Annotated in this window: 50 protein-coding genes (1 of these 50 running past the window's edge); 28 read left to right on the top strand and 22 right to left on the bottom strand. The window is 69.1% G+C overall.

Annotated features, from left to right (window positions below):
* The 8 genes from DW296_RS04180 to dnaA form a co-directional block, all read right to left on the bottom strand.
* The coding region (locus DW296_RS04180) for a sensor histidine kinase (RefSeq protein ID WP_136051218.1) at nt 1-1,003 on the bottom strand (1,003 nt) is incomplete at its 3' end.
* A 161-nt stretch (nt 1,004-1,164) separates the two neighbouring features.
* Nucleotides 1,165-1,569: a DUF3566 domain-containing protein gene (locus DW296_RS04185; protein ID WP_025102877.1), complete on the bottom strand. Its 405-nt coding sequence runs from the start codon at nt 1,567-1,569 to the stop codon at nt 1,165-1,167.
* Complete coding sequence (gyrA, locus tag DW296_RS04190; RefSeq protein WP_136051219.1) at nt 1,566-4,121, bottom strand: DNA gyrase subunit A; 2,556 nt, start codon at nt 4,119-4,121, stop codon at nt 1,566-1,568. The genes DW296_RS04185 and gyrA overlap by 4 nt, the downstream gene beginning before the upstream one ends.
* Nucleotides 4,122-4,193: 72 nt before the next feature.
* Entirely contained in the window at nt 4,194-6,275 is a 2,082-nt protein-coding gene (gene gyrB, locus DW296_RS04195; protein ID WP_136051220.1) for a DNA topoisomerase (ATP-hydrolyzing) subunit B, read from the bottom strand.
* Nucleotides 6,276-6,393: 118 nt separating this feature from the next.
* Nucleotides 6,394-6,903 (bottom strand): DUF721 domain-containing protein, encoded by a 510-nt coding sequence (locus DW296_RS04200; protein ID WP_071329766.1) that lies wholly within the window; start codon nt 6,901-6,903, stop codon nt 6,394-6,396.
* The gene (gene recF, locus DW296_RS04205; RefSeq protein WP_136051221.1) at nt 6,896-8,110 is read right to left on the bottom strand and encodes a DNA replication/repair protein RecF; all 1,215 of its coding nucleotides are present in this window, start codon (nt 8,108-8,110) and stop codon (nt 6,896-6,898) included. Before recF ends, DW296_RS04200 begins: the two co-directional genes overlap by 8 nt.
* A gap of 52 nt (nt 8,111-8,162) precedes the next feature.
* Nucleotides 8,163-9,305, bottom strand: a complete 1,143-nt coding sequence (dnaN, locus tag DW296_RS04210) for a DNA polymerase III subunit beta (RefSeq protein ID WP_025102872.1) — start codon at nt 9,303-9,305, stop codon at nt 8,163-8,165.
* Between the two features lie 485 nt (nt 9,306-9,790).
* Nucleotides 9,791-11,182 (bottom strand): chromosomal replication initiator protein DnaA, encoded by a 1,392-nt coding sequence (gene dnaA, locus DW296_RS04215; RefSeq protein ID WP_060921326.1) that lies wholly within the window; start codon nt 11,180-11,182, stop codon nt 9,791-9,793.
* A 568-nt stretch (nt 11,183-11,750) separates the two neighbouring features.
* Here dnaA and rpmH point away from each other — a divergent pair.
* From rpmH to DW296_RS04265, 10 genes are all read left to right on the top strand, one after another.
* Nucleotides 11,751-11,888 carry a 50S ribosomal protein L34 gene (gene rpmH, locus DW296_RS04220; protein ID WP_022879826.1) on the top strand — a complete coding sequence of 46 codons (138 nt, stop codon included), beginning with the start codon at nt 11,751-11,753 and terminating at the stop codon, nt 11,886-11,888.
* A gap of 6 nt (nt 11,889-11,894) precedes the next feature.
* Nucleotides 11,895-12,245, top strand: a complete 351-nt coding sequence (rnpA, locus tag DW296_RS04225; RefSeq protein WP_136051222.1) for a ribonuclease P protein component — start codon at nt 11,895-11,897, stop codon at nt 12,243-12,245.
* Nucleotides 12,242-12,592 carry a membrane protein insertion efficiency factor YidD gene (gene yidD, locus DW296_RS04230; protein WP_136051223.1) on the top strand — a complete coding sequence of 117 codons (351 nt, stop codon included), beginning with the start codon at nt 12,242-12,244 and terminating at the stop codon, nt 12,590-12,592. Before rnpA ends, yidD begins: the two co-directional genes overlap by 4 nt.
* Before the next feature lie 3 nt (nt 12,593-12,595).
* On the top strand, nt 12,596-13,666 hold the full coding sequence (gene yidC / locus DW296_RS04235) for a membrane protein insertase YidC (protein ID WP_136051224.1): 1,071 nt from the start codon (nt 12,596-12,598) through the stop codon (nt 13,664-13,666).
* Nucleotides 13,663-14,154 carry a Jag family protein gene (locus DW296_RS04240; RefSeq protein WP_136051225.1) on the top strand — a complete coding sequence of 164 codons (492 nt, stop codon included), beginning with the start codon at nt 13,663-13,665 and terminating at the stop codon, nt 14,152-14,154. The genes yidC and DW296_RS04240 overlap by 4 nt, the downstream gene beginning before the upstream one ends.
* Nucleotides 14,155-14,178: 24 nt before the next feature.
* Nucleotides 14,179-14,826, top strand: coding sequence for a 16S rRNA (guanine(527)-N(7))-methyltransferase RsmG (gene rsmG / locus DW296_RS04245; protein WP_136051226.1), 648 nt, complete (start codon nt 14,179-14,181; stop codon nt 14,824-14,826).
* A gap of 2,603 nt (nt 14,827-17,429) precedes the next feature.
* Nucleotides 17,430-18,302: a ParA family protein gene (locus DW296_RS04250; protein WP_275091846.1), complete on the top strand. Its 873-nt coding sequence runs from the start codon at nt 17,430-17,432 to the stop codon at nt 18,300-18,302.
* Nucleotides 18,302-19,276: a ParB/RepB/Spo0J family partition protein gene (locus DW296_RS04255; protein ID WP_136051228.1), complete on the top strand. Its 975-nt coding sequence runs from the start codon at nt 18,302-18,304 to the stop codon at nt 19,274-19,276. The genes DW296_RS04250 and DW296_RS04255 overlap by 1 nt, the downstream gene beginning before the upstream one ends.
* Nucleotides 19,277-19,337: 61 nt before the next feature.
* Complete coding sequence (locus DW296_RS04260; protein ID WP_205807813.1) at nt 19,338-20,786, top strand: sugar porter family MFS transporter; 1,449 nt, start codon at nt 19,338-19,340, stop codon at nt 20,784-20,786.
* Between the two features lie 9 nt (nt 20,787-20,795).
* Nucleotides 20,796-21,131 carry a hypothetical protein gene (locus DW296_RS04265; protein WP_062765879.1) on the top strand — a complete coding sequence of 112 codons (336 nt, stop codon included), beginning with the start codon at nt 20,796-20,798 and terminating at the stop codon, nt 21,129-21,131.
* A gap of 111 nt (nt 21,132-21,242) precedes the next feature.
* Here DW296_RS04265 and trxA read toward each other — a convergent pair whose 3' ends face one another.
* From trxA to DW296_RS04285, 4 genes are all read right to left on the bottom strand, one after another.
* Nucleotides 21,243-21,566: a thioredoxin gene (trxA, locus tag DW296_RS04270; RefSeq protein WP_025102859.1), complete on the bottom strand. Its 324-nt coding sequence runs from the start codon at nt 21,564-21,566 to the stop codon at nt 21,243-21,245.
* Between the two features lie 68 nt (nt 21,567-21,634).
* Nucleotides 21,635-22,609 (bottom strand): thioredoxin-disulfide reductase, encoded by a 975-nt coding sequence (trxB, locus tag DW296_RS04275; RefSeq protein WP_136051230.1) that lies wholly within the window; start codon nt 22,607-22,609, stop codon nt 21,635-21,637.
* Nucleotides 22,610-22,688: 79 nt separating this feature from the next.
* Entirely contained in the window at nt 22,689-24,305 is a 1,617-nt protein-coding gene (murJ, locus tag DW296_RS04280; protein ID WP_136051231.1) for a murein biosynthesis integral membrane protein MurJ, read from the bottom strand.
* Entirely contained in the window at nt 24,298-26,493 is a 2,196-nt protein-coding gene (locus tag DW296_RS04285; protein ID WP_136051232.1) for a DUF6049 family protein, read from the bottom strand. Before DW296_RS04285 ends, murJ begins: the two co-directional genes overlap by 8 nt.
* Before the next feature lie 96 nt (nt 26,494-26,589).
* Here DW296_RS04285 and DW296_RS04290 point away from each other — a divergent pair, with 96 nt between their 5' ends.
* The 3 genes from DW296_RS04290 to DW296_RS04300 all read left to right on the top strand — a co-directional run bounded on the left by DW296_RS04290 (nt 26,590) and on the right by DW296_RS04300 (nt 29,933).
* Entirely contained in the window at nt 26,590-28,098 is a 1,509-nt protein-coding gene (locus DW296_RS04290; protein WP_136051233.1) for a DUF7059 domain-containing protein, read from the top strand.
* Between the two features lie 28 nt (nt 28,099-28,126).
* Nucleotides 28,127-29,185 carry an LLM class flavin-dependent oxidoreductase gene (locus DW296_RS04295; protein WP_136051234.1) on the top strand — a complete coding sequence of 353 codons (1,059 nt, stop codon included), beginning with the start codon at nt 28,127-28,129 and terminating at the stop codon, nt 29,183-29,185.
* A 97-nt stretch (nt 29,186-29,282) separates the two neighbouring features.
* Nucleotides 29,283-29,933 (top strand): dihydrofolate reductase family protein, encoded by a 651-nt coding sequence (locus DW296_RS04300; RefSeq protein WP_136051235.1) that lies wholly within the window; start codon nt 29,283-29,285, stop codon nt 29,931-29,933.
* Nucleotides 29,934-30,014: 81 nt separating this feature from the next.
* On the opposite strand, the gene DW296_RS04305 is transcribed toward DW296_RS04300, so the two are convergent.
* Nucleotides 30,015-31,778: an alkaline phosphatase family protein gene (locus DW296_RS04305; RefSeq protein WP_136051236.1), complete on the bottom strand. Its 1,764-nt coding sequence runs from the start codon at nt 31,776-31,778 to the stop codon at nt 30,015-30,017.
* Between the two features lie 82 nt (nt 31,779-31,860).
* Here DW296_RS04305 and DW296_RS04310 point away from each other — a divergent pair, with 82 nt between their 5' ends.
* Nucleotides 31,861-32,709: a PrsW family glutamic-type intramembrane protease gene (locus DW296_RS04310; protein WP_168428980.1), complete on the top strand. Its 849-nt coding sequence runs from the start codon at nt 31,861-31,863 to the stop codon at nt 32,707-32,709.
* Between the two features lie 127 nt (nt 32,710-32,836).
* Here DW296_RS04310 and DW296_RS04315 read toward each other — a convergent pair whose 3' ends face one another.
* Both DW296_RS04315 and DW296_RS04320 read right to left on the bottom strand, forming a co-directional pair.
* On the bottom strand, nt 32,837-33,487 hold the full coding sequence (locus DW296_RS04315) for a hypothetical protein (protein ID WP_136051238.1): 651 nt from the start codon (nt 33,485-33,487) through the stop codon (nt 32,837-32,839).
* Between the two features lie 124 nt (nt 33,488-33,611).
* Nucleotides 33,612-36,170, bottom strand: coding sequence for a fibronectin type III domain-containing protein (locus tag DW296_RS04320; RefSeq protein WP_136051239.1), 2,559 nt, complete (start codon nt 36,168-36,170; stop codon nt 33,612-33,614).
* Between the two features lie 245 nt (nt 36,171-36,415).
* Here DW296_RS04320 and DW296_RS04325 point away from each other — a divergent pair, with 245 nt between their 5' ends.
* A complete protein-coding gene (locus DW296_RS04325) occupies nt 36,416-37,843 on the top strand; it encodes a CCA tRNA nucleotidyltransferase (protein ID WP_136051240.1) in 1,428 nt (475 codons plus the stop codon).
* An 88-nt stretch (nt 37,844-37,931) separates the two neighbouring features.
* Here the strand turns inward: DW296_RS04325 and treZ are convergent, their stop codons facing one another.
* The 5 genes from treZ to DW296_RS04350 all read right to left on the bottom strand — a co-directional run bounded on the left by treZ (nt 37,932) and on the right by DW296_RS04350 (nt 45,146).
* Nucleotides 37,932-39,674, bottom strand: coding sequence for a malto-oligosyltrehalose trehalohydrolase (gene treZ, locus DW296_RS04330; RefSeq protein WP_136051241.1), 1,743 nt, complete (start codon nt 39,672-39,674; stop codon nt 37,932-37,934).
* Nucleotides 39,671-42,019, bottom strand: coding sequence for a malto-oligosyltrehalose synthase (treY, locus tag DW296_RS04335; RefSeq protein WP_136051242.1), 2,349 nt, complete (start codon nt 42,017-42,019; stop codon nt 39,671-39,673). The genes treZ and treY overlap by 4 nt, the downstream gene beginning before the upstream one ends.
* A complete protein-coding gene (gene glgX, locus DW296_RS04340; protein ID WP_136051243.1) occupies nt 42,016-44,190 on the bottom strand; it encodes a glycogen debranching protein GlgX in 2,175 nt (724 codons plus the stop codon). Before glgX ends, treY begins: the two co-directional genes overlap by 4 nt.
* Nucleotides 44,187-44,471: a hypothetical protein gene (locus DW296_RS04345; protein ID WP_060922071.1), complete on the bottom strand. Its 285-nt coding sequence runs from the start codon at nt 44,469-44,471 to the stop codon at nt 44,187-44,189. Before DW296_RS04345 ends, glgX begins: the two co-directional genes overlap by 4 nt.
* A gap of 105 nt (nt 44,472-44,576) precedes the next feature.
* Nucleotides 44,577-45,146 (bottom strand): dihydrofolate reductase family protein, encoded by a 570-nt coding sequence (locus tag DW296_RS04350; RefSeq protein ID WP_136051244.1) that lies wholly within the window; start codon nt 45,144-45,146, stop codon nt 44,577-44,579.
* A 70-nt stretch (nt 45,147-45,216) separates the two neighbouring features.
* Here DW296_RS04350 and DW296_RS04355 point away from each other — a divergent pair, with 70 nt between their 5' ends.
* From DW296_RS04355 to DW296_RS04400, 10 genes are all read left to right on the top strand, one after another.
* Nucleotides 45,217-45,783, top strand: coding sequence for a TetR/AcrR family transcriptional regulator (locus DW296_RS04355; RefSeq protein ID WP_136051245.1), 567 nt, complete (start codon nt 45,217-45,219; stop codon nt 45,781-45,783).
* 80 nt (nt 45,784-45,863) lie between these two features.
* Entirely contained in the window at nt 45,864-47,186 is a 1,323-nt protein-coding gene (locus DW296_RS04360; protein WP_136051246.1) for a GAF domain-containing protein, read from the top strand.
* A 171-nt stretch (nt 47,187-47,357) separates the two neighbouring features.
* Nucleotides 47,358-48,908 carry an acetaldehyde dehydrogenase ExaC gene (gene exaC, locus DW296_RS04365; RefSeq protein ID WP_136051247.1) on the top strand — a complete coding sequence of 517 codons (1,551 nt, stop codon included), beginning with the start codon at nt 47,358-47,360 and terminating at the stop codon, nt 48,906-48,908.
* 70 nt (nt 48,909-48,978) lie between these two features.
* Nucleotides 48,979-49,368, top strand: a complete 390-nt coding sequence (locus DW296_RS04370; RefSeq protein ID WP_136051248.1) for a DUF779 domain-containing protein — start codon at nt 48,979-48,981, stop codon at nt 49,366-49,368.
* Between the two features lie 124 nt (nt 49,369-49,492).
* A complete protein-coding gene (locus DW296_RS04375) occupies nt 49,493-49,786 on the top strand; it encodes a WXG100 family type VII secretion target (RefSeq protein ID WP_136051249.1) in 294 nt (97 codons plus the stop codon).
* A complete protein-coding gene (locus tag DW296_RS04380) occupies nt 49,786-50,439 on the top strand; it encodes a hypothetical protein (RefSeq protein WP_136051250.1) in 654 nt (217 codons plus the stop codon). Before DW296_RS04375 ends, DW296_RS04380 begins: the two co-directional genes overlap by 1 nt.
* 38 nt (nt 50,440-50,477) lie before the next feature.
* Nucleotides 50,478-50,789: a hypothetical protein gene (locus DW296_RS04385; RefSeq protein ID WP_136051251.1), complete on the top strand. Its 312-nt coding sequence runs from the start codon at nt 50,478-50,480 to the stop codon at nt 50,787-50,789.
* Between the two features lie 43 nt (nt 50,790-50,832).
* Complete coding sequence (locus tag DW296_RS04390; protein WP_136051252.1) at nt 50,833-51,609, top strand: hypothetical protein; 777 nt, start codon at nt 50,833-50,835, stop codon at nt 51,607-51,609.
* A 7-nt stretch (nt 51,610-51,616) separates the two neighbouring features.
* A complete protein-coding gene (locus DW296_RS04395; protein ID WP_136051253.1) occupies nt 51,617-52,372 on the top strand; it encodes a hypothetical protein in 756 nt (251 codons plus the stop codon).
* 78 nt (nt 52,373-52,450) lie between these two features.
* Nucleotides 52,451-52,843, top strand: coding sequence for an arsenate reductase ArsC (locus DW296_RS04400; protein ID WP_136051254.1), 393 nt, complete (start codon nt 52,451-52,453; stop codon nt 52,841-52,843).
* 7 nt (nt 52,844-52,850) lie between these two features.
* Here DW296_RS04400 and DW296_RS04405 read toward each other — a convergent pair whose 3' ends face one another.
* Nucleotides 52,851-53,762, bottom strand: coding sequence for a LysR family transcriptional regulator (locus DW296_RS04405; RefSeq protein ID WP_136051255.1), 912 nt, complete (start codon nt 53,760-53,762; stop codon nt 52,851-52,853).
* 103 nt (nt 53,763-53,865) lie between these two features.
* Here DW296_RS04405 and DW296_RS04410 point away from each other — a divergent pair, with 103 nt between their 5' ends.
* Together DW296_RS04410 and DW296_RS04415 are read left to right on the top strand one after the other, a co-directional pair.
* Nucleotides 53,866-55,251 (top strand): MFS transporter, encoded by a 1,386-nt coding sequence (locus tag DW296_RS04410; protein ID WP_136051256.1) that lies wholly within the window; start codon nt 53,866-53,868, stop codon nt 55,249-55,251.
* Nucleotides 55,248-55,994 (top strand): 3-hydroxybutyrate dehydrogenase, encoded by a 747-nt coding sequence (locus DW296_RS04415; protein ID WP_136051257.1) that lies wholly within the window; start codon nt 55,248-55,250, stop codon nt 55,992-55,994. The genes DW296_RS04410 and DW296_RS04415 overlap by 4 nt, the downstream gene beginning before the upstream one ends.
* A 4-nt stretch (nt 55,995-55,998) precedes the next feature.
* On the opposite strand, the gene DW296_RS04420 is transcribed toward DW296_RS04415, so the two are convergent.
* Complete coding sequence (locus DW296_RS04420) at nt 55,999-56,637, bottom strand: TetR/AcrR family transcriptional regulator (RefSeq protein ID WP_136051258.1); 639 nt, start codon at nt 56,635-56,637, stop codon at nt 55,999-56,001.
* A 63-nt stretch (nt 56,638-56,700) separates the two neighbouring features.
* On the opposite strand from DW296_RS04420, the gene DW296_RS04425 reads away from it, so the two are divergent.
* On the top strand, nt 56,701-57,671 hold the 5' portion of the coding sequence (locus DW296_RS04425; RefSeq protein ID WP_136051259.1) for a glycosyltransferase. It continues 343 nt past the right edge of the window; the window shows 971 of its 1,314 coding nt (coding positions 1-971); its start codon is at nt 56,701-56,703; the stop codon falls past the right edge of the window.

Below are 57,671 nucleotides of genomic sequence, written 5' to 3' on the forward strand. Positions count from 1 at the left end.
CCCCCTGGGTCCCTGAGCCTGTCGAAGGGTCCATCCGCACGTCCAACTGCACGGGGATGGGGGAGCGGCTGGCGAGCGCCGACAGTGCGGCGTCCAGGCCGCGGTCGTCGAGCACCGACGCGTGGATGCCTCGCGCGAGCTGCCGCAGCTCCGTGATCGCCGCCTTGGTCGACGTGTGCGCCTCGGAGATGAGCTCCTTCGCGGCGTCGGGATCGGTGTCGATCTTCTGCTGCGCGAGCCCGAGGGTCATCCCGACGGACACGAGCCGCGGCTGGACGCCGTCATGGAGGTCGCGTTCGATCCGCGTCCGTTCCAGGTCGGCGGCGCGGACCGCTCCCTCCCGCTGGGCGGTGGATGCCCGCACACGCTCGGTGAGCTCGACCTCCCGCGCCCGGGCGACGATCGCCAAAGCCAGCGTGCGAGCCAGGAGGGCGAGGCCGATGATGCCGGCGGCCGAGGCGAGCGCACCGAGGATGCCGATCAGGGGCGCCCAGGACACCGGGATCTGCCCGCCGCCGAAGGGACCGATGGTCGTCTCGGACGAGGTCAGCGGCGCGAAGGCGATGATGATCGACCAGAGGAGGGCCCAGAAGAGCCGCAGCACCACGAAGCCGAGGACGGCGGTGATCGCGAAGTTCGCGACCGCGCGCCACATCCGTCCGTCGATGGCCTGCCGCCCGAGTGAGCGGAGCCAGCCGCCGAAGCCGGGACGGTCCCGCGGCTGGAGCCGGAGCGGGGTGTTCGGCACGCGGTACAGGCCGGCGACGCGGGCGATCTCGAACCAGCCCACGCCGAAGAGCGCGTACACGAGGCCCACGAGTACGACGATGCCGACGCCGAAGACGAAGAGGAGTCCGAGCCCGGTGCCGAGGAGGCCGCCGAGCATCCCGAAGATGCCGCCCCCGATCACCCCGACGCCGGCGAGGTGCAGGATCGTGAGCGGGATGCGCAGCGGCGGCTTCCCGGTCGCAGCGGCCTGGGGGGTCGCAGTCTGTGTGGTCATGCTTCCACGGTAGGGCCGCCGCGCGACCTCGCCCACCGAGTCAGCCGGACACTCCTGTTCGGGTTTTCCCTACCCCGCCGAAACCCCGCTCTATCGCCGAAACCCCGGCCTGCATCGGTGCGCAGGCCGGGGTTTCGGCGGAAAGGCGGGGTCTCGGAGGCTCAGTTCGACATGAAGCCGACGAGCAGCCCTCCGGTGACCTTCACGGCCAGGTTGTAGATGCCCGCGACGACCGCACCGAGCACTGTGAACACGATGAGGTTGAGGATCGCGACGACGGCGGCGAACGCCATGACCTGCGGCAGACCCACGAGCTCCGACAGCGGGATGGCGCCGTCGGTGAAGCTGCGCACGAACTCGTCGGCCGTGGACATGATGCCGGTGGCCTGGAGCACGAGGAAGATCAGGAAGAACGACACCATCGTGACGACGGCCAGTGCGACCGCTCCCAGGAAGGAGAGCTTCACGGCGGACCAGAAGTCGACGTAGACGAGCCGCAGACGAACCTGCTTACCGCCGGTCTTCCGTGTCGACTTCTTCGCCAGCTTGTCGGCCACTGTGCTCATGCGTCTGTATCCTCGGGTGTCTCAGTCGTCTGGGGGGCCTCGGCATCGGCATCCGGCTCGGTCTCCTCTTCGGTGAGACCACGCTCGCCGTTCCGGGCGATGGCGAGGATGCGGTCGGCCTCCGTCGTGCGGGCGAACACCACTCCCATGGTGTCGCGACCCTTGGCGGGGACCTCGGCCACGGCAGAGCGTACCACCTTGCCGCTGGACAGAACCACCAAGACCTCGTCGTCCTCGGAGACGATCAGACCACCCGCGAGAGTGCCCCGATCGTCGTTCAACTTGGCGACCTTGATGCCGTATCCGCCGCGCCCCTGGACCCGGTATTCCTCGACGGCGGTGCGCTTGGCATAGCCGCCGTCGGTGACGACGAACACATACTTCCCGGGTGCAGCGACGGAAGCGGACAGCAGGCTGTCGCCCTCGCGGAACTTCATGCCCTTCACACCGGCGGTGGCGCGACCCATCGGGCGCAGGGCCTCGTCGGTCGCCTGGAACCGCACCGACATGCCCTTGCGGCTGATGAGGAGGATGTCGTCCTCGGCGTTGACGAGGAGGGCGCTGACCAGTTCGTCCTCGTCGTTCAGCCGGATCGCGATCACGCCGCCCTGACGGTTGGTGTCGTAGTTGTCGAGACGGGTCTTCTTGACGAGGCCGTCGCGCGTGGCGAGGACGAGATAGTCGGCCACGGCGTAGTCGCGGATGTCGAGGACCTGCGCGATGCTCTCGTCCGGCTGCAGCGCGAGGAGGTTCGCGACGTGCGTGCCCTTCGCATCACGCCCGGCCTCCGGCACCTCGTACGTCTTCGCGCGGTAGACCCGGCCCTTGTCGGTGAAGAACAGCAGCCAGTGGTGGGTCGTCGTGACGAAGAAGTGCTCGACGATGTCGTCGGCGCGCAGCTGGGCGCCCTTGACGCCCTTGCCGCCGCGGTGCTGGGAGCGGTAGTTGTCGCTGCGCGTGCGTTTGATGTAGCCCTCGCGCGTGACGGTGACGACCATCTCCTCTTCCGCGATGAGGTCTTCCATCGACACGTCGCCGTCGAAGCCGTGCAGGATGTGCGTGCGCCGCTCGTCCCCGAACCGGTCGACGATCGCGGTGAGCTCCTCGCGGATGATCGTCCGCTGCCGGCCCTCGTCGGCGAGGATCGCCTTGTAGTCCGCGATGAGCGCCTCGAGCTCGTTCGCCTGGTCGATGATCTTCTGACGCTCCAGCGCGGCGAGGCGACGGAGCTGCATCTGCAGGATGGCATCGGCCTGGACCTCGTCGATGTCGAGGAGCTTCTGCAGACCCTCGTTCGCATCCTGCGTCGTCTGGGAACGGCGGATGAGCGCGATCACCTCGTCGAGCGCGTCGAGCGCCTTCAGATAGCCGCGCAGGATGTGCATGCGCTTCTCGGCCTCGTTCAGCCGGAACTGCGTCCGTCGCACGATGACGTCGATCTGGTGGGCGATCCAGTTCGAGATGAAGCCGTCGATCGCGAGCGTCCGCGGAACGCCGTCGACGATCGCGAGCATGTTCGCGCCGAAGTTCTCCTGCAGCTGCGTGTGCTTGTAGAGGTTGTTCAGCACCACCTTCGCCACGGCGTCGCGCTTGAGCACGACGACGAGGCGCTGACCCGTGCGGTCCGAGGACTCGTCGCGGATGTCCGCGATGCCGGTGATCTTGCCGTCGCGCGCGAGGTCGCCGATCTTGACGGCCACGTTGTCGGGGTTCACCTGGTACGGCAGCTCGGTGATGACCAGGCAGGTCCGCCCCTGGATCTCCTCGACGTTGACGACCGCGCGCATCGTGATCGAGCCGCGGCCGGTGCGGTACGCCTCGTGGATGCCCTTCGTGCCGAGGATCTGCGCGCCGGTCGGGAAGTCCGGTCCGGGGATGCGCTGGATCAGCCCGTCGAGCAGCTGCTCCCGGGGGAGGTCCGGGTTGTCCAGCGCCCAGAGCGCGGCATCGGACACCTCGCGGAGGTTGTGCGGCGGGATGTTGGTCGCCATGCCGACCGCGATGCCGACCGAGCCGTTGACGAGGAGGTTCGGGAACCGGGACGGCAGGACCGTCGGCTCCTGGGTCTGGCCGTCGTAGTTGTCGGCGAAGTCGACCGTGTCCTCTTCGATGTCGCGCACCATCTCCAGCGCGAGAGGGGCCATCTTCGTCTCGGTGTACCGCGGCGCCGCCGCTCCCATGTTGCCGGGGGAGCCGAAGTTCCCCTGACCGAGAGCGAGTGGGTAGCGCAGCGACCACGGCTGCACGAGGCGGACGAGGGCGTCGTAGATCGCCGAGTCGCCGTGCGGGTGGTACTGACCCATGACCTCGCCGACGACGCGGGCGCACTTGGAGAACGACTTGTCCGGGCGGAATCCGCCGTCGTACATGCCGTAGATCACCCGGCGGTGCACGGGCTTGAGACCGTCGCGGACGTCGGGGAGCGCGCGGCCGACGATGACCGCCATGGCGTAGTCGAGATAGCTGCGCTGCATCTCCGACTGGAGATCGACCTGGTCGATCTTGCCGTGCTCGTGGCCCTCGGTGATGTCGGGGCGTTCTTCGTCAGTCATGTGTCTTTCCTGGTTGGCTGAGCTTGTCGAGGCGTCGGGTCCCCTGGCACACGCTCGAGGACCCCGCGGTGATCAGATGTCGAGGAACCGGACGTCCTTGGCGTTGCGCTGGATGAAGCTCCGACGCGACTCCACGTCCTCGCCCATCAGCACGCTGAAGATCTCGTCTGCGGCGGCGGCGTCCTCGATGGTCACCTGGCGGAGCGTCCGGGTGGTGTGGTCCATCGTGGTCTCCCACAGCTCCTTGGCGTTCATCTCGCCGAGACCCTTGTAGCGCTGGATGCCCGCGTCCTTCGGGATGCGCTTGCCGTTCTCCAGGCCGTAGGCCAGCAGCGCGTCGCGCTCGGCGTCACTGAACACATACTCGTGCGCCGCGTTCGACCACTTCAGGCGGTAGAGCGGGGGCATCGCGAGGTACACGAAGCCGGCCTCGATGAGTCCGCGCATGTAGCGGAACAGCAGCGTGAGCAGCAGGGTGGTGATGTGCTGGCCGTCGACATCGGCATCGGCCATCAGCACGATCTTGTGGTACCGCGCCTTCTCGATGTCGAACTCCTCGCCGATGCCCGTGCCGAAGGCCTGGATCATCGCCTGGACTTCCTTGTTGCCGAGCGCCTTGTCGAGACGCGCGCGCTCGACGTTGAGGATCTTGCCGCGCAGCGCGAGGATCGCCTGCGTGTGCGGGTCGCGACCCTGCACCGCCGAACCGCCGGCCGAGTCTCCCTCCACGAGGAAGATCTCGCTGATCGACGGGTCCTTGCTCGTGCAGTCCTTGAGCTTGTCCGGCATCGCCGCGGACTCGAAGACGCTCTTGCGACGGGCCGTCTCGCGCGCCTTGCGAGCGGCGAGCCGCGCGGTCGCGGCGTCGATCGCCTTGCGGATGACGTTCTTCGCCTGGTTCGGGTTGCGGTCGAACCAGTCGCCGAGCTGATCGCCGACCACCTTCTGCACGAAGGCCTTCGCCTCGGTGTTGCCGAGCTTGGTCTTGGTCTGCCCCTCGAACTGGGGCTCGCCGAGCTTGATCGAGATGACGGCGGTCAGTCCTTCGCGCACGTCGTCGCCGGAGAGGTTGTCGTCCTTCTCCTTGAGGAGGTTGTTCGCACGGGCGTAGCGGTTGACGAGCGTGGTGAGCGCCGCCCGGAAGCCCTCCTCGTGCGTGCCGCCCTCGTGCGTGTTGATCGTGTTCGCGTAGGTGAACACGTTCTCGGTGTAGGACGTGGTCCACTGCATCGCGACCTCGAGGGAGATCTTGCGCGTCGTGTCCTCCGACTCGAAGGCGATGATCTCCTCGTTGACGACCTCGGCGTGACGCACCTTGTTCAGGTACTCGACGTAGTCGACGAGGCCGCGCTCGTAGAAGAAGACGTCGCTCGGCTGCTTCGTGACGGCCTGGCCGTCCTCCTCGGTCTCGTACGCGGAGTCCGGACGCTCGTCGGACAGCTCGATGCGCAGTCCCTTGTTGAGGAACGCCATCTGCTGGAACCGGGTGCGGAGCGTGTCGTAGTCGAACTCGACGGTCTCCTGGAAGATCTCCGCGTCCGGCCAGAACGTGATGCTCGTGCCGGTCTCGTCGGTGGCCTCGCCCTTCTCGAGCTTCTGCTGTGGGACGCCGCCGTCGGCGAAGCTGTGGCGCCAGACGAAGCCCTTCTGCTTGACCTCCACGTCGAAACGGGTCGACAGGGCGTTCACGACCGAGGAGCCGACGCCGTGCAGACCGCCGGAGACGGCGTAGGCGCCGCCGCCGAACTTGCCGCCCGCGTGCAGGATCGTGAGCACGACCTCGACGGTCGACTTCGACGGGTCGGACGAGTGCGGGTCGACGGGGATGCCACGACCGTTGTCGACGACACGCACCCCGCCATCGGCGAGGAGGGTGACGAAGATCGTGTCGGCGTAGCCGGCCAGCGCCTCGTCCACCGAGTTGTCGACGATCTCGTAGACGAGGTGGTGCAGTCCCCGCGGACCGGTTGAGCCGATATACATGCCGGGGCGCTTGCGGACGGCCTCGAGTCCTTCGAGGATCTGGATCGAGTCGGCGCCGTACTCACCGGGCTGCTGCTTCTTCGGTGCGGGTGCCGCCGATCCTCCGGCCTGTGAGCCCGACGAAGCGTCGTTGTTCGGTTCCGTCTCGTCAGCAGGGGATTCAGGCGTCATCAGAGGGCATTCTCCAGATCGATATCTCGAACTCCCATTCTAGCGGGGTTTCGAGTCGAAATGCCGCTCAACGGCCGCGTGTGGCCCTCTGAGCGTTTCGGACCCCTCGCATGGTGCCCTACCCGTAGGTATCGCGCGGGCCCCGCCCTGGAACGGCTCTGGGACCCCATTTCCACGAGGGGACGTCCGGTCCGATGAAGCGGAGGTTCTCCACTCCCGCTTCCGGATACCGCCGACCGATCTCGGTGAGGATGGTCGCGCGCATGAACTGGAGGTTCTTCGCCCAGGCCGTGGAATCGCATTTGACCGTGAGCAGCCCGCGCTCGAGCGACACCGGTTCCGAGTGCTTCGCGGTGTCCGCCCCGGCGAGGTCGGCCCACTGGCGGACGAGGTCTTCCCGGGCGAGCGTCGTCTCCCAGCCGGACTCGCGGCTGAGCGTGTCAAGGACAGCGCCGAGGCTTCCCGGATCGCGCCCGGGGGTGAACGGCGCGTTGTCGTCGTCGACGGTGATCCGTCGCTTGCGCTTCCAGTTCTTGGCGCTCGGCTGGAGCCCCCGCAGTCGAAGGTAGGTGGCGACGGTCTCGGGAGCCTCCGGCGCGGCCGCGCTGTCGGTGAGCACATCAGTCATGACTCGCACCGTCCTCTCCCTGCGATCGGTTCCGTTCGTCGCTGATGGTGCCCGCCGCGATGCGGACCACGTGAGCATGGAGCACGTCGGGGATATCCTCCTCCACCGCCGCGGTGACCACCACCTGCTCGTAGCCCGCGGTGAGGGTGGCGAGCCGCTGGCGCCGATCCGCGTCGAGCTCGGCGAAGACGTCGTCCAGGATGAGCACCGGGTCGCCGGCGGGGGACTCGCTGCGCAGGAGCTCTGCGGAGGCGAGACGCAGAGCGAGTGCGACAGACCAGGACTCGCCATGTGAGGCATAGCCCTTCACGGGGAGGTCGCGGACGCGCAGCACGAGATCGTCGCGGTGGGGTCCGGTGAGGGTGAGGCCGCGGTCGAGCTCGTTCGATCGCTTCGCGGCGAGGGAGGCGCGGAACATCTCGGCGATGCGGCGGGTGTCCCCCCGCACGTCGTCGACGGGGGCGGAGCCCTCCGGGTCGTCCCGATCGTCGTCGTCCTCCGGATCGCCGCCGGCGACGGACAGCGCCCAGTCCAGCTGCGGCCGGTGGTCCGCGCCCGCGATCGCCGCGTAGGCGTCGGCCACCGGCTGCTGCAGGTCGGCGGCCAACCGCTGCCGCGCGGTGATGATCTCCGATCCGAGGGACACGAGCTTGTCGTCCCAGACGTCCAGGGTGCTCAAGGCCTCACCGCGGATGCCCCGCGCCCGTGCCGACTTGAGGAGGGCGTTGCGCTGCTTGAGCACGCGGTCGTAGTCGGCCAGTACCGCGGCGAGACGCGGGGTGCGCTGGATGAGGAGCTGGTCGGCGAACCGGCGACGGGCCGACGGGTCGCCCCGGACGATCTGCAGGTCTTCCGGCGCGAACAGCACGACGTGCGCGTAACGAGGGAGCTCGTTGGTCTTCGACGGGGAGCCGTTGATGCGGGCCTTGTTCGATCCCTGCCGATTGAGCTGCACCTCGACCAGCACGCGCCGCTCGCCGTGGGAGAGCCGCGCCCGGATGACGGCGAAGTCCTGACCGTCCCGCACCATCGGAGCGTCGGTGGACACGCGGTGCGACCCGAGCGTCGCGAGGAAGACCACCGCCTCGGCGAGGTTGGTCTTGCCCTGACCGTTCCGCCCGACGAGGACGTTGGGCCCTCGTTGCAGGGCGAGTTCCGCGGTCGCGTAATTGCGGAAATCGACCAGGCTGAGGTGCTCCACAATCACGGAGCCAGCCTACCTTCCGGGTCGGACACTCCCTCGGGGCGAGAGCTCGCGCTCAGCGCAGGAGCAGGTTGGGCTGCAGCAGGTACTTGAACGAGTCCAGGCCGGCCTGGTCCACCGAGGTCTGGCTGGTGATGAGGACCGGGCTGAGCTTGTTGGCGTTGTCGCTGGAGGTGAACGTGACCCGCACGAACTCGCTCTTGACCGCGCCGAGGGCTTCGATGAGGTACTGCGGGTTGAGCCCCAGGGTCACCTCGTCGCCACCGGAGAGGATCGCGTCGACCGACTCGGACGCGCGAGCGTGCTCGCTGCCGGACGCGTCCATCGTGACGCTGTCGGTCGAGAACGTGAAGCGGAGCGGAGCGGCGCGATCGAGCACGAGGGACACACGGCGGACGGCCTCGATGAGATCGGCGGTGTTGACGACGGCGTAGTGGTCGGTCTGCTCCGGGAAGAGGCGTCGGACCGGGGGGAAGTTGCCCTTGATGAGCAGCGAGGTCACTGTCTTGTTGCCGGCGGTGAACGCGATGATCTCGCGGTCCCCGGCCCCCGAGAACGCGATCTGGATCGTGCCGGCGTGACCGAAGGTCTTCCCGACCTCGACGAGGGTGCGAGCGGGGACGAGCGCGGTGGCCTCGACGGCCTCGCCGTCCCACGGCACGTCGCGGAGCGAGACCCGGTAGCGGTCGGTGGCGACGAGGCTGAGCGTGTGGCCGGTGACCTCGAGCTGGACACCCGTCAGCACGGGAGTCACATCGTCGCGGGATGCCGCGAAGCCGACCTGCGCGATCGCGGTACCGAACTCGTCGGCGGGGACCACACCGGAGGATCCGGAGACCTCCGGGATCGACGGGTATTCCTCGACCGGCATGGCGGCGAGCGTGAAGCGCGCCGAGCCGCAGGTGACGGCGATCCCGCCGTCATCCTCGACAGCGATCTCGATGGGAGCGTTCGGGAGGCGGCTCGCGATGTCCGAGAGCAGGCGGCCGTGGACGAGGATCGTGCCCGGGGTCTCGACCGTCGCCTCGATGGTCGTCCGCGCGGAGGCTTCGTAGTCGAAGGCCGAGAGCGTGAGTCCGGAACCATCGGCCTCGATCAGGACTCCGGCGAGGATCGGCTGCGGATTGCGCTGGGGGAGGAGCTTGACGACGAAGGACACAGCCTCGCTGAAGACATCGCGGTTGACCTGAAACCTCACGGGTGCTCCCTTGTCGTCGAACATGACGGGTCGTCGTCGGGTCCTGCCAGTGCAGGGAATCCCATGCTAGCCCCACAGTCCTGCGCTTCCCTACGCCGGAGGTCTTGTCATGCCTCGGACGGTTCTCCCCACCGTCTGGTGATCGGATCGCACCCTGAATGACTTAACTCCTTAACGGTGTTAACAGTTGTGGATACTGTGGATAACTCGGTGGAAAGCAGACGCGAGTAGGGAACTACAAGCCTGTCACTTGTGGAGACCCTGAGGAATCCGCGGGTGGAGAGGGGGCTGTCAGCATTCCACGGTCCCGCGGTTATCCACAGGTTTCCCCGATCGCCCCACATCCGGCACGGCGCGTTCCACGGTCATCCACAAGTTATCCACATGTGCATAGACGCATCTATCCGGGCATGCAGGTGGTCCGGGAACGCCGAGAGGGACGCCATCCGGTATCGGATACGGCGTCCCTCCCCTTGGACAGGTCGTCAGCGACGACCGAGCTGCGTGGTGATCTCGGTCACCTGGTTGTAGATGGAGCGGCGCTCTTTCATGAGCTCGCTGATCTTCTTGTAGGCGTACATGACGGTCGTGTGGTCGCGGTTGCCGAACAGCTGACCGATCTTCGGGAGGGAGAGGCTGGTGCGCTCACGACAGAGGTACATGGCGATCTGCCGCGCGGTGGCGATCTGCTGTGACCGGCTGGAGCCGTAGAGGTCGTCGACGGTGAGCTTGAAGTACTGGGCGGTCGCCGTGATGATGTCCGTCGGCGAGATGATGTTGTCCTCAGCCGTGTCGATGATGTCCCGCAGGACGGTCTGGGCCAAGGAGATGTCGAGGGCCGAGCGGTTCAGGCTCGCGAACGCGGAGACGCGGATGAGCGCTCCCTCCAGCTCACGGATGTTCGAGGACACGACCGTGGCGATGTACTCGAGCACCTCGTCGGGGATGTGGAGGGCTTCGCTCTGCGCCTTCTTCCGCAGGATGGCGATACGGGTCTCGAGATCGGGCGCCTGCACGTCGGTGATGAGGCCCCACTCGAAGCGGCTGCGCATGCGGTCCTCGAAGCCTGTCAGGTGCTTCGGCGCGACATCGCTGGTGATCACGACCTGCTTGTTGTGATCGTGCAGCGTGTTGAACGTGTGGAAGAACGCCTCCTGCGTCTCCGCACGCCCCTGGAGGAACTGGATGTCGTCGATGAGGAGGATGTCCACCTCGCGGTAACGGGCCTGGAAGGCGGCGCCGCGGTTGTTGGCGATGGAGTTGATGAAGTCGTTCGTGAACTCCTCGCTGGAGACGTAGCGCACCTTGACCCCGGCGTAGAGGGACTGCGCGTAGTCGCCGATGGCGTGCAGGAGGTGGGTCTTGCCCAGTCCGGAGTCGCCGTAGATGAAGAGCGGGTTGTAGGCCTTGGCCGGCGCCTCGGCGACGGCTACGGCGGCCGCGTGGGCGAAGCGGTTGGACTGGCCGATGACGAAGTTGTCGAAGGTGTACTTCGGGTTGAGTCGTGACTCGTGGCGTAGCGCCGTCGGCTGCTCCATCGGCGACTCGGCGCGCACCGGATCCTGCCGACCGTAGTCCGCCACGGCGATGGGGGCGGTGGGCTGATCGGCGAGCTCGTGGTTGACGACCACCCGATACGACGTCACCTCCTCGCCGACATGGGCGAGGGCCTCCATGATGGGCAGGCGCAGACGTTTGTTGATCTGCGCCGCGGTGAGGTCGTTCGGCACCTCCAGGTACAGCGTCGCCGACATCACGCCGGCCGGTACCGCGAGGCTCAGGAAGCCCTGGAGCTGCGGGGTGACCCGATCATCGGATTCCAGCAGCTCCTGCACCGTGGTCCAGATCGGGACATCGGGCTGGGCTGGTGAGGACATGGTGCTCCGGACGACGGATCGGGAAGGGGAGCGCGGGAGAGGCTGCCCTGTGGATAACTACGGATGCCCACGCTAGTCATCGGCGTCGGGAACGGCAACCTGCCGCAGAGAATCAGGTCGCGTGGCGGTTCGGTCGGTTGCTCGGGGTTGTGGATAGCTCCTGTGTGGAGGGGAGCCGGGCGCCGTCAGTCGGCGTCGTATTCGCAGCGGACCGTGCCGGAGTCCGACGTCTTCTCGACGACCAGGTCATCGTTCCAGTGGTTCCCTCGAGGAACACCTTTTTCTGCGGCGGCGACCAGAGTCCGAGCAGCAAGACGACCAGCAGGACGAGCGCGAGGATGAGGGCGGCGACGGCCCCGGCACGGCACTCTCCGCTCACGGCGGTCCGGGTAGCATATCGACGGCCGGATGGCGCCCTCGCGCGCGGAGCGGCCGAGAACGGTCGCGCGGTAGATTTGCCCTGCGCGCCGCCAAGACGTACCCTTAATCGGTTGACTTATGCCTGTATGGCAGTTCCCTATGTCTCCGGTCGAAGTGAATCCGGTGGCAGCATTCCCGGAGTGATCTCATGAGCAAGCGCACCTTCCAGCCCAACAACCGTCGTCGCGCCAAGAAGCACGGCTTCCGCGCCCGCATGCGCACCCGCGCCGGTCGTGCCATCCTCTCGGCACGCCGCGCGAAGGGCCGCACCGAGCTCTCCGCGTAAGCAGCTGTGCTCGCCCGCCCGTTCCGTTTGACCCGCGGGAGCGACTACCGACTGGTCGTTCGACGCGGATCGCGTTGTGGCGGGGCCCGCGTCCTCACCTCCATGCTGGTGACGGGCGAGAGCAGGGCAGCGCGGTTCGGTTTCATCATCAGCAAGCAGGTGGGCACCGCAGTGGTGCGCAACACCGTCCGTCGGCGACTCAAAGCCGTCTGTGCGGAAGCGTTGCCGCGTGTTCCGCAGGGCACGGATGTCGTCATCCGTGCCCTTCCTGCATCCGCGACCGCGTCGTACGCCGAACTCCGCAACGACGTTCATCGCTGCCTGGCTCGGCTCACGCCGGCCGAGGCGGCATCATGACCGCCTTGCCGGCGTCCTCGGTGGGGTCTGGGGAGATGCGCGGGCGAGACGTGGTCCGGAGCATCCCACTCCTGCCGCGCAACGCCTTACTCGCGTTCCTCGCGGGGTACCGCAAGGTGATCTCGCCGATGTACGGAGACGTGTGTGCGTACTACCCCTCCTGTTCCGCCTACGCTGTAGGTGCGGTGCAGCAGCACGGCGCCGTGCGGGGGGCTCTGCTCTCGGCGTGGCGCATCCTCCGCTGCAATCCCTGGTCTCGCGGAGGCGTCGACGACGTCACACCGCATCGACACTTCCGCTACGACCTGACCGCTCACGGTTTCGTCGTCCCCTCCCGAAAGGACTGATCGGTGGGTCTTGACCTTCTGTTCGCCAGTGCCACCCCCAGCCCGGAACCGGCATCCGGCGGATTCGATCTGCTCGGAACGATCCTGTGGCCGCTGAAGTGGGTCGTCGAACTGATCCTCGTCGCCTGGCATTGGCTGCTGACGGCCGTCGGCCTCCCGGCGGCTTCCGGCATCACCTGGGTCCTCTCGATCGTCGGCCTCGTGATCGTGGTCCGCGCGGCGCTCATCCCGCTGTTCGTGAAGCAGATCAAGAGCCAGCGCAAGATGATGGAAATCGCTCCTGAACTGCGAAAAGTGCAGGAGAAGTATCGCGGCAAGAAGGACCAGCTCTCTCGTGAGGCGATGAGCCGCGAGACGATGGCGCTATACAAGAAGCACGGCACGACGCCGATGTCGAGCTGTCTGCCGCTGCTCGTGCAGATGCCGATCTTCTTCTCGCTCTACAGCGTGCTGAGCGACGTCAGCAAGCACGCGACGCAGGGCATCGGCGGTGTCGGACTGCTGAGCCCTGAGCTCACGCAGGAGTTCTACGACGCCAAGCTCTTCGGCGTCGCCTCGCTGCACGAGAACCTCGGCAATGCGATCGAGGCCCAGAACGTCACGGCGATCGTCATCCTGGTCACCCTGGTCGTCCTGATGATCGCGTCGCAGTTCTTCACCCAGCTGCAGATCATCTCGAAGAACCTCTCGCCGGAGGCCAAGACCGGCCAGGCGTACCAGATGCAGAAGATCATGCTCTACGTGCTGCCGCTGGGCTTCATCTTCTCCGGTGTGTTCTTCCCGCTCGGCGTCGTCGTGTACTGGTTCATCTCGAACCTCTGGACCATGGGGCAGCAGTTCCTTGTCATCCGCGAGATGCCGACGCCCGGTTCCGAAGCGGCCAAGGCTCGCGAGGAGCGCCTGGCGCGCAAGGGCAAGGCCATCGACTCGTCGGGCAAGGTCGTGCCGATGTCGGTGTACGAAGCCGAGCAGCAGCGTCTGCTGGAGCAGGCGGAGAAGGCGAAGGCGGAGGCCCCGAAGCGGCAGCAGCCGGTCGGCAAGAAGCGCGCGAAGAAGAAGGGGAACGCGTCATGAGTGAGGTCGTGATCGGAAGCGGCGAGCCCACGGTGGCGCAGCTCGAGAACGAGGGCGATGTCGCCGCCGACTACCTCGAGGAGCTGCTCGACATCGCCGACATCGACGGCGATCTGAACCTCGACGTCCGTCAGGGACGAGCCTACGTCTCGGTCGAGGCCGAGGGTGATGGCCTCGCACTGCTCTCGGCTCCTGACACCGTGCAGGCATTGCAGGAGCTGACCCGGTTGGCCGTCCAGAACAAGACCGGCTCGTTCTCGCGTCTCATCCTCGACATCGGTGGTTCGCGGGACGCGCGCCGCCGCCAGCTCGTGACCCTGGTCGAGGCCGCCGCGGCCAAGCTCGATGAAGGTTCCTCGCAGGCGTCGCTGCCCGCGATGTCCAGCTACGAGCGCAAACTGGTGCACGACATCGCCGCCGAGCGAGGGCTCGTCTCCGAGTCGTACGGCGAGGGCGCGGACCGCCACACGGTCCTGCGCCGTCACTGACGTACCGAAGGCGAGTACTGGCGGATGTCTGAGACGAGCGATTCCGGCGAGAAGACCGTCGAGCAGGAGCCGGCCGTTGCTGCCGAGCTGTTCGGAGACCGCCTGGAGATCGCTCGGCGGTTCACGAACTCCCTTGCACGTGAGGGGGAGGAGCGGGGTCTGATCGGACCGCTCGAGCTGCCCCGCTTGTGGACCCGTCACATCCTGAACAGCGCCGTCGCCGCACCACTGTTCCACGGTTCCGTGGCGGACATCGGGTCTGGTGCTGGACTGCCCGGTCTGGTGCTCGCGATCGCCCGCCCCGACGTGTCTTGGACACTGGTGGAGCCGATGGAGCGTCGGATCAACTGGTTGACGGAGCAGGTGAACGACCTCGGGCTCTCCAACGTCACAATTCTCCGGGCGCGTGCGGAGGACGTCCGAACGAAGGGTGCCTTCGACGTCGTCACAGCTCGCGCGGTGAGCGCACTGCGTACCTTGATCCCACTGACGGCTCCGCTGGTGCGCGATGGTGGCGAACTCGCCCTCTTGAAGGGCATGAACGCCGCCAACGAGATCGAGGCGGCGCGGAAGCAGATCGCGAAGTTCAAGCTTTCCAACGTTCGCGTCGAAGTTCTGGGTGAAGGACTGCTCCCGGAGACGACTCGGGTCGTCCGCGCCCAGGTGCGCTGAGGACGCGCGCGTTTCACGTGAAACACTGCCGGTTTGGCGGGCCGGTGGTGCGCGCACCCTCGCGCCGGGTGCGAGTGTCCGTGCTCTTTGGTAGGCACGACAGTCTGATCCGCGGGGCCGATACCCTCTCGCCTGCTGACGCGTGGGGGTGAGCGCCAGGTGGGCGATGTTTCACGTGAAGCGGCGAGGAGACGTCGGTGCGGTGCGTGGGGAGCGGACTCGACAGCGTGAAGTGTGGGCAATCGTTCGCCTGGGGGATAGCGTCGGTGCGATATCACGCCAGTTTCGGCTGCGATGGTCCTGGATCGGTGACCGACCTCTGTCGGGGGCCCGCGCGTGCTCGACTCGTCGGTGCGGCGGAGAGGACCATGCATCGCGAGAGCATCTCACCGGGGCGGTCGGGGGAGTGCCTCGTCGGAGCAGGCCCGCCCCGGAGTAGACCCGAGCCGATAGACGCCGACAGAGCCGTCCCGGGCGTGGGGGAAGCCGTTGACGGGTATTCTCATCACGGTCTCTGACACTTCACGGAAGGCGGGGGGACCGACGGCACCTCGACTGATCAAACCCGGCAGCGCGGAGCTCTGTCCTCAGGCGGCCCGGAGGTCAGGAGCGGTGTTCTCCTGCGAGGTCATTGGCGGCGCTCCGCGTCGTGTGGCCTTCAGACCGACGCCGGCGTCCGTTCGTGGTGGCGAGTCACCGATCGAGCGGTGCTGTCTTCTGAGCTGCGGCACAGAGAATCGCGGAGCGAAGAGGCTCCCCTGAGTAAGACAGGGGCCCGGGGTCATGACCGACGCGGTCACATCAGACACACCACCGTTTCACGTGAAACGTCGCTCACTTCGCGTCTAGCGAGCTATCGAGCGCGGCCTCCCTCGACCGCCCACCGTCTTCAATCTCTTGACCTGGCGCATTCCAAAGTGGAGGAGGCGTGTCGGTACGACAAGTGTAATGATCGAGTGTTTCACGTGAAACGCTCGGGGTCTCCTCGGGGGGCCGCCACAGTGCTGGGTGTACGTCGCTGTGCGGAGGAGTGCCGGTCCCGTGGGTGCGTGGGTGGCAACGGTGAGCGTGGCGTCTGGCAGGGGGCACTTTCACATGCACCGGGCTCCGTGCCCTCCCTCGCGGGAGTCGATGTCACCCGCGGGCTCTCGGCGGGCAGGAAGGTCACCCGGTCGGCGAAGCCACCGCAGGGGTTCCCCGTTGCTCTCTCCTGTGTGATCGCAGAGGTCCTGGTACCAAGGGTCCGGGCAGTGACGTTCGGGGGTGTGCCCCGGAGACTGGAGTCGAGCCCTCGAGTGGCCATCCCGTGGGGGAGTGCGATGCCGGGCTCCGCCGCGAGGGAGATTGCGGGATGCCTCGTCTCATTCGTCGTCCGACGAGACTCGGGGTCACCGGGTCCGGCGTCGACGTCCGATGGTGTGTGTCGTTGGGTAGAGGGGTCAGGTGAACGAGCGCCCCTCTCACGGGAGTGAGCTGTGGGGCCCCCGACTGCTGCACCACACGATCTCTCACGCCGCGTGCGTATGTTGTACGGCGAGAGACTCGGTGTCACCGGTGCTGGCCTGGCGTTCGATGGGGTGTCGACGTGTAGAGGGGCGCGGCGCGCGGGCCTCTCACAGGAGGAATTGACTTTTGTACCTTCGGGGGCTGGCGCAGCAGTGCTCATGCGGCGTCTCGTGTGTCGTGCGGGAGAGACTCCGGGTTACCGCAGCTGGCCGCGAGGCGCAACGGTGTCAGTCGATGAGCGGAGCGGGCCCCGCGATCGGTCTTGCTGCGGGGTGGGCAATGGTGTCACCGGCCGCCGCGGTGGCAGACGTGCCGTGATCCCTCGTCTCCAATGTGGCGCGCGCTGGGTATTCGAGACACGGTCGTTCGACACACGTCAGACACGGTGCTGATGGCGTCCGTGGGTGGGCGACGCCACGTCGTCCGGAGCCCGCTCCCGCGCAGGGAACTCCGTCAGTTCCGCGCCCAGCATCGGGCGCGGGTGTGCTCCCTCGTCGCGGATCGACCCCAGCTGTGCCTGGGGAACACGTCCTCTCGCGTGCCCGAGATGGTGAACCGGATGAATACACCGCAGGACGGGGGCTGTTTCACGTGAAACGGAGCGCGATCGGGCGGGGGATGGGAGGTGACCGGTCGATCTGAGGGTTCTCGGAGCCCGCCGGGGTGCCGAGAAGGACGCAGTCATGGATTCACCCGACGCGCGGACGACATCCGGCGTCAAAGGCCGGGGGGTGGGTGCCCATGGGAGGTGGGGGCGTCGGGTCCCGGATCGTGACTGAGGTATCGGACTAGCCCCGCAACGCCGGTGCACGGGGTGTCTCTTCGTGCTCCGTCGGCATCGAGTTGCACGAAGCCACTGGCGACGAGGCCCGCCTTCAGCTGGCCCTGTTTGAAGCCCTCGTTTCACGTGAAACGGACAGGGTTGGAGCTCACTGGCCACATGTATGCGGAACTGCGCGGACTGCGAGCATCTCTGCCCCCGGTCGTGCCTGTAATCCGAGGTCGGTCGCTGCGATTAGAGTGGAACGCGGCCCCGAAAGGAGTGGATGTTTCACGTGAAACAGTCCGAGAAGGCATCATCGAACGAATCGTTCGGGATGGACACCCCCCTCGCGCGAGAAATCGCGGATCTCTCCGTTCGCCGCCGCGCGCTCGAAGCAGTCACCGTGGAGTTCGGGGGAGAAACACGCATCCTGACGGTGTCGAACCAGAAGGGCGGCGTGGGTAAGACCACGAGCGCTGTGAACATCGCATCCGCGCTGGCTGGTCTCGGAGCGAAGGTCCTCGTGGTCGACCTGGATCCTCAGGGGAACGCCTCGACCGCTCTCGGTGTGCCGCACAACGCCGACACGCCGAGCGTCTACGACGTCCTCATCGACGAGTTCCCCCTCGCGGAGATCGTGCAGCCGAGCCCGGAGAGTCCGAACCTCTTCTGTGCGCCGAGCACCATCCACCTCGCCGGCGCTGAGATCGAGCTCGTCGCGCAGGTCGCGCGGGAGCACCGCCTGCGCCGCGCCCTGGAGGACTACCTCGCGGACCATCCCGTCGACTTCGTCATCATCGACTGTCCTCCTTCTCTCGGGCTCCTCACGATCAACGCGTTCACCGCGGCGAACGAGGTCTTCATCCCGATCCAGTGCGAGTACTACGCCCTCGAGGGCCTGAGCCAGCTGCTCGGCAGCATCCAGATGATCCAGAAGCACCTCAATCCGGGCCTCCATCTCTCGACGATCCTCCTGACGATGTTCGACGGCCGGACGCGGCTGGCGCAGCAGGTGGCAGAGGAAGTCCGGTCCCACTTCCCGTCTCAGGTGTTGGACACAGTGATTCCGCGCTCCGTTCGCGTGTCGGAAGCCCCCAGTTTCGGCCAGACGGTCATCGCCTACGACGGTCAGTCCGCCGGAGCGATCGCCTACCGTGAGGCCGCCGTCGAGATCGCGTCGCGACAGACGCAGAGCAAGGAGAAATAATGGCGAAGCGCACCGGACTCGGCCGCGGCATCGGAGCCCTCATCCCAACGGCGGACCAGACGGAACGTCCCGTCGACGTGTTCTTCCCCGGCGCGAAGATCGCCCCGGTGTCCGAGGCCCCCTCGACGACCACCGACTCCGCCCCCGAGACCGAACTCGAGGCGGTGCCCGGGATCCATCTGATCCAGGTCGACCCGCAGGCGATCGTCCCCAACCCTCGCCAGCCGCGCACGCACTTCAACCCGGAGGACCTCGCGGAGCTCGTCCACAGCGTCCGCGAGTTCGGTGTGCTGCAGCCGGTGGTCGTGCGGAAGAACGGTGACGGCGAGTACGAGCTCATCATGGGGGAGCGGCGCACGCGGGCTGCCCGTGAGGCGGGACTCGAATCGATCCCGGCCATCGTCCGCGACACGGCCGACGAGGACCTCCTCCGGGACGCGCTGCTGGAGAACCTCCACCGCTCGGAACTGAACCCTCTGGAAGAGGCATCGGCCTACCAGCAGCTCCTCGACGACTTCGGCATCACGCAGGAGGAGCTGGCCACGCGCATCGGGCGCTCCCGTCCTCAGATCAGCAACACCATCCGCCTGCTCAAGCTCCCGGTCCCGGTGCAGCAGCGGGTGGCCGCCGGCGTGCTGACCGCGGGGCACGCCCGCGCGATCCTCAGCGTGGATTCTCCGGAAGCGATGCAGCGTCTCGCGGACAAGGTCGTCAACGAGGACCTGTCCGTTCGCGCGACGGAAGAAGCCGCCAAGTCGCAGCCGTCTGCAGGCAAGACCCCGAAGCCGACACCTGGTGCGCGTCGGGCGTATCTGGACGAGGTCGCCGGCAAGCTCGGCGACCGCCTCAACACCCGGGTCCGGATCTCCCTGGGTGCACGGAAAGGCCAGGTCACGATCGATTTCGCATCGATCCAGGACCTGAACCGCATTCTCGAGGAGCTCGGTGAAGAAGGGTACGGCTCCGCGCGGTGACCGCGCCCCTGGTCGGGGCTGGCATAGACTCGCGTCATCTTGACGATGCGAGGGGGATGTCATGTCCAGACCAGCTGATCCAGCGACTATCAAGCGTCGCGTGATCGCCGTCAGTATCGCGGCGGCTCTGGGTGGATTCCTCTTCGGATTCGACACCGCGGTGATCAACGGCGCCGTCGACGCTCTGGCCGGAGACGTCTCCGGATTCGATCTCGGCACCGGCCTCAAGGGCTTCGCGGTATCGTCGGCCCTGATCGGCTGCGCCGTGGGCGCCTGGTTCGCAGGACCCGTATCGAACAAGTTCGGTCGCATCCCCGTGATGGTGGTCGCCGCTGCCATGTTCTTCGTCTCGGCGATCGGCTCCGGCCTCGCGTTCAGCGTCGTCGATCTCATCATCTGGCGTGTGATCGGCGGCCTCGGCGTCGGTGCGGCTTCGGTGATCGCACCCGCATACATCGCAGAGGTGTCGCCGGCAGCGATTCGCGGCCGTCTCGGCTCGCTGCAACAGCTCGCGATCGTCCTCGGCATCTTCGCCGCACTGTTGTCCGATGCCCTGCTCGCCGGTATCGCGGGGGAGGCGGACCAGCCCCTGTGGGGCCTGACCGCGTGGCGATGGATGTTCATGGTCGCGGCCATCCCCGCGCTCGTCTACGGGTTGATGTCGTTGCGGCTGCCGGAGTCCCCGCGCTATCTGGTGCGCAAGGGCGAGGTGAAGCGCGCCGCGGAAGTCCTCCAGACCGTCACGGGGACGATCGACACCGACGCGAAGATCAAGGAGATCACGGGCACGATCGACACGGAGCGCTCCGAGTCGCTGCGGGACCTGCGAGGAAGCCGTCTCGGGCTCAAGCCGATCGTCTGGGTAGGCATCCTGCTGTCGGTGTTCCAGCAGTTCGTCGGCATCAACGTCATCTTCTACTACTCCACCACGCTGTGGCAGTCGGTGGGCTTCGACGAGTCCAGCGCGCTCCTCACCTCCGTCATCACGTCCGTCACGAACATCGTCGTCACGATCGTCGCGATCCTCCTCGTCGACCGCATCGGGCGTCGGATCATGCTGCTGGTCGGCTCGGTCGGTATGACGGTGACCCTCGGGCTCATGGCTCTCGCGTTCTCGTTCGGCACGCTCGACGCCTCCGGAACCGCGACCCTCCCCGACCCCTGGGCCACCGTCGCCCTCATCTGCGCCAACGGCTTCGTCGTGTTCTTCGGTGCGAGCTGGGGCCCGTTGGTGTGGGTGCTCCTGGGCGAGATCTTCCCGAACTCCATCCGTGCCGGTGCTCTGGCCGTCGCCGCGGCGGCGCAGTGGGTGGCCAACTTCTTCATCTCGACGACTTTCCCGGCGTTCGCCGAGATCGGCCTCACGTTCGCCTACGGCTTCTACGCGTTCTTCGCGCTGCTGTCGTTCTTCTTCGTGTTCTTCAAGGTGCCGGAGACCAAGGGCCGCGAGCTCGAGGACATGAGCGAGGATGCGAAGGTGGAGCGCCGACCCCGTCGCGCGCGCGCGTAGGCTGGAGGGATGACCGAAGCCGTCCCCCGTCGCGCCAGCCTGGAAGTGCTGCGCGCCGAGGCGTCGGACGAACTCGCCGTCCTCGTGCAGGAGCGCCTGCTCGGCGGCGAGGACCCGTGGGAGTTCATGGAGGAGCTGCCCAGCGTCGACGAACTCGTCGTCTACCTGCTCCGCGCCGACAACATCGCCGCGAACGATGGTGTGCGTCCGAACGCCGCGCGACACTACCGCGTGCTGCGACAGATCGCCCTGGAATACCCGGAGCTCACCCCGGCCGTCTGGGGGCTTCTGGACGAGAAGCAGCGCCACCGTCGCTGGGACCCGCGCATCGCCGACGCCTCCTGACGCCGATGCTCCTCGTTCTCTCCTGACCCGTGGCGGACCAGTTCGGGCGGCCCGGGGAATGCGAGAAGGGCCGCACCCGGAGGTGCGGCCCTTCTCGTGGTCGTGGGGGGATCAGCCGAGGAAAGCGGCCAGATCCTGTTCGAGGGCGAACTTCGGCTTGGCGCCGATGATCGTCGTCTTGACCTCTCCGCCCTGGAAGACCTTCATCGCCGGGATCGACGTGATCTGGTACTTCATGGCCAGCTCCGGGTTCTCGTCCACGTTGAGCTTGAGGATGGTGATCTTGTCGGGGTTGTCGGACTGGATCTCGTCCAGCACCGGCGCGACCATACGACACGGACCGCACCACTCGGCCCAGAAGTCCACCAGCACGGGACCATCGGCCTGCAGCACGTCCTGCTCCCAGGTCGCCTGGCTCGTTGCCTTTGCACTCATCAGAGTTCTCCTTGTTCGAGGTTCGCCTGTTGCAACAACGGGCGGGGGGAAAGTGTTCCCGGCCGTGGTCAGGCCGTGATGACCTCGGCGGCCTCGGCCGCGGGGACCTCGACGGAGGAGTCCTCGAGGTCGGCGAGGAAGTGCTCGGCGTCGAGGGCGGCGATCGTGCCCGTCCCGGCGGCGGTGATGGCCTGGCGGTAGGTGGGGTCGATCACGTCGCCGGCGGCGAAGACACCGGGGACCGACGTGCGCGAGGAGCGACCGTCGACCCAGATCGTCCCCTCGGGCGTGAGCTCGAGCTTCTCGTGGACGAGGTGGGTGCGCGGATCGTTGCCGATGGCGATGAACAGGCCGTCGAGGGGCAGGTCGCGCAGCGAGCCGTCCTCCGTGGAACGCAGCTGCACGCCCGAGACGGCGTTGTCGCCGAGGATCTCCACGACCTCGCTGTTCCACACGAACTCGATCTTCTCGTTCGCGAAGGCACGCTCCTGCATGATCTTCGAGGCGCGGAGGGAGTCCTTGCGGTGGATGACGTACACCTTGTCCGCGAAACGCGTGAGGAAGGTGGCCTCCTCCATGGCCGAGTCGCCGCCGCCGACGACGGCGATCGTCTTCTGACGGAAGAAGAAGCCGTCGCAGGTGGCGCACCAGGAGACGCCGAAGCCGGAGAGGCGCTCCTCGCCCTCGATGCCGAGCTTGCGGTAGGCAGACCCGGTCGCGTAGATGATGGTCTTCGCCTCGTGGGTGGCGCCCGAACCGAGGGTGACCTTCTTGACGGGGCCGGCGACGTCAAGCTCGGTGACGTCGTCGTAGAGCACCTCGGTGCCGAACTTCTCGGCCTGCTCCTGGAACTTGGCCATGAGCTCGGGACCCTGGATGCCCTCCGGGAAGCCGGGGTAGTTCTCCACCTCAGTCGTGTTCATGAGCTCTCCGCCGACCTCGACGGAGCTCGCGATGAGCAGCGGCTCCAGGTTCGCGCGCGCCGCGTAGATGGCAGCCGTGAATCCGGCGGGGCCGGAGCCGATGATGATGACCTGACGCATGTGATCTCCGTTAGAAAAGCGGTGCCGTCGAAAGACGTCCGACTGCTTCAACCCATGGTAACCGCGGGGCATTCCCGCGTCAGCGGCCGGGCAGGAACCGCCGGACGAGCCTCCCGGCGGCCTTCAGCTCCGGCACGCGGAAGACCGCGAGGATCGCGACGTACACGAGCACGACCGCGAGGCCGACGACGGCGGTCGCCAGGGCGCCGGGGAGGACTCCGGATGTCGCCCATCCCGTCGTTCCGCCGAGGAGGAGGAATGTGCCCCAGCCGACGAGCCCCGCCGGGATCGCGGCGATCGCGAAGACCGCGAGGGCGCGCAGCCAGGACAGGACTCCGAGTCTGCCGATCTTGCGATGCAGCAGCCAGGTCGCCACGATCGTCTGCAGCGTGCTGGCGATCGACTGGCCCAGAGCCACGGCGGCAGCCAGCTGGGTCAAGGCGATGACCTCCGCGGACAGGAGGGCCGCCGCGCCCAGCGCGGTCACGACGATCAACGTGCACTGGAAGATCGTGAACCAGAAGGGCGTGCGCGTGTCGTCGTAGGCGTAGAAGGTGCGCTGGACGATGAACAGGATCGTGAGCGGGATGAGGCTGATCAGGTAGCAGAGGAGGACGATGGCGGCGCCCTCGGCATCCGAGGGGCTCTCGGTGAAGACGCGGGAGGCGGGGATGGCTGCGGCGGCGACGGCGGCGACGGCGGCGACGATGAAGAACAGCAGTGTGCGGATGCTGCGCGAGATGTCCCCGCGGACCTCGTCATCGCGACCTGCGGCCGCGTGCTCGCTGATCTGCGTGAAGTACGGGGTCCCGATCGACAGCACGATGACCGAGTACGGCAGCATGAAGATGAGCCAGGCGTTGGCCGTCACGGCGAGCGAAGCACCCGACTCGGACGCGTTGCTGACGATGTTGCCCTGGAGCACCCCCGCGGACAGCGAGGCCAGGGCCATCAGGAAGGTCCACCCCGCGAGCTTGCCCACGTTGCCGAGGCCGACACCCCGCCAATGGAAGTCGGGACGCAGGGACAGCCCCGTCCGCCTCCAGAACAGCAGCAGGATGAGCGCCTGCACGGCGATACCGAGGGTCGCCGTGCCGCCGAGCGTCGCGATCATCTCCGGCGTCCAGTCGGCGGAGTTCCGGGAGACCGGGGAGAAGGCCCACCCCAGGATCAGGAATCCGATGATGGAGACGATGTTGTTGACGACGGGCGCCCAGGTGAAGGGGCCGAAGATCCGACGCGCGTTCAGGGCTTCGCCCAGCAGGGCGTACAGACCGTAGAAGAGGATCTGCGGGAGACACCAGTACGCGAGCGCGGTCGCGAGCGCCTGGGTGGTCGAGGACAGGCCCCCGGCGACGATCTGCACGAGCCACGGGGCGGCGATCGTGGCGATCGCCGTGACAGCCACCAGCACGACCGTGCCGAGCGTGAAGAGCTTCGAGATGAAGGCATTGCCCCCGTCGGCGTCTGCGGTGGCCTTGACGATCTGCGGCACGATGACCGCGGTGAGGATACCGACGGAGATGAGAGAGAAGACGCTGTTCGGGAGAGTGTTCGCCGCGGCGAACGCGTCGGCCGGCCCCGAGTTGAACGACCCGATCACTGCCACCAGGACGATGCTGCGCAGCAGCCCGGTCACGCGCGACACCATGGTGCCGGCGCCGATGATGGCGCTGGCGCGCCCGAGACTACTCACGCGACTCCTTCGTGGGCGGGGCATCCGGACCGTCATGGTGCTCCTGCACGGCCGCCTCCGCCTCCTTCTCCTCGATCAGTTCCTCGACGGCGGCCTCCACGGCCTGCTCTTCGATCGCCTCCCGACGCTTCCGGCGCACGGTGCGCACCACCCCGAGAGCGATGAGGAGCACGGCGAGTCCGCCGAAGACGACGAGGCCGATGGTCTCCCACTCCGCGCGCACCGCGACGCGGATGGTCTGCTCGGACTGGATCGGCACCCCGGTCGGGCTGGTGAGGCTGAGGCGCAGATCGAGCTCGCCGCTGCCGACACGGGCCGACACCGGCACCTTCGCCCTCGTGGTCGAGTTCGCCTGCACGGCGACGTCGATCACGGGCGTCACCTCGAGGCGCGGATCGGTGGGTGCGGCGTACAACCGGACCGTCACCGGCCACGGGAGGTCGTTGCGCACGGCGATGGGGAGGTCGGCGTTGGCCGTGAGGAGCTGGATGGTGCTGGAGTCGGGGATGCTGACGGCGCCGAGCGTCTCGGTGGTGCGCGCACGATGTGCCGCGACCTTCTCGGCGAAGGCTTCCGCGGACGATCCGACCGCGATGGTCCGCAGGATCCGGATCCGCTCGGGGCTCAACAGCACGAGGGGGTCGCTGAGGACGGTGGCGAAGGCTGTGAGGGAGCGCTCGTCGGCGAGGAGATTGGTGAGGTCGGACGCCCGGGTCGCCGCGGCCGTCTCGGGCAGGCTCACCGAGGCGGCCGGAGCCGCCCGCACGGTCGAGAGCTCGAAGCCGATCGAGTCGGCCGCCGAGATCGCGTCGCGGAGGGCGTCCGCGGAGCGGTTCTCGTCGCGCTCCAGGCCGATGAGGATCGGAGCGCCGGGGGCGCGGGCGCCGGCGAGGAAGAGCCGCGCCGCCGCTTCCGCCAACAGCCCCTGGCGGGGAACCGAGGCGGATTCGGTCGCCGCGGCAGACAGCGCGGCCGACGTGGCGGCGTCGGTGACGAGCAGGTCCTGACCGCCCGCTGTCGCGTGGGCCGCACTCTGGTCTCCGACGGTCTCGGACGACACGATGGTCGTGGCGGGGCGTCCCAGATAGCCGGTGAATGCCGCGAGGTCGGCCTCCGTGAGGTCGCTCTCCGGCCAGACGATCCCGGGGATCGCGCCGTCGATCTCCGTGAGCTGCTCGTCGGTGGGAAGAGCCGGTCCGTCGGTCGGCGTCGCCGACGGACCGGCGGTGGTGCCGGGAGTGCTCGTCGGTGTCACGGCTCGCTGCTGGGGGAAAGCGGCGGGATCGAGCAGCGACGTCAGCGGCAGCGGCGCCAGCGCCCCGGGCAGACCGGCCTGCGCCTGCACCGTGAGGTCGGCATCGCCGAACTGCAGGGCGAATCGGGTGTTCGGGAGCTCGTCGAGCCGCTGCAGCCAGTCGGTCGCCGCGGAGGGGGCGGCGGTGCCCAGCGCGCGGATCGAGGTGAGGATGGCAGGGTCGACCGCGAGCACCGCCGTCGTCCCGGCCACGCCGTCGAGCTGCGCGGTGAGGTCGCCGTCCGGGGCGGTCAACTCCGTGAGCTCCTCGGCGCTCAGGAGGGCACCGCCCGCCGGCGTGGCGGTGATGGGCACGATGACCCCGACCGGGCTCGTGGGGCCGGAGGTGACGACGAGGACGCTCGTCGCGGTGGTGTCCCAGATGGTGGTGCGCTGCCCCTCACCATCTTTCGTGCCGGCGTCGCTCAGGGCAGCCCGCAGCGGGTACACCCCGGGTTTCAACGGCTTCAGGGTCTCCTGTGGCACGTACACGGTGGTGGCAGCGGATCCGCCCGCCTCCGCCGGCTTCGTGGTCTCCTCTCCGAGCGGGAGGAAGGAGCCCGCGGCCTGGCCCTCGTCCAACCACTCGGTGACGGCATCGTCGTCGGTCAGCGGGGTGCTCCCGAGCTCGACCTCGACGCGACCGGCCGAGAGCTCCGCCTCGGTCTCGTTCTCGATCGTGACCACGGCCGACGTCGACGTGCCCGGCGCGACGGTGCCCCGCAGACCCGCCGTGACGTGCAGTTCGACCCGGTGGTCGTCGTCCGCGGCCGGCTGGTCGGCCGCCACAGCGGGACCGGCGACACCTACGGCGCAGACACCGGCGGCGACCACGAACGCCGCGAGCCGGCGCACGCGCGCGCGGAGGCCCGTCTCGGGAGTGATCGCGGTCATGAAGGTCTTCCTCGAACGCCGGGGAGAGGCGGATCGTGAGTACTGACTCTGCGATTCTAGGAGGCCGGACAGAGGAGAACCCTGAAGACGCGTAGAGTGACGGCCGTGTCCGACGCCCCCGCCCCCCGCCCCGACCCGCTCCGCAGTGCCGCGTTCGCCGCGGATCTCGACGCCGCCGACCTCCGATCCGAGCCCCTGCGTCGTCTCTGGGGAGAGGAGGCGGACGACGCCCTGGCCCGCGGCCTGCGCGAACCCATCCTGCGGGCGATCGCCGGGGACGAGGGCGTGCTCGCGACCCTCGGACGCCTCCTGGTGCTCGGGCTTCCGCAGCCCCGAGCGGCGGTGGAGCGCGCCCTGCCCACCCTCGGCGTGGACGGTCTGGAGGCCCTGGGGCTGGCGACGGTCGACGCCGACTCCGTGATCCCGGTCGCGCTGCTGCGCCCGCAGTCGTTCGTCGACGAGGACGGTGTCGGGGAGTGGTGGATCGCGAGCGATCTGGACGAGGTCGCCCTCGACGGTCCGCTGCCGGCCGATCACGTCCTCGGAGTGGGCGGCGCCTCCCGCACGCTCGCTGAGACGGTCGTGCCGCTCGCGGTGGATCGTGCCCTCGACCTCGGCACGGGGTGCGGCATCCAGGCACTCCTCGTGGCGCGGCGCGCCGGCCGGGTCGTCGCCACCGATGTCTCCCGCCGCGCGCTCGCCTACGCCGCGTTGAACGCGCAGCTCAACGGGGTCACGAACATCGAGTTCCGCCACGGGAGCATGTTCGAGCCGGTCGCCGGGGAGGCGTTCGATCTCATCGTCTCGAACCCGCCGTTCGTGATCACCCCCCGAACGGAGGGCGTCCCCGCCTATGAGTACCGCGACGGCGGTCTCGTCGGCGACGCGCTGGTCGAGCAGTTCGTGCGCACGGCACCGGCGCACCTCACCCCGGGCGGCATCGCCCAGCTTCTCGGCAACTGGGAGTCCCGCACGGGGATCACCGGCCTCGCCCGGCTGGACGCGTGGGTGCCCGCCGACCTCGACCTGTGGGTGGTGGAGCGGGAGGAGCTGTCACCCCTCGCGTACGCGGAGCTGTGGATCAGGGACGGCGGCATCACACCGCGCGATGCCGCCTTCACCCCGCTGCTGACCGCGTGGCTCGACGACTTCGCGGCGCGGGGCGTGACCGCGATCGGCTTCGGCTACGTGCTGCTCCGCCGGGGGCAGGGGGAGCCGCTGCGGCGGTCGGAGCGGATCTCGCAGCCCGTGGCGAACGTGGGAGCGGCGCTCGGCCTCGGCCTCACGGCCCACGATGCGCTCCCCGACGGACTGCCCGACACGCTCGTCGTGGCCCCCGACGTCACGGAGGCCCGTCATCTGCTCCCGGGCAACGACGACCCGAGCGTCATCGAGCTGCGTCAGGGCGGCGGGTTCGCGCGGACGGTCGCGGTGGACCCGGCGCTGGCCGGCTTCGTCGGCGCCTGCGACGGGGAGCTCCAGGTGCTGCAGATCGCCCCCGCCCTCGCCGACCTCTTCGAGGTGCCTTTCGCGCAGCTCTGGGCGGAGCTCGAGCCGCGCATCCGAGGACTCGTGCTCGACGGCTTCCTCCTCCCGGGGGAATAGTCCCGGCTTCCATGCGTTCGAATACACCATGAAGGCTTTCGGATTCCTCTCGTTCGGTCACTACGCCGACGTGCCCGGCTCGGCCACCCGCACCGCGGGCGACATGCTGAAGCAGACCATCGAGATCGCGGAGGGCGCGGACGAGCTCGGCGTCAACGGCGCCTACGTCCGCGTGCACCACTGGGCCCGCCAGGCGGCGTCCCCGATGCCGCTGCTGACGGCCATGGCCGCGCGCACCGAGCGGATCGAGGTCGGCACCGGCGTGATCGACATGCGCTACGAGAACCCGTTCCAGTTCGCGGAGGAGGCGGCCGCACTCGACCTCATCGCGGACGGCCGGATCGCGCTCGGCGTGAGCCGCGGGTCACCCGAGACGGCGCTGCGCGGCTACGAGACCTTCGGCTTCCGCGACGAGGAGGACCCGGAGCGCGGCAGCGTGCTCGCGCGGGAGAAGTTCGAGATCTTCCTGCGGGCCATCGACGGCGAGCGACTCGCCCCCGGCGACCCCCGGATGGTGGGCGCGGGACAGTACCTCGCGATCGAGCCGCAGTCGCCCACGCTGCGTGACCACATCTGGTGGGGCTCGGGCTCGCGCGCCACGGCCGAGGAGACCGGACGCCAGGGGCTCAACATGATGAGCTCGACGCTCGTGACCGAGGCCACGGGTCAGCCGTTCCACGAGCTGCAGCGCGAGCAGATCGAGCTGTTCCGCTCCGCCTACCGCGAGGCCGGTCACACCGGGTCGCCGCGGGTCTCGGTCAGCCGCAGCGTGTTCCCGCTCGTGTCGGATATGGACCGCGCCTACTTCGGGCTGCGCAGCGAGGAGAACGCCGACCAGATCGGCATCATCGACGGTTTCCGTTCCACGTTCGGCAAGACCTACGCGGCGGAGCCCGACGTCCTCATCGAGCAGCTCCGGCAAGACGAGGCCGTCATGGCCGCGGACACCCTCATGCTGACAATCCCGAACCAGCTCGGGCCGGAGTACAACCTCCACGTGCTCGAGGCGTTCGCGGAGCACGTGGCGCCGGCCCTCGGGTGGAAGCCCAACACGGAGGGACCGGTCCAGGGCGACCCCGTGGTCTGATCCGGCACGGCGGTCCGCTCTTGACAGGGGCCGCGTTACGCCCGACGCTGGGGACGGCGCGCCGACCGGTGCCCGTCCCCACCGCTTCGGAGGCACCATGACCCGCGTGCGCGTCGACCTCAACATCACCCTCGACGGCTTCGCCACGACGACCGATCAGACCCCGGAGAACCCCTTCGGCGAGGACTGGGGACGACTCACCGCGGCCTACACGGCGACCCGCACCTTCCAGGAGCGCGTCTTCCACGACACGAGCGGCGCGGGCACGACCGGGGTCGACGAGAAGTACGCGGCGCAGTACTTCCAGGGCATCGGCGCCGAGATCATGGGCGCCGGGATGTTCGGGCTCCACGCGAACCCGGACGACCCGGAGTGGCGCGGCTGGTGGGGCGAGGAGCCGCCGTTCGAGGTGCCGGTGTTCGTCCTCACGCATACTCCGCGCCCGTCGATCGAGTTCGCGAACGGCACGAGCTTCCGCTTCCTCTCCGCGACCCCGGAGGAGGCGCTGCGGGAAGCCGTGGCGGTGGCCGGAGGACGTGACGTGCGCGTCGGCGGCGGGGCGACCACGGTCCGGGAGTTCCTGCGCGCGGGGCTCGTCGACGACCTGCACGTGGGCATCACCCCCATCCTCACCGGCAGCGGCATCCGACTCTGGGATGACCTGCGCGGCCTTGAGGCCGGCTATCGCGTGACGTCCGAGGTCGCGGAGTCCGGAGTGACCCACATCACGTTCTCCCGCGAGGGCTGAGTCGCCGGCGCGCGGTCGCAGAATCGCACCGGGGTCGCACGGACTCCGTGGATCCCTGCGACCTCGCGCGGAAGTGCGGCGTCAGAGCGGAGGCCCGAACAGCTCCTCGCCGTGCTCGTGGAGGAGCCGGTACGCGTCGGCGAAGGTCTCGGGTTCCTTCTCACCCGGCGCGCCGTACCGGGCGAGGAGGAGCCCGAGAAGGCCGCGGGCGGGAGGGGTGAGCGGCTTGAGGTGATCCGCCTCGTTCGGCTGCGGGGTGCCGTCCTCGGGATTCGGCGGGGTGTACGCGGGTGTGGTCACGGGCCAGTCGGCCGGGTGCCGCGGCTTGTCGAGGTTCACGACGTTGAGCAGCGTGTTGGCCGACTGATCGCGGTCGTTCAACGGCTCCAGGCCGTGCAGGCGCGACAGCGTGGCGGTGACCGACCCGTGGTGCATCTCGTCGTGGATGATCGTGCCGCGCCGCGTGTACGCCGACACCGCGATCGCCGGGACACGACAGCCGAGCCGGTCGAACGTGAAGCCCATCTCCCCGGCGCCGCTGTCCTTCGTGGGTTTCGTGGCTGCGGGCGGCGGCACGTGGTCGTAACAGCCGCCGTGCTCGTCGAAGGTGATGAGCAGCAGGGTGTTCACGGCGTTCGAGCCGCCGGGCGTCGCGCTCGTGCGCACGGCCTCGTAGACGTCGTGGATGAGCCGATCGCCCGCCCGCACATCGGAGATGGCGCTGTCATATACGGGCTCGCCGTCGACCACGCTCTCCCGCGGCTTCCCGAACGGCGGATGGAAGTCGTTGTGGTCGTAGACCATCCGGGGCTCGATGAACGCGTACGCCGGGAGGGTGCCGTTCTTCGCGTCGGCGTAGAAGTCCTCCATCGTGCCGAAATGATCCGTGCGCCAGTACTTCTCCAGCACCGCCGCATGCAGCATCCCCGTGAAGGAGACGAGCTGGAGTTCGTCGATGTAGATCCGCCAGCTCACCTTGCGGTCTTCCAGACGGTTGAACACGGTCGGTGCGGCAGGGGCATCGAGCCACTTCCGGTAGCCGCCGCCCGCCTGATTCGTCACGAAGCCGTGCGAGGTCGACGCGTGGAAGAAGGAGCGATTGCAGAAGGTCTGGGAGGGCACTCCGGCGTACCAGTGGTCGAACACGGCGAACTCGGCGGCGAGGGTCGAGAGCACCGGAAGCATCTCCGGGGAGAACGAGCCCATGATGTGCCGCGCTTCGTCCAGGCCCGGTTCTTTCCCGTCGCGCAGTCGGCGGAAGTTGATGATGTAGTCCTCGAGGAAGCCGGACATCGTCGCCTTCTCGCCGTGGGTGGGGGCGTTGAAGGGCGTGGTCATCTCGTCGACGAACAGGTCGGCGTTGGTCTTCGGGTCGACGGTGCCGAAGATCTGCGTGTTGACGTGCGGGTACTCCTCACCCGGGTCCGGATCGGGGAGGCTCATGATGCGGTCCGTGTCGCCCCGGTAGACGTGCGCCTCCACCACCGTGCCGTCCGGGGCGGTGTTGCTGTGCGTGCCGAACGCGAGACCCTCGAAGGTCTCGCCTGCCGGCAGCGTCTCGGCCGTGTAGAGGTAGCCGAGGAGGTTGTCGAAGGAGCGGTTCTCGCCCATCACCACGACAACGTGATCGAAGCCGGGCTCGGAGCGGGGCGTGAGTGCGGCGAACGGATCCGGATCGTCGGCGAAGCCGTCCCGGCCTCCGGCCCCGGCGACGGAGGCCCCGATAGCCGCCCCTCCCGCGCCGCCGATCACAGCTCCGGCCAAGGCGGCGCCGCCCACGGTGAGGAATCCGCGCCGGGAGGGGTCGCGGGGAGAGGCGTCGGAGGGGGTGTCAGCGTCGACCATGCCGCGATCCTATGACCGCGCGAGCCAGTGCAGCATTCCGGTGTCCCAGGAAAGTCGCGGAACGGTTTGGAAGGATCGGGGAGTGCATTCCGTGGTCGCCCCCTCCGAAACCGTCGCGTTCTGGGAACGACGCTCCGTGGTGCTCGCGGTCTTCCTCGTCCCGCTGACTCTCGCGATCGTGCTGTTCACGATCGATTCCGGGCCCGTCTTCCTCCTCTGTCTCGCCGCCGTTCTGCCCGCGGCGGCAGTGACAGGGCTCGCCGCACGGTGGCTCGCTCCGCGGGGTGCGCGGTCATGGGCGTCGTCCCTGCTCGCCCTCGCCTGGGGCGCCGGTGCTGCCGTGCTCCTCGCGACCGGAGTCGGCGCGTGGTCGTCCGAGCAGGCGATCTACGTCGACGACCAGGGCATCGTGCGTGAGGCGATCCCCACGATGTGGGTGCTGACGCCCATCGTGGAGGAGATCGGAAAGGGTCTCGGCGTGCTGCTCGTCCTTCTGCTCGCACGACGCATCGGCCTGCGCGGCGTGCTCTTCGGCGCGATGGTCGGCGCACTGGTCGGCGTCGGCTTCGCGGCGGTGGAGGATGCCTCCGCGATCGCGGCGGACGTCGCAGCGAACGATCTCGGCTACGGCGTGGTGACCTGGATCGTCCGCACCCTGACGTTCCCCACCCATGCCGCGCTCACCATCTGGACCGGGGCGGCGCTCGGTCTCGCTCTCGACGCCCGTCGCGCCTGGACGCGCCCGATCCTCGCGGTCGCCGGGCTCTTGGTGGCGATCAGTGCCCACGGGGCGATCAACTACGGGAACGTCGCCGGAGCCACCGATCAGGCCTCGTTCTTCACGTCCCTGGGTACGGCCTTCGGCTGGATCATGGTGTCGACGGTCCTCGCCGTGACCCTCCGTCTCGTGCTGAAGCGTCGCCGGGTCTGACTCGCCCGGTCGGACGGGCACAGCTTCGGAGATCGCGGCCGACACGCCGCCGTCGGGGGCTGAACGACGGCGAGTCGAGCCCCGGCTCCGAAGCTGTGCCCGGACAGGCTGCGGCGTCGTGGGTGCTTCAGATGTCGCTGTAGTCGTTGCCACCGGTGCTGAGGCGGCTCACGATGTCGCCGGTCATCTTGAGGTCGACATACTCCACACCGACCTCGCCGGGATTCGTGAGCGAGGAGGTGCCGGGGACTTCCCGCACGCAGATGCTCAGGTAGTCGGCGACGCCGTCGCCGTCCTCATCCCACCCGTCCACGGCCCCTGCATCCATCGCCTCAGCGCGCGTCGAGCCGATGCCGACACCCTCCGGAGTCCGGACGATCACTCCCGGCGCGTCCGCCGACACCACCAGGTCGATACGGGTGTCGCGGACCGTGGCCTTCGTTCCCGGCCAGTCGTAGCCGGCGTACACGGCGCCGTACGGGCCCTCCACGGGCGCCTCCGCCGGCGCCGATCCGAACGCATCGGTGAGGGCCGCGAGGGCGCCGTCCGCGTCGTCGTATGCGAGCACGGGGCCGTCATCGATCGAAAGGCCGTCGACCGAGATCTCCACGACACGGTCTGCGGGTGTCGCGGGGGGAGAGGCGATGATCGACGGGGACGGCGATGGCGATGGTACCGGTGTACCGCCCTCCGTGGTCTCGGGCGCGCAGGCGGTGAGGGCGAAGCCCAGGAGTGCAACGGCGGTCGAAACGATCACGAGCCGAGAGCGGTGCGGCATGGCTTGAGCCTAGTGTGAACGCGGATCGGCCAGCGGACGGAGTCCGAACCGTTGTCGATGCGGCATCCGTGGGCGAAGAGTGGGCGCCGCCCGGAGAGAACCCCGGACGACGCCCGCTGACGAACTACTCCGCCTCGACCGTCTCCACCGCGGTCGCACGGCGGCGACGCAGGGCGAACAGGCCGAGGCCGGCGGCGAGCAGCACGATGGCGCCGATGACGAACGGCGTGCTGTCCGCACCGGTCGTCGCGAGGTCGCCGTCGGTCGCGCCGCCCGAGTCGCTCTCACCGGGGACGATCGCGTCGCCGTCAGCCGCTGCGGTCACGGTGAGGGAGGCCGTCACCTCGGTGCCGTCGGGGAGGATCACGGCGAGGGTGTGCGTCCCCGCCGGGGTGGCCGCGGGGATGGTGACGGTGCGCGAGAACGTGCCGTCGGCCGCGACCGTGACCGTACCGAGCGCGACCGGGTCGGACCGCAGCTCGAGGGCGAGCTCCGCGCCGGCCGCGAAGCCGCTTCCGGACACCGCGAGCGTGCCGCCGGCCGCGACCGAGGACGCGCCCAGCTCGACCGCCGCGGGCTTCTCCGGCTCCGGCTCCTCCGTGACCGGTGGGTTGACACCGGCCTCGGTGACCCACTTCTCACCAGCATCCGACTTGGTCACCGTGAACGTGTCGTAGACGGCGCCGACGGGGAGGTCGGTCGTGGCGTCCGGCTGCTTCTCGGCGAGGTACGACCGATAGACGAGCTGGTTCTTCGAGACGTCGATCACCTGGTACGTCGTCACGCCCTGACCGCGCAGCACCTGCGTGGCGCCGTTGTTGGTCCAGACGTTCTTCTCCGGGGTCTCCAGGTCGTAGTGCTTCGCGCCGGAGTTCGACACGACGTAGACCGGGCCGGTGGTGAGGCCCGGAGTCTCGGTCGCATCCGTGTTCACGTAGCCGCGGGCGTACGTGTGGTCGTGCCCCATGAGCACGAGATCGATGTCGTTGCGCTGGAAGACGGGCAGCCACTCGGCGCGGAGCACCGGCTCGTCACGACCGGCCGAGGCCGAGAAGACCGGCTGGTGGAACGTGACGACGTTCCACTTCGACGGGCTGTTCTGCAGCAGCAGGTCGAGCCAGGCGGCCTGGAAGCGCGTCCACAGGGTGCCGATCTGCGACGACGGGCACTCCACCCCCGTGCAGGACGGGAGTCCGGCCGGGGTGAGGAAGGTCGTGTCGCGGGTCGCGTTCAGGGTGATGAAACGGACGCCCTGGTAGTCGGTGTAGTACGCGGTCTCGGCCGCGAACGAGCTCCAGTGGTCGAAGAACGCGCGGTACTGCTGCGCGACCTCGGAGTCGCCCTTCGCGAGGTTCGCGAGCTCACCGATCGAGCTCGTGGACGGGTTGTTGTGCGGGTACTCGAATGCGGCCTTCCAGGCCGTGAGCAGCTTGTCGCCGGAATACTCGTGGTTGCCCGGAGCGGCCATGACGTTGGTGCGCACGGCGGAGTCCTTCATCCCCTTGAACCAGTTGACCCACTCGTTCTCGTTGCTGGAGGTGTTGATCAGGTCGCCCGCGTGCACGGAGCCGATCGAGCGGGGAGCCTGCGCCTCGGCCTGCTTCACGACGCTCGGCCACGTGGTGTCGAGGCCGATCTGGGCGTCGCCGTAGTAGATGAACTGGAAGTCGCTCGCCTTCGGGTCCGCCGTGCGGAACTCGTACCAGTCGCTCCAGCTCCCGGGGAGACCCACCCGGTAGCGGTAGGCCGTGGCGGGGGTGAGGTCGGTGACCGTGGCCGAGAAGTGCTTGTTCGGGTTGCCGTTCACCACTCCGGCGTCGTAGCCATCGACCGTGCGGGTGTCGCCGCCGGACGCGAGGCCGATCTCGACCTGGCCGACCGTGTGCGACGCGTCGCCGGCGAGCCAGGAGAACGACTGCGACACCTCCGGCTTCTCGGTCGGCGTGAGGATGACCCGGGTCGGTGGGGCGACGACGGGAGTGCCGGGGTCGGAGGCCTTCACGAGCGTCAGCGACGGCATGTCGAAGTAGATGTCGGAGCTCGACGCGCGGTCCTGGAACAGCGACACGGCGATGGTGTTCGTGCCGTCGCGGAGCAGGTCTCCCTCGGCGCTGAACGTGCTGGTGAGCGGGTCGCCGTTGGAGTCGCCGGCGTACTCGATGTTGGTCGTGTCGGTGATGCGGCCGTCGACGTAGCGGGCCACCTCTTCGCCGTTGATCCACACGATGAGTGCGTCGTCGAAGGTGACGGTGCTCTGCAGGGCGGCGACCTGCTCGGCGACGCCGGCCTCCAGCTCGAATGTCGTGCGGAAGAAGTAGGTCGGCACCGTCGGTGCCGCCGAGCCGTCGAGGTAGTGGTTGAGGAGCGTCTTCGGGGTGTGCGGTCCGACGGGGGCGAGCTTCCCGTTCTTCGCGCCGAAGCTACCGGGCGCGGTCTTCCAGGCGCTGTCGTCGTAGGCGGGCAGCGTCCAGTCGCGCAGCGCAGCCGGGGCGGGGGACGGGTCGGAGCCGTCGTCGAGGTAGTGCCAGGGCGTGTCGCCGGTGACGAGCGATCCGGTCGGCACCTCGGGGTCGGGCGCGGCCAGGGCCGCAGGGGCGACGACGGCGCCGCCGAGCACGGCGAGCAGCGCGACGGACGTCAGTCCGCGACGCCGCCACCGGACCGCAGGGGTGGGGGAGGTCATGTCTGTCCTTCGTGGGTGGGTGTCCGTGCTCAGCCGCACGGGGCGCCCCCAGCCCAGCGGAGCCGGATGACCGCGGTCTGACGTCGAGGCGACGGGGAGGTGAACGGGGGTGCGGGCGGGCACAGCTTCGGAGATCGCCCGAGACACGCCGGGGGGTACTGGCTCGGAGCCGGCGCGTCGGCCGGAAGCTCCGAAGTCGTGCCCGGTCCGGGAGGGGTGGAAAGCGGGCCGGTACGCTGGAACCCATGCTCAACATGGCCGACGGCCTCGCGCGTCTCGGCGCGCTCGCCGAGAATCCCGTCGTCCGCACCCTCGCGGAGGCCTTCGACGAAGCCGGTTTCGAGCTGGCCGTCGTGGGCGGTCCGGTGCGCGATGCCCTGCTCGGCCGGGAGACGCATGACCTCGACTTCACGACGAGCGCCTCGCCGGACGAGATCCTCGAGATCGTGAAGCCGGTCGCCTCCGCCCACTGGGACATCGGTCGGGCGTTCGGGACCATCGGCGCCCGGGTGCGCGGCGAGCAGGTCGAGATCACGACCTATCGCGCCGACAGCTACGACGGCGTGACGCGGAAGCCGACCGTGGAGTTCGGCGACTCGATCGACGGCGACCTCGTCCGCCGTGACTTCACGGTCAACGCGATGGCCCTCCAGGTGCCCGCGGTGAAGCTCGTCGATCCGACCGGCGGTGTCGAGGACCTCGTGGCGGGGGTGCTGCGGACACCGACCGATCCCCGGGTGTCGTTCGGCGACGACCCGCTCCGGATGCTGCGCGCCGCCCGGTTCAGCGCGCAGCTCGGCTTCACGGTGGAGGAGGACACGGAGCGGGCGATCACCGAGCTCCGCGAGACCCTGACGATCGTGAGCCCGGAGCGCGTGCAGTCCGAGCTCGTGCGCCTCATGCAGACCGACGACCCCGTCCGCGGCATCCGGGTGCTGGTGGAGACGGGACTCATCGACGAGTTCCTCCCCGAGGTCAGCGCCCTCAAGCTCGAGGTCGACGAGCACCACCACCACAAGGACGTCTACGAGCACTCCCTCACGGTGCTCAGCCAGGCCATCGCACTCGAGCATGCCCGAAACCCCGGGGCCGCTCCGGATGTGCCGCTGCGGATCGCGGCTCTGCTCCACGACATCGGAAAGCCCCGCACGCGCAGGCTCGAGCCTGGTGGCGCGGTGACGTTCCACCACCACGATGTCGTCGGCGCACGGATGGCCCGCAAGCGGCTGCAGGCCCTGCGCTTCGACTCGGCGACCACGGATGCCGTCGCGACCCTGATCGAGCTGCATCTGCGGTTCTTCGGCTATGCGGAGGGGGCGTGGACGGATGCCGCCGTGCGCCGCTACGTCCGCGATGCCGGGGACCTGCTGGAGCGGCTGCACATCCTCACGCGCGCCGACGTCACGACGCGGAACAAGCGCAAGGCCGCCCGCCTCGCCGCCGCCTATGACGACATCGAGTCCCGGATCGCGGCGCTCCGCGAGCAGGAGGAGCTCGACGCGATCCGTCCGGAGCTCGACGGCAACCGCATCCAGGAGGTCCTCGGCATCTCCCCGGGCCGGGAGGTCGGCGAGGCGTACAGGTTCCTCCTCGATCTGCGCCTCGATGAGGGCGTGCTGGGCGAGGCCGTCGCGGAGCAGCGCCTCCGCGAGTGGTGGGCTGCACGCACCTGACTCCTGCCCACCCACCCCTTTCCGCGCCTCCCGGCCCCTTGCGGACGCACGCAGAGGGCCGGGAGGACCGCAGAGGGGTGGGTCGACCTCAGTTGATGATGGCGGCGGCGTCAGCGGGGAGAGTCAGGAGCGTGGGGGTGCGCGATGCCGGGGTTGTTGTGAGGAGGAGCTTGGACGTGGGGGGGACGGGGAACGAGGCGGGGGTGGGGGAGAGGTTCACGAGCACCGACACTCCACCGCGATCGATGCGATAGACACGGTGCTCGGGGCGGCCGTCCGTCTCCCGGACCTCGACCGTCGTGTGCGCGGAGTCCGGGTCGGTGAACTCCGGTCGCGCTCGCCGCAGTCGGGCGAGGTCGCGGTACAGCGCCAGGAGCCGGGCGTGCACCGGCGCCTCGGCCTCCGCCCAGTCGAGGTGCGAGCGGCGGAAGGTGTCGGGATCCTGCGGGTCGGGCACCGCATCCGGATCCCAGCCCATGCGGGCGAACTCCGCCGTGCGACCCTCGGCGACCGCGCGGCCGAGTTCGGGCTCGGGGTGGGCGGTGAAGAACTGCCACGGTGTCGTCGCGCCCCACTCCTCGCCCATGAAGAGCATCGGGGTGCCCGGGGCCGTCAGCGTGAGCACGGCGGCCACCGCGAGCCGGTCGGGCGTCAGAGCGGCGGAGAGCCGATCCCCGGCGGCGCGGTTCCCGATCTGGTCATGATCCTGCACGAAGGTCACCAGCCGCCAGCTCGGCACCTCGGCCGGGATCGGGGCCCCGTGCGGACGGTCGCGGAAGGACGAGAAGGTGCCGTCGTGGAAGAACCCGCCCTCCGTCACCTTGGCCACCGCCTCGGTCGCGGCGAAGTCGGCGTAGTACCCGGCGGTCTCTCCCGTGAGCGCGACGTGCACGGCGTGGTGCCAGTCGTCCGACCACTGCGCCGTGAGTCCGTATCCCCCGGCTTCCCGCGGCAGGATGAGCGTCGGGTCGTTGAGGTCGGACTCGGCGATGAGGGTCAGCGGACGGTTCTGCTGCGCGGAGAGGGCGTCCACCCGTTCGGAGAGCTCTCGCAGCAGGTGCACGGGCCGTCGGTCGTGCAGGGCGTGCACGGCGTCGAGGCGGAGGCCGTCGACGTGGAAGTCGCGCAGCCACATCAGGGCGTTGTCGAGGATGTACTCCCGCACCGCGTCCTCGTCGAGGTTCACCGAATCGCCCCAGGTGGTGCTCTCGCCCTCGCGCAGGTACGGGCCGAAGAGGGGGAGGTAGTTGCCGCTCGGGCCGAGGTGGTTGTAGACGACGTCCTGCACGATGGCGAGCCCGTGCGCGTGGGCGGCGTCGACGAAGCGCTGGTAGGCCGCAGGGCCGCCATACTCTTCCTGCACCGCGTACCAGAGCACGCCGTCGTATCCCCAGTTCCAGGCGCCGTTGAAGGCGTTGACGGGCAGCAGCTCGACGTGGGTGACGCCGAGGTCGACGAGATGCGCCAGGCGGCCGATCGCCGCGTCGAGCGTGCCCTCCGGCGTGAAGGTGCCGAGGTGCAGCTCGTAGATCAGCCCGCCCGCGAGCTGCCGTCCGGTCCAGGAGGCGTCGGTCCAGGCGAAGGCCGCGGGATCGAACGCCGCCGAGACCCCGTGCACGCCGTCCGGCTGCCGCCGCGACCGCGGATCGGGTCGCAGAACATCACCGTCGTCGAGCAGGAAGCCGTAGCGCTCACCGTCCGCGAGGACGAGGTCGGCGGTCCAGTGCCCCTCCGCGGTCGCCGTGAGCTCGCGCTCCTCCACGGTCGCGCCCGCGTCGTCGAGGCGTCGTACCCGCACTCGGGCGGCCCGCGGCGCCCACACCGAGATCATCGGGCCAGCTCGATCAGGGCGACGGGGTAGGTGTCGAGCAGTTCCGCCAGCCGCACGGGTCCGGGCGGGATCCGCCGGCCGGTGAGGAGGTCGGTCCCCGCCAGCTCGGGGCGCATCATGACGGTGTCGCCCCAGCCCCCGCGGCGCGCCAGCCCGACCGGCAGCCGCGTGGCCACGGCGGTCGCGCCGCCGCGATGCACGGCGACGGCGTGGTCCGCGGCCGCACCCTCGACGACGGCCGGCCGGTAGAAGCGGAACAGCTCCGGATTGTCCCGCCGCAGTCGCAGGGCCCGCGAGGTCACCAGGAGCTTCGCGGCACCGGAGTCGTCGATCGGGGGAAGCACACCGCGAGCGTGGTCCGCGTCGAGCTCCCGCAGCATCCGGGCGCGCAGAGCGAAGTCGACGGGTCGACGGTTGTCGGGGTCGACGAGCGAGAGGTCCCACAGCTCGGTGCCCTGGTAGACGTCGGGCACGCCGGGGCCGGTGAGCTGCAGCAGCTTGGCGGAGAGGGAGTTCGAACGGCCCGCATCGACGATCTCCGCCACGAACCGGTCGAGGATCGGCGCGGCGTCGCCCTCCACGGATCGCGCGATCGCGGCCAGACCCTCCTCGAAGGCCGCGTCCGGATGCTGCCAGGTGGTCCGCTCGGCGGCCTCGCGCGCGGCCTTGGTGGCATAAGCGAGGAGCCGGTCGGAGGGCAGCGGCCAGGCTCCGACGGCGGCCTGCCAGATCAGCGCGTCGAGGGGACCGTGTCCGGTGGTCGCGACGGCGCGCAGCTCCGCCAGCACCTCGCCCCAGCGCTCCGGGATCTCCGAGAGCACGGACAGGCGCGCCCGCACGTCCTCCGAGCGCTTCGTGTCGTGCGTGGAGAGCGTCGTCATCGAGTGCGGCCAGGCGGCCAGTCGTGCCCGCTGCGCGTCGTGGAACTCCTCGACCGACAGGGCGGGGATCGACGGGTCGGCGCCGACCTCGGTCAGCGTCCCGAGGCGGGTGAACCGGTAGAACGCGGTGTCCTCCACGCCCTTCGCCATCACGGCGCCGCTCACCTGGGGGAACCGCTGCGCGATCTCGAGGGTCGGGTCGACCAGGAGCGGTTCGAGGGCGGCGAAGGCGGCGGAGAGATCGGGGCGTCGCCGTCGAGCGTCCGCGAAGGCGGCGCGCAGGTGCTCGCGGCCCTCGGGGAGATAGGAGCGATACACGGGGAAGCAGGCGAGGAGCTCGGCGAGGGCGTCGTCGGCGTGCACGATCCCGTGGGGGAGTGTGCGGACCAGGCGGCGCACCTCGGCGGCCAGGAGCGTGTCGGCGATCATCCGCTTCGTGTCGTGGATGAGGTCGTGCCAGGGGAGCGCGTCCGGGAGGCCGGTCTCCGCGCGGAGCCGGGCGTCCAGCCGGTCCAGCGCCGCGACGCCCTCCGCGTCGACGAACAGACGGTCGAGCTCGGCCAGCGCGTCGTACCCGGTCGTGCCGTCGGTCCGCCACCAGGCCGGCAGGGCCTCGCCGGGCTCCAGGATCTTCTCCACGAGCGTGTACGCGCGCCCGGTCGCGTCGGCGAGCTGCTCCAGATACGCACCGGGGTCGACGAGGCCGTCCGGGTGGTCCACCCGCAGCCCGTCCGCGAGTCCGGTCCGGAGCCAGCGGAGGATCTCCCGATGCGACTCCGCGAAGACGTCGGGGCGCTCCACCCGGATGCCGGCGAGCTCGGAGACCGCGAAGAACCGGCGGTAGGTGAGATCGGTGTTCTGGTCCTGCCAGAACCGCAGCTCGTAGTTCTGGGCGGCCAGGAGCGCCGGGAGGTCGTCGGCCAGCGCTGCGGTGCCGGGTGCGAGCGGGAGTTCGTGCTCGAAGTAGCGCAGCACGCCGTCCGGTGCATCGGCGGCCGGTGTGGTGTCGACGACGAGCTCGCCGTTCGCGACGACCTCCTCCGGGGTCCCGCCCAGCAGCGGGAGCAGGAGGCGTCCGCCGCCCGCTGCCCAGTCGATGTCGAACGCCGCGGCGCGGCGGGTCTCCCGGCCGAGCCGCAGCACCTCCCACCACCACGGGTTCTGCCGCGGCACGGCGACCCCGACGTGGTTGGGCACGATGTCGGCGAGGATGCCGAGGCCCGCCGTGCGCGCCGCCGAGGCGAACCGCACGAGGCCTTGCTCGCCCCCTCGATCCGGATCGATGCGCCCGTGGTCGACCACGTCGTAGCCGTGGTTCGAACCGCGGGTCGCCGCCAGCAGCGGCGACAGATAGGCCCACGACGCGCCGAGCGCGGCGAGGTAGCCGACCACATCGGCCGCCGCTTCGAGGGGGAAGCTGCCGCTGATCTGGAGGCGATAGGTCGACAGCGGCCTGTCGGTCATGAGGCGGCCGCCTCGCTCTGCGCGCGGAGCGAGGCGTCGACGGAGTCGTCGGTGTCGACGGGCTCGCCGTCGATCTCCTGCAGCACGAGCATGGCCTTGCCCTCGAGCGGCACGGTGTCCCGGGCTCGGAGGTTCCGGTCGCCCAGCTCGCCGGCGGTGTCCACCGCCACGAGCCATTCCGCGCCGTGGCGATCGTCCGGCAGGGCGAGGTCGACGGGCTCGTCGCCGCTGTTGAAGTAGACGAGGAAGTTCACGTCCTCCACGGGACGCCCTCGCCGGTCGTTCTCGCGGATCCCGCGGCCGTTCAGGAACATGCCCACGGAGCGCCCGAAGCCCGAGTCCCAGTCCTCCGGGGTCATGCGGGCGCCGTCCGGTCGCAGCCACACGACGTCGGGGATGCGCTCGCCGTCCTCGTCCGCGACCGGGCGTCCGTCGAAGAAGCGGCTGCGGCGGAAGGTGGGATGCTCGTGCCGGAGCCGTGCCACCGCCGCCGTGAACTCCACGAGCGGCAGGTCAGCGGCCTCCCAGTCGATCCAGGTGAGCTCGTTGTCCTGCGCGTAGCCGTTGTTGTTGCCGTGCTGCGTGCGGCCGAGCTCGTCGCCGTGGGAGATCATCGGCACGCCCTGCGAGAGCAGCAGCGTCGCGAGGAAGTTCCGCTGCTGACGCGCGCGCCGCCGGTTGATGTCGATGTCGTCGGTCGGCCCCTCCGCGCCCATGTTGTCGGAGCGATTGTGGGATTCGCCGTCGTTATTGCCCTCGCCGTTGTCCTCGTTGTGCTTCTCGTTGTAGGAGACGAGGTCGCGCAGCGTGAAGCCGTCGTGCGCGGTGACGAAGTTGATGGAAGCGACAGGACGCCGGCCGGAGTGCTCGTACAGGTCGGCGGAGCCGGTGAGGCGGGAGGCGAACTCGCCGAGGGCCTGGGGCTCGCCGCGCCAGAAGTCGCGCACGGTGTCGCGGTACTTGCCGTTCCACTCCGTCCACTGCGGCGGGAAGTTGCCCACCTGATAGCCGCCGGGTCCGATGTCCCACGGCTCGGCGATGAGCTTCACCTGCGAGACGATCGGATCCTGCTGCACGAGCTCGAAGAAGGCCGCGAGGCGGTCGACGTCGTAGAACTCGCGGGCGAGGGTCGCCGCGAGGTCGAAGCGGAACCCGTCGACGTGCATCTCGGTCACCCAATAGCGCAGCGAGTCCATGAGCAGCTGCAGGGCATGGGGGTTGCCGGCGTTCAGGCTGTTGCCCGTGCCGGTGTAGTCCGTGTAGTAGCGCTTGTCCTCTTCGAGCCGGTAGTACGCCTCGTTGTCGATCCCGCGCATCGAGAGCGTCGGGCCGAGGTGGTTGCCCTCCGCGGTGTGGTTGTAGACGACGTCGAGGATGACCTCGATGCCGGCCTCGTGCAGGGCGCGCACCATGGCGCGGAACTCCTGCACCTGCTGGCCGTCCTGGCCGCCGGCGGCGTATGCGTTGTGGGGGGCGAAGAACCCGAGGGTGTTGTAGCCCCAGTAGTTCGACAGGCCCTTGTCCTGCAGCACCGAGTCGTTGACGAACTGGTGCACCGGCATGAGCTCCAGCGCGGTGACCCCGAGGCGCTGGAGGTGCTCGACGACCGCCGGATGCGCGATGCCGGCGTAGGTCCCGCGCAGCTCCTCCGGCACCTCGGGATGCCGCTGGGTGAGCCCTTTCACGTGCGCCTCGTAGATGACGGTCTCGGCATACGGCGTCTTCAGCGGCCGGTCGCCGCCCCACTCGAAGAACGGGCTGACGACGACGCCTTTCGCCATCGCGGCCGCGGAGTCGTCGTCGTTCCGGGAGTCGGGATCGCCGAAGTCGTAGCCGAACAGGGACTGTCCCCAGTCGATCTCGCCGGCGACGGCTTTCGCGTACGGGTCGAGGAGCAGCTTGTTCGGGTTGAACCGCTGTCCCTGGGCCGGGTCGTAGGGGCCGTACACCCGGTAGCCGTAGCGCTGTCCCGGCTGCACCGTGGGCAGGTAGCCGTGCCAGACGAACGCGTCGACCTCGGTGAGCGGCACCCGTGTCTCCGTGCCGTCCGCGTCGAAGAGGCAGAGTTCCACGCGCTCCGCGCCCTCGCTGAAGAGGGCGAAGTTGGTGCCCTGACCATCGAAGGTGGCCCCCAGCGGGTACGCGGACCCGGGCCAGACCTCGCGGCTCATCCGGCGAGGGCGTGGTCGCGCGAACCCGCGGCCATGGCACTGACGATGCTGACGGCATGGTCGTAGTCGTACACCTGAGCGATCTCCACAGCCCGAGGATACGGGTGTCCGAGGTAGCAGACATAGAGCGGCGGCACGACCTCGATGTATCCGACGGGAGCGTCGTGCGCGACGACGTACCGGTCGAAGTCGATCCGCTCGCAGGCCGGCTCGGTCGCGGCGGGGTGGGCCGCGTCGGCGCGCTGCGAGGAGCCAGTGCTGGTGGGGGTGTGGACGTTCATGGCGCCTCCTGACTCGTGATGGGACCACGATAGGAACCGGGAACGGATTCGAGAACGGTATTGCCATCCGAGCCTCGACCGGCTAGGCACCCGCTGACGGCAGGATCACTCCCCGCGCCGTCGCACGTACTCCGTCACCACGACGCCCGATTCATACGGGGTCGTCTCCACGGCCTCGAACCGTTCGGGACGGTAGGGGCGGTCGCCGAAGAGCGGGATGCCGGATCCGAAGAGCAGCGGCTGCCGTTTCAGGATGAGCCGGTCGATCTCGTCGGCCAGCGTCGCCGCGAGAGCGCCACCGCCGCACAGCCAGATCGCGCCGCCTTCCTCGCGCTTGAGGCGTCGCACGACGTCCACCGGGTCCTCCGCCGTCACCTCGAGGTTCTCGGCCGCGGCGGTGCGGGTGCGGCTGAAGACGATCTGCCGCAGGTGTCGGTACGGGCTCGCGAGCCCGCCCACCTCGTACGTGTTCCTGCCCATCAGCACGGTGTCGAACACGTCGTTGCGCTGCGGGATGCCGAGGGCTTCGGCGGCCACGGTCGGCAGGGTGTCGGCGAAGCGGGCGTTGATGCCGTCCATGTGGTCGCCCTCGACGAGAAAGGCGTCGAACTCCCCGTCCGGCCCGGCGATGAACCCGTCCAGGGTCACTGCGGCGTAGTACACGAGCTCTCGCATGGTTCTCCAATCACTACATCTGTTGCGGTTGAGAGTACAACAGTCGTAGTGATTGCGCTAGGGTGGCGGCATGGTGAGGAACGAGCCGCGTCGGCGGCAGCTCGCGGATGCCGGGCTGGCTGTGCTCGCCCGCGAAGGATCCCGGGGGCTCACGCACCGCGCGGTCGACGCCGAGGCGGAGGTCCCCGCGGGGACGACATCGAACTACTTCCGCAGCAGGGACGCGCTGATCGAGGGACTCGTCGACCGCATCGGGGAGCGCCTCGCCCCATCGCCCGAGGACCTGGAGCGGAGGGCGGAGATCACGCCCAGCCGGGAGCTGTTCGCCGACTACATCCGGGACATCGTGCGCCGCCTCACCGCCGATCGCGATGTGACCCTCGCCCTGTTCGCCTTGCGGCTCGAGAGCGCTCGTCGTCCCGAGCTCGCCGCCGTGCTCGGGGCGTGGCAGCGCGCCGGCTTCGACGCGGACGTCGCCTTCAACGTCGCGGCGGGCCTCCCGGGAGGACGCCGCGAGATCGCCCTGTTCCACTACGCGATCGATGGTCTGCTGCTCGACCGGCTCACCACCCCGATCGACCCGGAGACCTCGACCGACGACGTGATCGACGATCTCGTGGCCGGGCTGCTGCCCTGACTGCCGCCGCCCGCTGTTCCCCCGGGGTGATCTTGCTCGTACACTGAGGGCACGCTCCCGGCTCCAGGAACGGAGAACGCGTGTCTGCGACGTGGCACGATCCGCGGGAGGCGTCGCCGACGGCGTCTCGCCTCCTCGTCGAGCGTGCGCACGAGGAGCTCATCGCCGGCAATCTCGACGATCATCGCCTCCGCGAGGTGCGCCCACTCGTGCGCGAGTCGTGGGAGAGGTCCTGGCGTCGTCGCGTCGGCCCGGAGGGGCTGCCGCCGCTCGATCTGCACGAGGACGAGCTCGACGCCTATCGCCTGGCCCATCCGCTCGCCTCCGCGATGGAGATGATCCGCGCGCTGCTGCTTCCCGGCGACTCCGAGGACTCGGGGGTCGTGATCGCCGTCGGGGACCAGGCCGGGCGCCTGCTGTGGATCGAGGGCGACGCGCAGCTGCGGTCCCTCACCGAGGGCATGGGGTTCGTCGCCGGCGCGAACTGGGCGGAGGACGCCGTGGGCACGAGCGCCCCCGGCACCGCTCTCGCCCTGGAGCGGTCGGTGCAGATCCGCGGGGCCGAGCACTACAACCGGCTGGTGCACCCGTGGTCGTGCACCGCGGCGCCCGTGCGCGACCCGGAGACGCAGCGGGTCCTCGGCGTGATCGACATCACCGGGGGGCCGGAGGTGGTGACCCCGCAGGCCCGGCTGCTCGTCGACGCGACGGCGCGAGCGGTCGAGTCCGAGCTCCTCGTGGCGCGACTGCAGCGGAGGTCGGAGCCTCCGGCTCGACGACTGCCCGGCAGGACGACATCGGACGCCCTCGCACGCGCACGACTGCACGTGCTCGGGCGCGACCGCGCTCGGCTGGAGACCGTGTCGGCGCATGAGGAGGCGGTCACCGAGCTCAGCGCCCGGCACGCCGCCATCCTCCTGATGCTGGCCGTGCACCGTCAGGGCCTCTCCGCCGACCGGCTCGCCGAGCTCGTCTACGGCCCCGGCGTCTCGCCGGACACCTTGCGGCCGGAGATGGTGCGCCTGCGGAAGGTCCTGGAGCGGGCGGCCCCCGACCTCGTGCCGGAGTCCCGTCCGTATCGCCTCCCGGTGCCGCTGGAGACCGACGCCCATGACGTGCTGTCCCTGCTCGACCGCGGGGCGCATCGGGTGGCTTTGACGGCGTATCGCGGGCCGGTGCTGCCGGAGTCGGCCTCGCCGGGCGTCGAGGAGTTCCGCGACTCGGTCCGTGCGGCGCTGCGGGAGGTCATGCTGTCGGGGGCGAGTCTGGACGTGCTGCTCGCCTACGCGGACACCCCCGAGGGCAGCGAGGACGCGGAGGTGCTGCGGCTCGCGTTGGAGATGCTTCCGGCGCGCTCGCCGCGTCGTGCCGGCCTCGTGACCCGTATCGAGCGCCTCACCTGATTCGAATCGCCCGATTGGCCCCATTTCGGCCGCGGATGCAGCAAAGTGCGCGATTCGAACGGGGTGCAACCGGCTGCAACGTTGCGCACCGGGAGTGCAACGGGGAGCGGCCTAGCGTCGAGGGAACACCGCGGCATCGATGCCGCGGCGCCCCCGTCGAAGGAGACCCCCATGACCATCGTCGAAGAAGACGTGTCCCTCGCCTACGCGGCCCCCGGGCAGCCCGGAGCCGTTGCGAACTATCGGCCCCGCTACGGCCACTACATCGGCGGCGAGTTCGTCGAACCCGCCAAGGGCCAGTACTTCGAGAACATCAGTCCCGTCAACGGCAAGCCCTTCACCGAGGTCGGCCGCGGCACCGTGGAGGACATCGACCGCGCCGTCGACGTCGCCTGGAAGGCCTTCACCGCCTGGGGCAAGACCAGCCCCGCGGAGCGCTCCGTGATCCTGAACCGCATCGCCGACCGGATGGAGCAGCACCTGGAGGAGATCGCGGTCGCCGAGACGTGGGAGAACGGCAAGCCCGTGCGGGAGACCCTCGCCGCCGACATCCCGCTCGCGATCGACCACTTCCGCTACTTCGCCGGGGTGCTCCGCGCGCAGGAGGGCGGCATCAGCCAGCTCGACGAGAACACCGTCGCGTACCACTTCCACGAGCCGCTCGGCGTCGTCGGGCAGATCATCCCCTGGAACTTCCCGATCCTCATGGCCGTGTGGAAGCTGGCGCCGGCGCTCGCCGCGGGCAACTGCATCGTCATCAAGCCCGCGGAGCAGACGCCCGCGTCGATCCTGTTCCTGTTCGACATCATCGGCGACCTGCTGCCGGCCGGGGTCGTCAACGTCGTGAACGGCTTCGGGATCGAGGCCGGCGCCCCCCTCGCCCAGCACAAGCGCATCCGCAAGGTCGCCTTCACCGGGGAGACCACGACCGGCCGCCTCATCATGCAGTACGCCTCGCAGAACCTGATCCCCGTCACCCTGGAACTCGGCGGCAAGAGCCCGAACGTCTTCTTCGAGGACGTCGCCCGCTCCACGAGCGACCCGTTCTACGACAAGGCACTCGAGGGCTTTACGATGTTCGCGCTCAACCAGGGTGAGGTCTGCACCTGCCCGTCGCGGGCGCTCATCCAGCGCTCGATCTACGACGGCTTCCTCGCCGACGGCCTGGAGCGTGTGAAGAAGGTCGTGCAGGGCAATCCGCTCGACCCCGCGGCCATGATCGGCGCGCAGGCATCGAACGATCAGCTCGAGAAGATCCTCAGCTACATCGACATCGGGCGGCAGGGCGGGGCCCGGCTGCTCACGGGAGGCGAGCGTGCCGACCTCGGCGGCGACCTCAGCGAGGGCTTCTACGTGCAGCCGACCGTGTTCGAGGGGACGAACGACATGCGGATCTTCCAGGAGGAGATCTTCGGTCCCGTGCTGTCCGTGACGTCGTTCAATGACTTCGACGACGCGATCTCGATCGCGAACGACACCCTGTACGGCCTGGGTGCCGGGGTGTGGAGTCGCAGCGGCGACACGGCGTACCGCGCGGGCCGGGCGATCGAGGCCGGTCGTGTCTGGACGAACACGTACCACCAGTACCCGGCGCATGCCGCGTTCGGCGGGTACAAGCAGTCGGGTGTGGGCCGCGAGAACCACAAGATGATGCTCGACCACTACCAGCAGACGAAGAACCTCCTCGTCTCGTACGCGGAAGGCCCGATGGGCTTCTTCTGATCCGCCCCGCCCGGGTGTCGGACGGCGCTCGCCGCCTTGTCCGGCACCCGGCATCCCGGAAGGAGTGGCCGTGGCCGACCCATCCCCGCCCGCCCGTGTCGCGGTCACCGAGTCCGCTGCCGCGCTCCTCCGTGAACTCACCGCGCAGCACGGGCCGCTCATGTTCCACCAGTCCGGCGGCTGCTGCGACGGCTCCGCGCCCATGTGCTACCCGGTGGGGATGTTCCTCACCGGTCCCGGCGACGTGCGCCTCGGCGCCCTCGACGTCGGCCTCGACGATCCCGTCGAGGTCTTCATGTCGGCCGCGCAGTTCGAGTACTGGAAGTTCACGCACCTCACCATCGACGTCGTGTCGGGACGCGGCGCCGGGTTCAGCGTCGAGGCACCCACGGGGATGAGGTTCCTCACCCGGTCGCGGATGCTCGAAGCCATGGAACTGACGCATCTCGGCCTGCGGTGAGCCTGCGGTGCCGACGGTTCACCGGAGATGAGCGCGTGATGTTTGAACTCCGTGGCTGTGCTCCCGTAGAGTCGGGGTCGTGCCCCGGGAGGGGTGGCGATGACGCTGAGGGGGGAAGCGGGCGATGGGCGGAGATATCAAGATCGGCGGTACGCAGATCGACGTCGCCGTGAGCGGGATGACCCGCGGGGTGAACGAGATCGAGCGGATCCTGGCCGAGCTGGCCGCGTCACTCGACGTCTTGTCGAGCCAATGGACTGGTGAAGCGCAGCGCGCATATCTCCGCGCTCAGACCGACTGGAACCGCAGCATGGAGGAGATGCGGGCCGAGCTCCGACGCCTCCGCGACAACACCCAGCTCTCCAACGAGACGTTCACGAGCGCCGAGCAGTCGGTCCGCCGGATGTGGAGCGAGTGATGCCCGAACCGGAGGCCGTGCAGGAACGCCTGGCCGCTCTCATCGAAGAGGATCCGAACATCTGGCTGGTGTCGGATGACAGCGACACGGTCAGCGCCTCCGTCGACGTCGATGGAGTGCTCCGCACGCTCCGTCTCGCTCCGTCCTGGTGGCGCCGGATCCCGGCGCGGGAGCTGGGCCCGGTCGTCCTCCGTCTCCGTCAGGCCAGCGCGGCCGCCAGGCTGAACACGGTCGCCGAGCTCGAGGACGAGGGGCTCGTGTTCGCGGCGTCCGAGGAGCCCACCGTGCCGCCGATCCCTTTGCCGGACGCGGATTCCCTCGACATGTCCGCCCTGCGGGCAGAGCTCGGCACCTTGCTGTCGGGGTTCTCCGAGCTCAGGGTCTACCGGGAGGCCGTGAGGTCCGCGACGACGGAGGTCACGGTGCTGCGCAGTCCCTCCGGCAACGTGAGCATGGAGCTCGTCGGCGGCGCACCGAGGGCGCTCGCGATCGATCCGACCAATGTGCAGTTCGTCTCCGAGCAGGCCATTGCAGGGGAGATCGTCGAGCTGTTCACGCGAGCCAGGGGCTGGCTCGGCGAGCGGCGCGCGTCGCTCCTGAGAGACCTTCCCGATCTCGCCGGGGTCGTGCGCTCGGTACGCGCCGCCCGCTGATCGCCCACAGAACACAGCGAAGGACGGAGAGCTGCACGATGAGCTACGAAGACTACGAAGCCGCGCTGGAGGATCTGCGCGCCGACGCGCTGGCGTGGAGCGACCTCGCCGAGACGTTCAGCGCGACGAAGACACTCGTCGCGGGGTGCCGGTTGGCCCGATACCAGATGGACGGCGTCGGCCACATGCTCGGCGCGGAGGAGAACTACAACGAGGCCCACGCGACGATCCAGGGTCTGGCTGATCGCGCGCCGACGGTCTTCACCGAGATCTCGGAGAAGCTACTCGACACCAAGAGGCGCTACGAGGAAGCCGACGGCTACTCGCAGTGGCTGCTGGACCAGGGCTGAGCCCGACGCTCACAACCGCCGGCGACATACCGGAGAGGACACGATGATGGTAGGAGCATTCGTCACGCCGACCGACGAGGGATCGTTCACGACCCTGGTCACGAACATCAGGGACGGCATCGAAGAGGCGAGGGTCGGCCTCGACGACTGTGCGAACGCCTACAACTCCCGGAAAGACGACATGAGCCTCTGGGACAGGTTCATGGACTTCTTCCGTAGGGCCATGGAGGAGGTCGTCAAGAAGCTCAACGAGGCGGTCGAGCAGTTCAACGCGTTCATGCAGACCATGGCAGAGTACCTGAGCCCCGGCAACCCCTTCGCCATGTACTCCAAGCGCGACGACTGGCTCGAGGTCAAGCGGAAGGTGACGTCGTCCAAGACCACGATCACCGACAGCTACCTCAAGGCCGATACCTCGTGGAAGGGTTCCACGGGCGACGGCTACTCGGACCTCGCGGCCCGCCAGCTGATGGCCATCGACACCCTCGCCGGCTACACGGACTCGATGATGAACTTCCTCGCCGACTACGCGAAGAAGATCCTGGATGCCTGGATCGAGTTCGGAGCTCGACTGCTCACCTATCTGCTCGATCAGGTGGATGCGGCGGCGAGCTTCGTCACCGCCGACCCCCTGGAGTGGCTGGACGCGGTTCCCAAGATCACCACCGTCTGCACCAACCTGGCCCGGGTCGCCGTCGACCTCGGCGAGCAGCTGGGAAAGAACTTCACGGCATCGAAGGATCTCTCCGACCAGCTCAAGCAGGATATGGCCAACCTGACCGGCTTCCCCAGTGGCTCGTGGCCCACGGCGACGATCTGAGGTGCATGTGAGTTCATCCCCGTCTCGGTGGAGGCGTCTGCCGATCATCCTCGCGCCGGCTCTCGGCCTCGCTCTCGTGCTGGCGGGCTGCGGGCCCTCGTCGCCGCCGACCCCGGCGCCGTCGTCGACCGATTCCGAGTTCTTCTCCGCGGAGGACGGTGTCCGGTCCTCCGTGCAGTCCTTCTTCGCCCTTCTCGCCGCCGGGGACGAGAAGGGTGCGGCCGAGGAGCTCTCTCCCGCCGTGGACCTCGCCCAGCCGTTGGCGCTGCTGCTCACCGCGAGCGGCGTCTACCCCCAGATCGAGGACCGGCCGAAGATCCTCTCCGTCGATGACGTGGCCGCGTCGGACGACGGCGAGACCGGCACCGCGACCGTGACCTACGAGATGGCGGGCACCGAGCACACCGACACGGTCGAGCTCCGACGGACCAGTCAGGGCGAGGGGGGCGCGGACGAGTACGCCATCGTCACCTCCGAGGACGACTTCGGGCTGGACGCGAGCGGTGTCGAGCTGCTGCCTGCCGACACCGTGTACCGGATCCACGGGGTGGACGTCAGCGCGGCGTTCCTCGCGGCCCGGTCTCTCGCGAATGGCGAAGACGTGCCGCGGATCCCCGCCTTCGGGGGTACGTATCCACTGGAGATCACGGTCCCCGGTCCCGACGGCTTCACCGACACGGTGACGCTGCAGACCTCGACCTTCCTCGGGGGCGACGGCACCGACGGCGTCCTGCGGGCCTTCGCCGCCGAGCACGGTTTCTGACTTTCGAATCGCCTGATTGGTCCCATTCCGGCCGGAGATACAGCCATTCACGCGACTCGAACGGGATACGCTGGGCTCGTGCGACCCTCCGTCCTCTTCGTCTGCGTCCACAACGCGGGGCGCTCGCAGATGGCCGCCGGCTTCCTCCGGCACCTCGCCGGCGACCGCATCGAGGTGCGCTCCGCCGGGTCGATGCCCGCCGCGGAGATCAACCCCGTCGCGGTGGCGGCGATGGGCGAGGTCGGCATCGACATCACAGCCGAGCAGCCGAAGGTGCTCACGACCGAGGCCGTGCAGGCGTCGGACGTCGTGATCACGATGGGCTGCGGTGACGCGTGCCCGTTCTTCCCCGGCACGCGCTACGAGGACTGGGTACTCGACGACCCTGCCGGCCAGGGGATCGACGCCGTCCGGCCGATCCGCGACGACATCCGCCGCCGCATCGAAACCCTCGTGGCCGAGCTGCTCTGACCGGCGCTCAGCCCGCCCCGTCGAGCATCGCCTTCGCGGCACGTGTGCGGGCGCGCAGGGCCTCGGCGAGGGCCCCGACCGCGGGGAGCCGCAGCGACTCGGGCCGCGCGACCATGTAGTACGGCAGCTTCTCGGCGAAGATCTCGGGCAGCAGGCGCACCAGGTCCGGATGCCGGTCGGCGGCGAAGCACGGGAGCAGGCCGATCCCGGCTCCCGCCCGGGTGGCCTCGACGTGCACGAAGACGTTGGTCGAGGTGAGGCCGTCCTGCATGCCGGGGACGAGGCGGCGCGGAAGGTCGAGCGCGTCCACCTGGAGCATCGAGTCGACGAAGTACACGAGTCTGTGCTGTTCCACCTCGGCGCGCGATGCCGGGGTGCCGGTCCGGTCGAGGTAGTCCCGCGAGGCGTACATGCCGAGGGTGTACGTGCCGAGCTTCACGGCTTGCGCGCGGCGGGTCTGCGGCGCGCCCACGACCACCTCCAGGTCGAGTCCGGCGCGGTGCTCGGCGGCTCTCCGCGTGGCGGCGACGATCTCGACGGTCAGCCGCGGATGCTCGCGGCGCAGCTCTGCGATCGCAGGGGCGGCGATGTAGGCGCTGAAACCGTCGGTGGCGGACATGCGCACGACGCCGGCGATCGGATCAGGAGTCTCGCCGGGTGTGGAGTCGAGCTGGGAGAGCGCGGCCTCGATGCGTCCACCGGTCTCGGCGGCGGTGCGCCCGAGGTCGGTGAGCTCCCACCCGGAGGCCGCCTGCGCGACGACCCGTCCGCCGAGCGCGTCCTCCAGGGCGGCGATGCGGCGCGCCACCGTCGTGTGGTCGAGACCGAGGTGGGCGGCCGCGCTCGTGTACCGGCCGGTGCGGGCGACCGCGAGCAGTACGAGCAGATCGTCGGCACGTGGCCTCTTCGCCGCATCCATGCTGCAATTATGCACAGCCGCTGCGCGGCACTGGGCATTGCTGCAAGTCGGTCCCCTGCCGACACTGGAACGGATGTGTCACCGTCGACACCGAAGGAGAGAAATGACCGCCCCCACCCGCGCCTCCGGTCACCCCGCCGCCGCCCCGTCCTCCTCGAAGCTCAAGCGCGTCGTCGCCGCCTCCATGGCCGGCACCGTCGTCGAGTGGTACGAGTTCTTCCTCTACGCGACCGCCGCCAGCCTCGTCTTCGGGACCTACTTCTTCCCGGCCACCGGATCGCCGCTCGACGGCATCATCGCCGCTTTCGTCACGTATGCGGTCGGCTTCATCGCGCGGCCGCTCGGCGGCATCGTCTTCGGTCAGATCGGCGATCGCTTCGGCCGCAAGCCCACGCTGCAGGCCACGATCATCATCGTCGGCGCCGCGACCTTCCTCATGGGGTGCCTCCCCGGCTTCCAGAGCATCGGCTATTGGGCGCCCGCGATGCTCGTGGCGCTGCGGTTCATCCAGGGATTCGCTGTCGGCGGCGAGTGGGGCGGCGCCGTCCTCCTGGTCGCGGAGCAGAGTCCCGACCGGTCGCGCGCGTTCTGGTCGAGCTGGCCGCAGGCCGCGGTTCCCGTCGGCAACCTGCTCGCCACGCTCGTGCTCCTCGTGAGCTCGTGGGCGATGAGCTCGGCGGCGTTCCTCGAGTGGGGCTGGCGCATCGCGTTCTGGCTCTCCGCGGTGATCGTGCTCGTGGGCTACTACATCCGCCGCAACGTCGAGGAGGCTCCGATCTTCCTGGAGGCGAAGGCGCAGGTCGAGGCCGAGAAGGCCACCTCCTACGGCGTCGTCGAGGTGCTGCGCCGGTACCCGGTCGGGATCTTGCAGGCGATGGGACTCCGTTTCGCCGAGAACATCGTCTACTACATCGTCGTCAGCTTCACGATCGTCTACCTGAAGACCGTCCACGAGTACGACACCAGTCAGCTGCTGCTCGCTCTGCTCATCGCGCACGTCGTGCACTTCGCGATCATCCCGCAGGCGGGACGGCTCGCCGACCGCTGGGGCCGCAAGCCTGTGTACCTGACCGGTGCGATCCTCAGCGCGACCTGGGCCTTCTTCGCCTTCCCGATGTTCGACACCCTGAACCCCGTGCTCATCGTGCTCGCGGTCACCATCGGCCTCTGCTTCCACGCGTTCATGTACGCGCCACAACCGGCGGTCATGGCCGAACTGTTCCCGACGCGGATGCGGTACTCCGGTGTCTCGCTGGGGTCGCAGGTCACGGCGATCCTCGCCGGGTCGCTGGCGCCGATCCTGGCGATCCAGTGGCTCCGGGACTTCGGCTCCTGGCTGCCGATCGCGCTCTACATCGTGTTCGCCTGCATCGTCACGGCGATCGCGGTGCTCTCGCTGCGCGAGACGAAGGGCGTGTCCCTGCAGGCCATCGACGACGCGGATGCCGCCCGCACGAACGCCCGCACCGCGGCTGCGAGTGCCGCATGACGGATCTGCACGGACGTCGTGCTCTCGTCACCGGGGGCGCGAGCGGCATCGGTGCCGCCTGCGCGAGAGCCTTCGCGCAGGCGGGCGCCCGGGTGACGGTCGCCGACATCGACGGCGACGCGGCCGAAGCCCTCGCCGACGAGATCGGCGGGGAGGCGTGGCAGGTCGACCTCACCGACCGCGATGCGCTGGCCGCACTCCGCCTCGACACCGACATCCTCGTCAACAATGCGGGCGTGCAGCACGTCAGCCCGATCGACGACTTCGACCCCGCCCAGTTCGCGCTCCTCGTGCAGCTGATGCTCGAGGCGCCCTTCCTGCTGACCCGCGCCGTGCTCCCGGGGATGTACGAGCGGGGCTTCGGACGGATCATCAACATGTCGAGCGTCCACGGTCTTCGCGCCTCGCCGTTCAAGGCGGCCTACGTGGCGGCCAAGCACGGCCTGGAAGGGCTGTCGAAGGTGACGGCGCTGGAGGGTGCCGCACACGGTGTCACCAGCAACTGCATCAATCCGGGCTACGTGCGGACCCCGCTGGTGGAGCGCCAGATCGCCGACCAGGCGCGGGTGCACGGCATCCCGGAGAGCGAGGTCCTGGAGAAGGTGCTCCTCACCGAAGCCGCGATCAAACGCCTCGTGGAGCCGGAGGAGGTCGCGGGCCTTGCCGTCTGGCTCGCCGCCGATGCCGCCGGGATGGTGACCGGCGCGAGTTACACGATGGACGGCGGCTGGTCCGCGCGGTGAGCCGTCATGCCGACGGAGAGGCTGCGGCCAGTACAGCGCTCCGCAGCCAGGAGCGATAGCGCTCCGGCGACCATCCGGACTGCACGACGAGCTGCTGGTGGCTCTCCGGCGAGAGCAGGAACGACAGCACGTCGGCGAGGGCGTCGCCGTCGCGGTCCGAGTGGACGATGCCCCGGCGCTGGAGTTCCGCCGCGAACCCCCGGTAGTCCGCCGCCCGGTTCGCGAGGATGCGCTGGAGGGCGGCGTCGACGACCGGGTCGGAGAGCCCCGCGCCCAGGAGGACCGTCCAGAGCGCATGCCCGCGCTCGTTCGCGGCGGCGATCTGCGTGATGACCGCGTCGAGGAAGACGTCGTCGGGAAGGGTCGTCAGCCCGGAGCCGGCCTCGGTGTCGGCGAGGGTCTCGGCGGCCTCCGAACCGGAGAAGGTGACCTCGAAGGCGGCGATGAGCAACTCCGCCTTCGCCGCCGTGGTCTTCACCGTCTCCGCGGAGACCCCGGCCTCCTTGGCGATCGCGGAGATCGTCGTCGCCTGGTATCCCTGCGCGGCGAACAGGCGGGCGGCTGCCGCGACGATGCGCGCACGGGTCTCCTCGGCCTGTCGGGTCCGCAGGGCGGAGCGGTAGGGGCGTGCACTCGACGTCATTGACTTTCCTCAAGGGGTGATGAATACTTCAACGGTACAACCAACCCTATCGAGAGAGCCGCCATGTCCCGTTACCTTCTCACCTGCACCCCCGCCCACGGGCATGTGCTCCCGCTGCTGCAGGTCGCCAGGCACCTGGTCGCGGGCGGGCACGACGTCCTCTTTCTCACGAGCACCCGGTACGAGGAGCAGGTGACCGCGGCGGGCGCGCGGTTCCGTCCGCTGCCGGCGGAGGCCGACGTCGATCTCGACGATGCGAACGGCGCGTTCCCCGAGCGCGAAGGTCTCACCGGGGTGGCCGCCCTCCGCTTCGACATGACCACTCTGTTCATCCGCCCGGGCCGGGCTCAGCTCGAGGCCGTGCGCGTCGAGCTGGCGCGGAACCGCATCGACGCCGTCCTCACCGAGCCGCTGTTCGTCGGTGCGGCGCTGCTGCAGCGGCTGCCGAAGGCCGAACGGCCCCCGGTCGTGGTCCTCGGCATCTTCCCGCTCGGCGCCCGCAGCGTCGACACGGCCCCGTTCGGGCTCGGAGTCACGCCGATGCGCGGGCCGTTCGGCCGGATGCGCAACGCCTTCCTCCGCACCGTGGCGGAGCGCGTCATCTTCGGCGGCGTGCAGAAGGAGGCCGACGCCATGGCGCGCGAGGCGGTCGGCCGCGATCTCGGCGGATTCGTGCTCGACTGGGCGGGCCGCGCGGACGCGTACGTGCAGTTCTCGGTGCCGGCGTTCGAGTACCCGCGCTCCGACCTCCCGGCGTCCGTGCACTTCGCCGGACCCCTGCCCGCGGCGGCGGCGACCGTGCCGCTGCCCGAGTGGTGGTCCGACCTGAACGGACGGCGGCCTGTGATCCATGTCAGTCAGGGCACCATCGCCAACGCCGACTTCGGTCAACTCGTGCTGCCGACCATCGCCGGGCTCGCCACGACGGACGCCCTCGTGGTCGTCTCCACCGGCGGACGTCCTGTCGACGCGCTCCCGGCGGAGCTCCCGGCCAGCGTCCGCGTCGCCGAGTACCTGCCCTACGACCGGCTGCT

The organism is Microbacterium sp. K36, assembly GCF_004794355.1.
GTDB lineage: Bacteria > Actinomycetota > Actinomycetes > Actinomycetales > Microbacteriaceae > Microbacterium > Microbacterium paraoxydans_D.

Excerpts from the sequence above, each read along its gene's own strand:
- DW296_RS04185 (WP_025102877.1), bottom strand. The coding sequence starts at position 1,569 with ATGAGCACAGTGGCCGACAAGCTGGCGAAGAAGTCGACACGGAAGACC.
- gyrA (WP_136051219.1), bottom strand. The coding sequence starts at position 4,121 with ATGACTGACGAAGAACGCCCCGACATCACCGAGGGCCACGAGCACGGC.
- gyrB (WP_136051220.1), bottom strand. The coding sequence starts at position 6,275 with ATGACGCCTGAATCCCCTGCTGACGAGACGGAACCGAACAACGACGCT.
- DW296_RS04200 (WP_071329766.1), bottom strand. The coding sequence starts at position 6,903 with ATGACTGATGTGCTCACCGACAGCGCGGCCGCGCCGGAGGCTCCCGAG.
- dnaA (WP_060921326.1), bottom strand. The coding sequence starts at position 11,182 with ATGTCCTCACCAGCCCAGCCCGATGTCCCGATCTGGACCACGGTGCAG.
- rpmH (WP_022879826.1), top strand. The coding sequence starts at position 11,751 with ATGAGCAAGCGCACCTTCCAGCCCAACAACCGTCGTCGCGCCAAGAAG.
- yidD (WP_136051223.1), top strand. The coding sequence starts at position 12,242 with ATGACCGCCTTGCCGGCGTCCTCGGTGGGGTCTGGGGAGATGCGCGGG.
- DW296_RS04240 (WP_136051225.1), top strand. The coding sequence starts at position 13,663 with ATGAGTGAGGTCGTGATCGGAAGCGGCGAGCCCACGGTGGCGCAGCTC.
- rsmG (WP_136051226.1), top strand. The coding sequence starts at position 14,179 with ATGTCTGAGACGAGCGATTCCGGCGAGAAGACCGTCGAGCAGGAGCCG.
- DW296_RS04250 (WP_275091846.1), top strand. The coding sequence starts at position 17,430 with ATGGACACCCCCCTCGCGCGAGAAATCGCGGATCTCTCCGTTCGCCGC.
- DW296_RS04255 (WP_136051228.1), top strand. The coding sequence starts at position 18,302 with ATGGCGAAGCGCACCGGACTCGGCCGCGGCATCGGAGCCCTCATCCCA.
- DW296_RS04260 (WP_205807813.1), top strand. The coding sequence starts at position 19,338 with ATGTCCAGACCAGCTGATCCAGCGACTATCAAGCGTCGCGTGATCGCC.
- DW296_RS04265 (WP_062765879.1), top strand. The coding sequence starts at position 20,796 with ATGACCGAAGCCGTCCCCCGTCGCGCCAGCCTGGAAGTGCTGCGCGCC.
- trxA (WP_025102859.1), bottom strand. The coding sequence starts at position 21,566 with ATGAGTGCAAAGGCAACGAGCCAGGCGACCTGGGAGCAGGACGTGCTG.
- trxB (WP_136051230.1), bottom strand. The coding sequence starts at position 22,609 with ATGCGTCAGGTCATCATCATCGGCTCCGGCCCCGCCGGATTCACGGCT.
- DW296_RS04285 (WP_136051232.1), bottom strand. The coding sequence starts at position 26,493 with ATGACCGCGATCACTCCCGAGACGGGCCTCCGCGCGCGCGTGCGCCGG.
- DW296_RS04295 (WP_136051234.1), top strand. The coding sequence starts at position 28,127 with ATGAAGGCTTTCGGATTCCTCTCGTTCGGTCACTACGCCGACGTGCCC.
- DW296_RS04300 (WP_136051235.1), top strand. The coding sequence starts at position 29,283 with ATGACCCGCGTGCGCGTCGACCTCAACATCACCCTCGACGGCTTCGCC.
- DW296_RS04305 (WP_136051236.1), bottom strand. The coding sequence starts at position 31,778 with ATGGTCGACGCTGACACCCCCTCCGACGCCTCTCCCCGCGACCCCTCC.
- DW296_RS04315 (WP_136051238.1), bottom strand. The coding sequence starts at position 33,487 with ATGCCGCACCGCTCTCGGCTCGTGATCGTTTCGACCGCCGTTGCACTC.
- DW296_RS04320 (WP_136051239.1), bottom strand. The coding sequence starts at position 36,170 with ATGACCTCCCCCACCCCTGCGGTCCGGTGGCGGCGTCGCGGACTGACG.
- DW296_RS04325 (WP_136051240.1), top strand. The coding sequence starts at position 36,416 with ATGCTCAACATGGCCGACGGCCTCGCGCGTCTCGGCGCGCTCGCCGAG.
- treZ (WP_136051241.1), bottom strand. The coding sequence starts at position 39,674 with ATGATCTCGGTGTGGGCGCCGCGGGCCGCCCGAGTGCGGGTACGACGC.
- treY (WP_136051242.1), bottom strand. The coding sequence starts at position 42,019 with ATGACCGACAGGCCGCTGTCGACCTATCGCCTCCAGATCAGCGGCAGC.
- glgX (WP_136051243.1), bottom strand. The coding sequence starts at position 44,190 with ATGAGCCGCGAGGTCTGGCCCGGGTCCGCGTACCCGCTGGGGGCCACC.
- DW296_RS04345 (WP_060922071.1), bottom strand. The coding sequence starts at position 44,471 with ATGAACGTCCACACCCCCACCAGCACTGGCTCCTCGCAGCGCGCCGAC.
- DW296_RS04350 (WP_136051244.1), bottom strand. The coding sequence starts at position 45,146 with ATGCGAGAGCTCGTGTACTACGCCGCAGTGACCCTGGACGGGTTCATC.
- DW296_RS04355 (WP_136051245.1), top strand. The coding sequence starts at position 45,217 with ATGGTGAGGAACGAGCCGCGTCGGCGGCAGCTCGCGGATGCCGGGCTG.
- exaC (WP_136051247.1), top strand. The coding sequence starts at position 47,358 with ATGACCATCGTCGAAGAAGACGTGTCCCTCGCCTACGCGGCCCCCGGG.
- DW296_RS04375 (WP_136051249.1), top strand. The coding sequence starts at position 49,493 with ATGGGCGGAGATATCAAGATCGGCGGTACGCAGATCGACGTCGCCGTG.
- DW296_RS04380 (WP_136051250.1), top strand. The coding sequence starts at position 49,786 with ATGCCCGAACCGGAGGCCGTGCAGGAACGCCTGGCCGCTCTCATCGAA.
- DW296_RS04385 (WP_136051251.1), top strand. The coding sequence starts at position 50,478 with ATGAGCTACGAAGACTACGAAGCCGCGCTGGAGGATCTGCGCGCCGAC.
- DW296_RS04390 (WP_136051252.1), top strand. The coding sequence starts at position 50,833 with ATGATGGTAGGAGCATTCGTCACGCCGACCGACGAGGGATCGTTCACG.
- DW296_RS04405 (WP_136051255.1), bottom strand. The coding sequence starts at position 53,762 with ATGGATGCGGCGAAGAGGCCACGTGCCGACGATCTGCTCGTACTGCTC.
- DW296_RS04410 (WP_136051256.1), top strand. The coding sequence starts at position 53,866 with ATGACCGCCCCCACCCGCGCCTCCGGTCACCCCGCCGCCGCCCCGTCC.
- DW296_RS04415 (WP_136051257.1), top strand. The coding sequence starts at position 55,248 with ATGACGGATCTGCACGGACGTCGTGCTCTCGTCACCGGGGGCGCGAGC.
- DW296_RS04420 (WP_136051258.1), bottom strand. The coding sequence starts at position 56,637 with ATGACGTCGAGTGCACGCCCCTACCGCTCCGCCCTGCGGACCCGACAG.